This is a genomic window from Pseudomonas sp. GM21, from assembly GCF_000282215.1.
In the GTDB taxonomy this organism is placed as follows: domain Bacteria; phylum Pseudomonadota; class Gammaproteobacteria; order Pseudomonadales; family Pseudomonadaceae; genus Aquipseudomonas.
The window spans coordinates 1-56,100 of the sequence record NZ_AKJS01000119.1; the positions used below are offsets into that span (position 1 = coordinate 1).

General features: G+C 57.0%; 54 protein-coding genes, 1 tRNA gene and 5 pseudogenes (1 of these 60 only partly in view). 17 read left to right on the plus strand and 43 right to left on the minus strand.

Annotation, left to right across the window (positions count from 1 at the left end; all coding sequences use genetic code 11):
- Positions 1-169: 169 nt before the first annotated feature.
- Positions 170-1,885 carry an arylsulfatase gene (locus PMI22_RS09010; RefSeq protein WP_007947304.1) on the minus strand — a complete coding sequence of 572 codons (1,716 nt, stop codon included), beginning with the start codon at positions 1,883-1,885 and terminating at the stop codon, positions 170-172.
- Between the two features lie 1,303 nt (positions 1,886-3,188).
- Between PMI22_RS09010 and PMI22_RS31425 the strand changes: the two genes are divergently transcribed.
- Complete coding sequence (locus tag PMI22_RS31425; protein ID WP_007947309.1) at positions 3,189-3,440, plus strand: hypothetical protein; 252 nt, start codon at positions 3,189-3,191, stop codon at positions 3,438-3,440.
- Between the two features lie 7 nt (positions 3,441-3,447).
- A pseudogene (locus tag PMI22_RS32080) lies at positions 3,448-3,568 on the plus strand (cytochrome B); the annotation flags it as partial.
- Between the two features lie 36 nt (positions 3,569-3,604).
- Here the strand turns inward: PMI22_RS32080 and PMI22_RS08995 are convergent.
- The 4 genes from PMI22_RS08995 to PMI22_RS08985 form a co-directional block, all read right to left on the minus strand.
- The gene (locus tag PMI22_RS08995; protein ID WP_007947310.1) at positions 3,605-4,060 is read right to left on the minus strand and encodes a hypothetical protein; all 456 of its coding nucleotides are present in this window, start codon (positions 4,058-4,060) and stop codon (positions 3,605-3,607) included.
- A complete protein-coding gene (locus PMI22_RS0129560; protein ID WP_033049476.1) occupies positions 4,061-4,294 on the minus strand; it encodes a hypothetical protein in 234 nt (77 codons plus the stop codon). It lies immediately after the preceding gene.
- 93 nt (positions 4,295-4,387) lie between these two features.
- Complete coding sequence (locus tag PMI22_RS08990) at positions 4,388-5,527, minus strand: glutathione-independent formaldehyde dehydrogenase (RefSeq protein ID WP_007947311.1); 1,140 nt, start codon at positions 5,525-5,527, stop codon at positions 4,388-4,390.
- Positions 5,528-5,752: 225 nt separating this feature from the next.
- On the minus strand, positions 5,753-6,454 hold the full coding sequence (locus PMI22_RS08985) for a glycosyltransferase (RefSeq protein ID WP_007947313.1): 702 nt from the start codon (positions 6,452-6,454) through the stop codon (positions 5,753-5,755).
- A gap of 273 nt (positions 6,455-6,727) precedes the next feature.
- Here PMI22_RS08985 and PMI22_RS08980 point away from each other — a divergent pair, with 273 nt between their 5' ends.
- A complete protein-coding gene (locus tag PMI22_RS08980) occupies positions 6,728-7,921 on the plus strand; it encodes a GAF domain-containing sensor histidine kinase (RefSeq protein WP_007947314.1) in 1,194 nt (397 codons plus the stop codon).
- A gap of 9 nt (positions 7,922-7,930) precedes the next feature.
- Here PMI22_RS08980 and PMI22_RS0129565 read toward each other — a convergent pair.
- Both PMI22_RS0129565 and PMI22_RS08975 read right to left on the minus strand, forming a co-directional pair.
- Positions 7,931-8,166, minus strand: a pseudogene (locus tag PMI22_RS0129565) (hypothetical protein).
- A gap of 248 nt (positions 8,167-8,414) precedes the next feature.
- Positions 8,415-8,993 carry a hypothetical protein gene (locus tag PMI22_RS08975; protein ID WP_007947315.1) on the minus strand — a complete coding sequence of 193 codons (579 nt, stop codon included), beginning with the start codon at positions 8,991-8,993 and terminating at the stop codon, positions 8,415-8,417.
- Positions 8,994-9,699: 706 nt separating this feature from the next.
- On the opposite strand from PMI22_RS08975, the pseudogene PMI22_RS0129575 reads away from it, so the two are divergent.
- Positions 9,700-10,630, plus strand: a pseudogene (locus PMI22_RS0129575) (DNA cytosine methyltransferase).
- On the opposite strand, the gene PMI22_RS08970 reads toward PMI22_RS0129575, so the two are convergent.
- Positions 10,627-10,866 (minus strand): hypothetical protein, encoded by a 240-nt coding sequence (locus tag PMI22_RS08970; RefSeq protein WP_007947318.1) that lies wholly within the window; start codon positions 10,864-10,866, stop codon positions 10,627-10,629. The pseudogene PMI22_RS0129575 and the gene PMI22_RS08970 sit on opposite strands and share 4 nt — an antisense overlap.
- Positions 10,867-11,692: 826 nt before the next feature.
- On the opposite strand from PMI22_RS08970, the gene PMI22_RS08965 reads away from it, so the two are divergent.
- The 3 genes from PMI22_RS08965 to PMI22_RS08960 all read left to right on the plus strand — a co-directional run bounded on the left by PMI22_RS08965 (position 11,693) and on the right by PMI22_RS08960 (position 14,217).
- Complete coding sequence (locus tag PMI22_RS08965) at positions 11,693-12,364, plus strand: hypothetical protein (RefSeq protein WP_007947319.1); 672 nt, start codon at positions 11,693-11,695, stop codon at positions 12,362-12,364.
- 399 nt (positions 12,365-12,763) lie between these two features.
- Complete coding sequence (locus PMI22_RS30710) at positions 12,764-13,138, plus strand: hypothetical protein (protein ID WP_081502811.1); 375 nt, start codon at positions 12,764-12,766, stop codon at positions 13,136-13,138.
- Positions 13,039-14,217 (plus strand): tyrosine-type recombinase/integrase, encoded by a 1,179-nt coding sequence (locus PMI22_RS08960; RefSeq protein WP_007947320.1) that lies wholly within the window; start codon positions 13,039-13,041, stop codon positions 14,215-14,217. Before PMI22_RS30710 ends, PMI22_RS08960 begins: the two co-directional genes overlap by 100 nt.
- A gap of 79 nt (positions 14,218-14,296) precedes the next feature.
- Here the strand turns inward: PMI22_RS08960 and PMI22_RS08955 are convergent.
- The 9 genes from PMI22_RS08955 to thrS all read right to left on the minus strand — a co-directional run bounded on the left by PMI22_RS08955 (position 14,297) and on the right by thrS (position 21,753).
- Positions 14,297-14,373 (minus strand) — tRNA-Pro (locus PMI22_RS08955).
- Between the two features lie 89 nt (positions 14,374-14,462).
- Positions 14,463-14,819 (minus strand): MerR family transcriptional regulator, encoded by a 357-nt coding sequence (locus PMI22_RS08950; RefSeq protein ID WP_003179985.1) that lies wholly within the window; start codon positions 14,817-14,819, stop codon positions 14,463-14,465.
- Entirely contained in the window at positions 14,800-15,102 is a 303-nt protein-coding gene (gene ihfA / locus PMI22_RS08945; RefSeq protein ID WP_002553164.1) for an integration host factor subunit alpha, read from the minus strand. Before ihfA ends, PMI22_RS08950 begins: the two co-directional genes overlap by 20 nt.
- A gap of 3 nt (positions 15,103-15,105) precedes the next feature.
- Positions 15,106-17,487 (minus strand): phenylalanine--tRNA ligase subunit beta, encoded by a 2,382-nt coding sequence (pheT, locus tag PMI22_RS08940; RefSeq protein WP_007947322.1) that lies wholly within the window; start codon positions 17,485-17,487, stop codon positions 15,106-15,108.
- 26 nt (positions 17,488-17,513) lie between these two features.
- Positions 17,514-18,530, minus strand: a complete 1,017-nt coding sequence (pheS, locus tag PMI22_RS08935) for a phenylalanine--tRNA ligase subunit alpha (RefSeq protein ID WP_007905876.1) — start codon at positions 18,528-18,530, stop codon at positions 17,514-17,516.
- A gap of 109 nt (positions 18,531-18,639) precedes the next feature.
- Positions 18,640-18,996 (minus strand): 50S ribosomal protein L20, encoded by a 357-nt coding sequence (gene rplT / locus PMI22_RS08930; RefSeq protein ID WP_007905879.1) that lies wholly within the window; start codon positions 18,994-18,996, stop codon positions 18,640-18,642.
- 28 nt (positions 18,997-19,024) lie between these two features.
- A complete protein-coding gene (gene rpmI / locus PMI22_RS08925; protein ID WP_002553160.1) occupies positions 19,025-19,219 on the minus strand; it encodes a 50S ribosomal protein L35 in 195 nt (64 codons plus the stop codon).
- Between the two features lie 60 nt (positions 19,220-19,279).
- Positions 19,280-19,831, minus strand: coding sequence for a translation initiation factor IF-3 (gene infC / locus PMI22_RS0129590; protein WP_172435341.1), 552 nt, complete (start codon positions 19,829-19,831; stop codon positions 19,280-19,282).
- Positions 19,831-21,753: a threonine--tRNA ligase gene (gene thrS, locus PMI22_RS08920; protein WP_007947323.1), complete on the minus strand. Its 1,923-nt coding sequence runs from the start codon at positions 21,751-21,753 to the stop codon at positions 19,831-19,833. The genes infC and thrS overlap by 1 nt, the downstream gene beginning before the upstream one ends.
- A gap of 373 nt (positions 21,754-22,126) precedes the next feature.
- Here thrS and PMI22_RS08915 point away from each other — a divergent pair, with 373 nt between their 5' ends.
- Both PMI22_RS08915 and PMI22_RS08910 read left to right on the plus strand, forming a co-directional pair.
- Entirely contained in the window at positions 22,127-22,429 is a 303-nt protein-coding gene (locus PMI22_RS08915) for a hypothetical protein (protein WP_007947324.1), read from the plus strand.
- Between the two features lie 291 nt (positions 22,430-22,720).
- Positions 22,721-22,933: a cold-shock protein gene (locus PMI22_RS08910; RefSeq protein WP_003179963.1), complete on the plus strand. Its 213-nt coding sequence runs from the start codon at positions 22,721-22,723 to the stop codon at positions 22,931-22,933.
- 72 nt (positions 22,934-23,005) lie between these two features.
- On the opposite strand, the gene PMI22_RS08905 is transcribed toward PMI22_RS08910, so the two are convergent.
- On the minus strand, positions 23,006-23,326 hold the full coding sequence (locus PMI22_RS08905; RefSeq protein WP_007947326.1) for an I78 family peptidase inhibitor: 321 nt from the start codon (positions 23,324-23,326) through the stop codon (positions 23,006-23,008).
- A 93-nt stretch (positions 23,327-23,419) separates the two neighbouring features.
- Positions 23,420-23,725, minus strand: coding sequence for a hypothetical protein (locus PMI22_RS08900; protein WP_007947327.1), 306 nt, complete (start codon positions 23,723-23,725; stop codon positions 23,420-23,422).
- A gap of 132 nt (positions 23,726-23,857) precedes the next feature.
- On the opposite strand from PMI22_RS08900, the gene PMI22_RS08895 reads away from it, so the two are divergent.
- On the plus strand, positions 23,858-24,067 hold the full coding sequence (locus tag PMI22_RS08895) for a hypothetical protein (RefSeq protein WP_007947328.1): 210 nt from the start codon (positions 23,858-23,860) through the stop codon (positions 24,065-24,067).
- 32 nt (positions 24,068-24,099) lie between these two features.
- Here the strand turns inward: PMI22_RS08895 and PMI22_RS08890 are convergent, their stop codons facing one another.
- The 7 genes from PMI22_RS08890 to PMI22_RS08860 are packed head-to-tail and all read right to left on the minus strand — an operon-like array spanning position 24,100 to position 31,077.
- Positions 24,100-25,128 (minus strand): nucleoside hydrolase, encoded by a 1,029-nt coding sequence (locus PMI22_RS08890; RefSeq protein ID WP_007947329.1) that lies wholly within the window; start codon positions 25,126-25,128, stop codon positions 24,100-24,102.
- 43 nt (positions 25,129-25,171) lie between these two features.
- Positions 25,172-25,576 carry a D-ribose pyranase gene (gene rbsD, locus PMI22_RS08885; RefSeq protein WP_007947330.1) on the minus strand — a complete coding sequence of 135 codons (405 nt, stop codon included), beginning with the start codon at positions 25,574-25,576 and terminating at the stop codon, positions 25,172-25,174.
- Positions 25,573-26,490, minus strand: a complete 918-nt coding sequence (gene rbsK, locus PMI22_RS08880) for a ribokinase (protein WP_007947331.1) — start codon at positions 26,488-26,490, stop codon at positions 25,573-25,575. The genes rbsD and rbsK overlap by 4 nt, the downstream gene beginning before the upstream one ends.
- 24 nt (positions 26,491-26,514) lie before the next feature.
- Positions 26,515-27,534 (minus strand): LacI family DNA-binding transcriptional regulator, encoded by a 1,020-nt coding sequence (locus PMI22_RS08875; protein WP_007947332.1) that lies wholly within the window; start codon positions 27,532-27,534, stop codon positions 26,515-26,517.
- A gap of 3 nt (positions 27,535-27,537) precedes the next feature.
- Entirely contained in the window at positions 27,538-28,515 is a 978-nt protein-coding gene (locus PMI22_RS08870; RefSeq protein ID WP_007947333.1) for an ABC transporter permease, read from the minus strand.
- Complete coding sequence (locus tag PMI22_RS08865; RefSeq protein ID WP_007947334.1) at positions 28,512-30,065, minus strand: sugar ABC transporter ATP-binding protein; 1,554 nt, start codon at positions 30,063-30,065, stop codon at positions 28,512-28,514. Before PMI22_RS08865 ends, PMI22_RS08870 begins: the two co-directional genes overlap by 4 nt.
- A gap of 55 nt (positions 30,066-30,120) precedes the next feature.
- Positions 30,121-31,077, minus strand: a complete 957-nt coding sequence (locus PMI22_RS08860; RefSeq protein WP_007947335.1) for a sugar ABC transporter substrate-binding protein — start codon at positions 31,075-31,077, stop codon at positions 30,121-30,123.
- A gap of 468 nt (positions 31,078-31,545) precedes the next feature.
- On the opposite strand from PMI22_RS08860, the pseudogene PMI22_RS08855 reads away from it, so the two are divergent.
- The 3 genes and pseudogenes from PMI22_RS08855 to PMI22_RS08850 form a co-directional block, all read left to right on the plus strand.
- A pseudogene (locus PMI22_RS08855) lies at positions 31,546-32,151 on the plus strand (asparaginase domain-containing protein); the annotation flags it as partial.
- 83 nt (positions 32,152-32,234) lie between these two features.
- On the plus strand, positions 32,235-32,747 hold the full coding sequence (locus PMI22_RS30715) for a site-specific integrase (protein WP_007947337.1): 513 nt from the start codon (positions 32,235-32,237) through the stop codon (positions 32,745-32,747).
- A gap of 195 nt (positions 32,748-32,942) precedes the next feature.
- A complete protein-coding gene (locus PMI22_RS08850; protein WP_007947339.1) occupies positions 32,943-33,197 on the plus strand; it encodes a helix-turn-helix domain-containing protein in 255 nt (84 codons plus the stop codon).
- Positions 33,198-33,516: 319 nt separating this feature from the next.
- On the opposite strand, the pseudogene PMI22_RS32090 reads toward PMI22_RS08850, so the two are convergent.
- Together PMI22_RS32090 and PMI22_RS08845 are read right to left on the minus strand one after the other, a co-directional pair.
- Positions 33,517-33,964, minus strand: a pseudogene (locus tag PMI22_RS32090) (MarR family winged helix-turn-helix transcriptional regulator).
- 111 nt (positions 33,965-34,075) lie between these two features.
- A complete protein-coding gene (locus PMI22_RS08845) occupies positions 34,076-34,675 on the minus strand; it encodes a TetR/AcrR family transcriptional regulator (protein ID WP_007947341.1) in 600 nt (199 codons plus the stop codon).
- Between the two features lie 117 nt (positions 34,676-34,792).
- On the opposite strand from PMI22_RS08845, the gene PMI22_RS08840 reads away from it, so the two are divergent.
- Positions 34,793-36,532 carry a CocE/NonD family hydrolase gene (locus tag PMI22_RS08840; protein ID WP_007947342.1) on the plus strand — a complete coding sequence of 580 codons (1,740 nt, stop codon included), beginning with the start codon at positions 34,793-34,795 and terminating at the stop codon, positions 36,530-36,532.
- A gap of 105 nt (positions 36,533-36,637) precedes the next feature.
- Entirely contained in the window at positions 36,638-38,899 is a 2,262-nt protein-coding gene (locus PMI22_RS08835) for a CocE/NonD family hydrolase (RefSeq protein WP_007947343.1), read from the plus strand.
- 55 nt (positions 38,900-38,954) lie between these two features.
- On the opposite strand, the gene PMI22_RS08830 is transcribed toward PMI22_RS08835, so the two are convergent.
- Positions 38,955-39,599 carry a TetR/AcrR family transcriptional regulator gene (locus PMI22_RS08830; protein ID WP_007947344.1) on the minus strand — a complete coding sequence of 215 codons (645 nt, stop codon included), beginning with the start codon at positions 39,597-39,599 and terminating at the stop codon, positions 38,955-38,957.
- A 150-nt stretch (positions 39,600-39,749) separates the two neighbouring features.
- Here PMI22_RS08830 and PMI22_RS08825 point away from each other — a divergent pair, with 150 nt between their 5' ends.
- Positions 39,750-42,095 (plus strand): CocE/NonD family hydrolase, encoded by a 2,346-nt coding sequence (locus tag PMI22_RS08825; protein WP_007947346.1) that lies wholly within the window; start codon positions 39,750-39,752, stop codon positions 42,093-42,095.
- A 119-nt stretch (positions 42,096-42,214) separates the two neighbouring features.
- The gene (locus PMI22_RS08820; protein WP_007947347.1) at positions 42,215-42,769 is read left to right on the plus strand and encodes a nuclear transport factor 2 family protein; all 555 of its coding nucleotides are present in this window, start codon (positions 42,215-42,217) and stop codon (positions 42,767-42,769) included.
- A gap of 41 nt (positions 42,770-42,810) precedes the next feature.
- On the opposite strand, the gene PMI22_RS08815 is transcribed toward PMI22_RS08820, so the two are convergent.
- The 14 genes from PMI22_RS08815 to PMI22_RS08760 all read right to left on the minus strand — a co-directional run.
- The gene (locus PMI22_RS08815) at positions 42,811-43,785 is read right to left on the minus strand and encodes a LysR family transcriptional regulator (RefSeq protein WP_007947348.1); all 975 of its coding nucleotides are present in this window, start codon (positions 43,783-43,785) and stop codon (positions 42,811-42,813) included.
- Positions 43,778-44,767 carry a LysR family transcriptional regulator gene (locus PMI22_RS08810; RefSeq protein WP_007947349.1) on the minus strand — a complete coding sequence of 330 codons (990 nt, stop codon included), beginning with the start codon at positions 44,765-44,767 and terminating at the stop codon, positions 43,778-43,780. Before PMI22_RS08810 ends, PMI22_RS08815 begins: the two co-directional genes overlap by 8 nt.
- 249 nt (positions 44,768-45,016) lie before the next feature.
- On the minus strand, positions 45,017-45,820 hold the full coding sequence (locus PMI22_RS08805; RefSeq protein WP_238543970.1) for an SDR family NAD(P)-dependent oxidoreductase: 804 nt from the start codon (positions 45,818-45,820) through the stop codon (positions 45,017-45,019).
- Entirely contained in the window at positions 45,817-46,098 is a 282-nt protein-coding gene (locus PMI22_RS32530) for an SDR family oxidoreductase (RefSeq protein WP_081502812.1), read from the minus strand. The genes PMI22_RS08805 and PMI22_RS32530 overlap by 4 nt, the downstream gene beginning before the upstream one ends.
- Complete coding sequence (locus PMI22_RS0129605; RefSeq protein WP_007947351.1) at positions 46,056-46,607, minus strand: SDR family NAD(P)-dependent oxidoreductase; 552 nt, start codon at positions 46,605-46,607, stop codon at positions 46,056-46,058. Before PMI22_RS0129605 ends, PMI22_RS32530 begins: the two co-directional genes overlap by 43 nt.
- 70 nt (positions 46,608-46,677) lie before the next feature.
- Positions 46,678-47,553 carry an SMP-30/gluconolactonase/LRE family protein gene (locus PMI22_RS08800; RefSeq protein WP_007947352.1) on the minus strand — a complete coding sequence of 292 codons (876 nt, stop codon included), beginning with the start codon at positions 47,551-47,553 and terminating at the stop codon, positions 46,678-46,680.
- Positions 47,554-47,626: 73 nt separating this feature from the next.
- Positions 47,627-48,118 (minus strand): VOC family protein, encoded by a 492-nt coding sequence (locus PMI22_RS08795; RefSeq protein WP_007947353.1) that lies wholly within the window; start codon positions 48,116-48,118, stop codon positions 47,627-47,629.
- A gap of 20 nt (positions 48,119-48,138) precedes the next feature.
- Positions 48,139-48,495: a DUF4286 family protein gene (locus PMI22_RS08790; protein ID WP_007947354.1), complete on the minus strand. Its 357-nt coding sequence runs from the start codon at positions 48,493-48,495 to the stop codon at positions 48,139-48,141.
- 124 nt (positions 48,496-48,619) lie between these two features.
- A complete protein-coding gene (locus tag PMI22_RS08785) occupies positions 48,620-49,144 on the minus strand; it encodes a nuclear transport factor 2 family protein (RefSeq protein WP_007947355.1) in 525 nt (174 codons plus the stop codon).
- 68 nt (positions 49,145-49,212) lie between these two features.
- The gene (locus PMI22_RS08780; protein ID WP_007947356.1) at positions 49,213-49,686 is read right to left on the minus strand and encodes a VOC family protein; all 474 of its coding nucleotides are present in this window, start codon (positions 49,684-49,686) and stop codon (positions 49,213-49,215) included.
- A 152-nt stretch (positions 49,687-49,838) separates the two neighbouring features.
- Positions 49,839-51,173, minus strand: a complete 1,335-nt coding sequence (locus tag PMI22_RS08775; protein ID WP_033049478.1) for an MFS transporter — start codon at positions 51,171-51,173, stop codon at positions 49,839-49,841.
- Between the two features lie 8 nt (positions 51,174-51,181).
- On the minus strand, positions 51,182-53,656 hold the full coding sequence (locus tag PMI22_RS08770) for an efflux RND transporter permease subunit (protein ID WP_007947358.1): 2,475 nt from the start codon (positions 53,654-53,656) through the stop codon (positions 51,182-51,184).
- 51 nt (positions 53,657-53,707) lie between these two features.
- Positions 53,708-54,823, minus strand: a complete 1,116-nt coding sequence (locus PMI22_RS08765) for a WD40/YVTN/BNR-like repeat-containing protein (RefSeq protein WP_007947359.1) — start codon at positions 54,821-54,823, stop codon at positions 53,708-53,710.
- Positions 54,824-54,867: 44 nt separating this feature from the next.
- Positions 54,868-56,100, minus strand: partial view of a DUF1329 domain-containing protein gene (locus tag PMI22_RS08760; RefSeq protein WP_007947360.1) — the 3' portion only. 135 nt of this gene lie beyond the right edge of the window; 1,233 of the gene's 1,368 nt are visible here — the last part of the coding sequence; its start codon lies beyond the right edge, outside the window; its stop codon occupies positions 54,868-54,870.

Genomic DNA, 56,100 nt, shown 5'->3' on the forward strand with positions numbered 1-56,100 from the left:
GCTAGGTTTTCACACAGTCTGTAAAGGGGGTTATTTTTTCAATGACCGCTAATCCGATCTAGATTCGTCATTGCGCCCTCAATTAGCTTCAGCACAATCTGGATGAATTCGAACAAGGACAGCGAAGAAAGCCAGGGTTTGGGCGCCCCGGCTTCCTCGCTTCACATTTTTACTGGCCTGGAACCTTCTTGTTCATCGCCTTGACTTGCTCCAGAACCTGCGTGAGGTTGTAGGACTCTGGCGACTGCAGTGGTGGGAATTCTGCAAAGGACACAAGTTCCTGCAGCCACAATTGCTGGCCAACCGGTAGCATGTTCCAGTTGTAGAGATAGGCCGTGCTTGGCGCGGCCAATGCACCTCCGATAGACAGCACCGACTTCTGCTCCTCGCCTACGGCCTGTTCAAACGGATCCCTTCGGATATTTTGCACCTGCGCCCAACCATACTGCTGTGGGCCTGCCAGGGCTGAAGCACCGGACGACCCTTCCATGGTGAAGTAGATCTTCCAGTTCTTGTAGCGTACCGCCGATGGTGTAGCCCCGGTGTAGTACAAGAAGGTATCTCGCGCGGACTTGTTCGACTTGCCCGTCAGATAGTCCAGTTGATTGACGCCCTGCAGCTTGGTTTTGACAATACCCGGGTACTTGCCTGCCATGATCTGCTCGTTGAGTGCATTGCCTTTCGGCCCCCCAGCGACTTCAACCAGTGTTGGCAACCAATCGTAGGAGGCAACGATGTCCTCATAGACGGTGCCCGGCTTGATTTGACCTGGCCAGCGGATCAGCGCCGGAACCCGCATCCCGCCTTCCCAGGTCGTCAGCTTGCCAGCTTTGAAGGGCGTCATGCCGCCATCGGGGAATGTCTGGCTTTCCGCGCCATTGTCCGTGGTGAAGACCACGATGGTGTTGTCCAGTTGCCCCATACTCTCGAGCTTTTTCAGCACCAGGCCGATATTGTCGTCCATCTGTTTCATGCCGACTTCCTGGATACCCCAGTCGTTACCACCTTGTTCACCCAGCATGGCCTGGTACTTCGGCGAGAAAACGGTGGTTATGTGCATGCGCGCCGGGTTGTACCAGACAAAAAACGGCTTGTTGGTATTCTTCGGGTCGTTGCGGTCAAGGAAGTCGATCACCTTGGCTGATATTTCTTCATCCACGGTTGCCGAGCGTTCCAGCGTTAACGGGCCCTCATCCTTGCAGGTCTGGTTCTGCGACGAACCATCCTTGGACGCACAGGCTAAAACTGGCCGCGGTGGTGTCAAGCAAGTCGTAGTTTTGGGGTTGACTGCTCCTGGGAATGGCGGGACACCTGGAATCGGCTCCGTTTGGCACGGTGGGGCAAAGCCCTGCTCGGTTGGGCTCTTGTTGATGTCTGGAAAGCTCACTTGCTGCATGGCATCCAGGTGGTAGAGGTAACCCCAGAATTCCTGGAAACCATGTGCGGTTGGCAATGCGTCCGGGTGATCACCCAAGTGATTCTTGCCGAACTCGCCGGTGTTGTAGCCTTGGTCGAGCAGGAACTTGGCGATCGTCGGTGTGCCTGGTCGCAGGTAGGAGGGGCTGCCGGGCAGTTGCGGCGGGATCATGCCGGTTCGCAAGGGCGTCATGCCGGTGAAGAAGGCGTTGCGACCGGCCGTGCAACTTTGCTCGGCGTAGTAAGTCATGAACTTGGCGCCTTCATTGGCAATTCGGTCCAGGTTGGGCGTTGTGTCAAAACCCAGTCCGTTCTGGTACGCCCCGACCTGCATCCAACCGATGTCATCACCCATGATGAACAGAATGTTGGGTTTTTTGTCGGCGGCCTGGGTGAGCGTGGGTAAGGACGCTCCCAGCATCATGCCACTGGTGGCCAGCCCCACCAGCACCATCTGTTTAAGTCTCATAGCGTGTTCCTCTATCGATTGATATAGGTGTACAGCTACAACGGACTACAGCTGCACTTCACTCGTAATGCGAGAATAAGTAATGATGATTTACCCTCCTGCCTTGCGTGACCGCAAACGTCAGCTCGTGGATGGATTAGTCTAGACGAACGTTATGTCTGCGAAGATCAAAGTATTTGTTTGGCACACGCAAATTCGCCGTCTGCGCTGTTCTACTTAGAAAATGAGCTCCACGCCCATTGCCGAGAAAAACCGACGAGGTTCCGGAACGAGGTTTACAGAGATGCGTGGTAAGTGGAATTGAAGCAGGACTGAGCGGCGGGTGCTGTTGATGAAGCTCAGAGGTACACCATTGATGTAGAGCAAATGCTGAGCTGAGTAGCGGTCGACTGCTAGACAGAAAAGGGGGGCCAGATTGTCCGTTTTTGGCCGGATGCATGGCATTCACACATCCTGCTTCAACCGTGATGGACAGCAATCAGCACATATCGGCCCTGTGGGACAGACGGCAATCGGCCAGAAGGTGACCCCATGATCGCCCTCGCTTGGTTCGCCTAAGTGAATTGCTGAAGTGCAGTTCATCTCGCCAGTAGCCTTGGAAAGCATGGGGGAGCAAGGGAGAGCAACCCTACTGGCGAGGTGAACCATTAAACCTTAGCCCAACTGCTCAGCCTGCTTTAACCCTTCTTCTGATTTCATTGGGGGCTTGAGCGGGCAGCCTGCTTCAGGTTGTTGCAGCCGGCCGCGACTGGCAGAAAACGGCCATGACCGGCAGAGAACGGCCAGAAGCGGCCCTTCTCGACCAGTCAAATCCACATCGACTTAATGAAAGCAGCCCCTAGCAAAAGCGGTCGCTGAAACAGGGGCGCTACGATCTCCATATATGGGGCATTACACCCACTTGACCGGGCGTTTATCACCTAATGTGAGGAGTATGTCCCCCACTCTTCTCTCGCTTGAAACACTAAGAAGTGACTTGTTAAACAATTTGAACTTTTTTCTCCACCCTGTTGGCATGGCTCATTCGTTGCTTCACCCCCTGGTACCTGCAACAGATGTCGTCCCGGATATTGTGTAGATGGCGGGGCTTGCCTGATTCGGTATGACGCGAGGGGTGAAAAATGAAGCGAGCGACACCACCATGTAGCTCTATCGCCTTACTGCTCTGGTCAAGCCCGCCCTGTACGATGCTCATTCCCCTGACCACCTCCAGCGCCGTGGCGCTGGATGATTTCGGCTCACCACCACCGACGCCCCCCCTCGGCATTTACCAATCCGCCGGCCGAATTCAAGGCCACGCTGGATGTTCGCCCTGATCCGCACGCGGTTCATCCTTCTAGTGACCCTGATGTACACCTTCCAGAGCTATTACGTGTTCCGCGGAAAAGGGAGAGTGGTGGTGGCTACTACGAGTAAGTCAATTGCTCTAATCACGAAAAGGCCGATACGCCTTTACAAGCAGCTCGCTGAGCTGTGCCTATTGTTTATTGTGTTGCTGATGATGCTGGCGTTGTCCGCTGTGCTGGTGATGGAGTTTACCCTTGGGGCGCTCTGAGCCGTCGGCGCCGATGGCGGTCGATCCTGACTAGGCCAAGCCGTTCAAATATTGGCACGAAGCTGCGGGGCAGCGCCGGTTACTGGCTTATCGGCCTGCACGCGGCGGCGGGTTTATCCCATCACTAATACCTGGACGACAAAACCTTAATGTGCCTGGCTGTTTCACCTGATTTCTCCAAAAATCGTATGTGTCCAGAAAATCACATCCCCCGCCTCCCTCATAAAAATCTCGACGGTCTTTGGACCAACCCCATCAAACGCTAAAAGACGTTTTTCAAACTCCCGACGATCAGCACTCACCTCCACAATGTTGCGCACCTTTCCCGCGTACTCGTTATTGAGCTTATGAGCCAATGTCAATAAACGAGATGCCGTGCTCTCGTCATACCGCACGTAATGAGCCTCACCCAGCATTGCAACCAGTTCGCGATGCGTGCACCGGGCAAGTTTTCGTGGCGTATCACGTTGGTGTTTTTCGACGATCACCTGGTAAGCCTTTGCGGCAATCGCTCCTTGAATTCGTTTGCCCATCAGAAAGCTGGCGACCAACCACTTGAACAAGCCCTCTTCGTTTGGGTCATCGAGGCTTATTTGCAGATCACTGGCGCTGATAATCACTCAATTCACCAGTAGCGCTTCGTGTATCTCAATGGAAGGAACTGCAACTTCTCTGCGCCGGTTATCCAGCCATCCCCTGGTTTTTGCCACATCGAAAATCAGCCCCTGATCAATCAAGGCCAAGATGAGTTGGTCAGACACGCGGTAGCGGCCACACTCCGGACAATCCCTCTCTTCCCAAGGTCCCTGACATTCAATGCGCTGCGCGACACCGACACAGATCAGACAATTCATTGAGATCACCCGTTTGTAGTTGTGTGGACAGCTACCACGCTTAGCGAGCTGCGCCGACTCTTGCGGAGCTGGCGCAGGCGTTGGGTTTCAACTTCACGCGGCCGGTTTGAGCACAACTTTTGTCCAGCCATTGTCACGGGCGTCGTAGTGCTTATAGGCTTCAGGCCCTTCAGCCAGTTTCAGCCGATGGGAGATGATCTGCGCGGGGTTGGCACGATCGTGGTGGATGAGTTCAGCCAGGCGGCGGTTGTAGACTTTGACGTTGGCTTGCCCGGTTCGGATCTGCTGCCCCTTGAACCAGAAAGCGCCAAAGTCGAAGGCCATTTTGCCTTGCTTCGCGAGGTCACTTTTGGCACCCGGGTCTTCCGGCACAAATACACCGACGACACCGATCCCACCGGTAGCCTTGGTCGATGCGACGAGGTTGTTCATGGTCAGGTGATTGGCTTCGTGGCCGTGACGGTCGCAGCACTGATAGCCCACGCATTCGCAACCGCGATCCGTGCCCTTGCCATGAGTCAGGTTGAGAATCTGGTCCACCGCTTCCTGCTCCAGCGAGTTGATGGGCGTGGCGCCCATCTGGGCAGCCAGCTTTAATCGGTCAGGTTGGTTGTCGACCACGAATACCTGGGAGGCGCCTTTGATCATTGCCGAGTGTGCGGCCATCAGGCCGACCGGACCGGCCCCATAAATGGCGATGCTTTCCCCTGGCAAAAGACCGGCCAGTTCCGTGGCGTGCCAACCCGTTGGGAAAATATCGGAGAGCATGACGTAGTCGTCTTCACGCTCTTGCGCGTCCTCGGGCAACACCAGGCAGTTGAAGTCTGCGTAAGGCACGCGGAGCAATTCAGCCTGGCCACCTTCATAGGGGCCCATCTCTGCAAAGCCATAAGCAGCTCCTGCGCTACCGGGGTTGGCTGTCAGGCAAAAACCGGTGAGGCCCTTCTCGCAGTTTTCGCAGAAGCCGCAGCCGATGTTGAACGGCAAGCAAACGCGGTCCCCCACTTTGACGCGGTCGACGCCTGCGCCGACCTCGATGACCTCACCGAGGTTCTCGTGTCCAAATACACGTCCTGTCTCCATGGATGTACGTCCTTCGTACATGTGCAGGTCTGAACCGCAGATGTTGGTCGTGGTAATTCGAACCAGAACGTCTGTGGGTTTTTCTATTTTGGCATCAGGGACATTTTGCACGCTCACGTCACGCGGGCCGTTATAAACGATGGCTTTCATGTGGTTCTCCCATTAGCAAAACGAACGGAAATTTCGTCTGCTCAGACTTATCTGTCAGGAAGAAATGAACGTACGTTCAAACAATTGATGAGGGAGAGTGACGAGCGGTAAATCGACAGATACCGCGTCGAAAATACTGAATTATTTGCAACGCCAGGCCTCTCTTTTTCGAGGGCGTCGGATGAACGATGTAGAACAAGTCTTTCCTGCGCCATACGCAGCCACTCAAGGAGCAACGCCAGCACTCACTGGCGGGTTGAGTGTGGGCAGTCCAAGTGAAGCGCCGAGGGCGGTCAAATAGTCGCCAAACCCGCCGCGACCCTTGAAATCCCGGCGGGCGCTGGTGACCACCGGGTTCGTCGCCGTCCAGACTATACGAGCGCCCACCCTCTCAAGATCAGCGATCAGGTGGACGTCTTCGTGTGCGGCAAGATGCTGAAATCCTCCGGCGTTCCGGTAGGCCTCGGCGCTCAGTCCGAGATTGGCTCCGTGGATATGGCGATGGTTTTCGATGAACTGGTACAACTCAAGATACTTGGAACGCACCAGGTCACCATGTTCCGTCCAGCTATCGACTTCCACCGTTCCACATACCGCATCAGCTTTGAACTCAATCTGGCGAGCAAGCCAATCGTGCGGAACGACCGTATCGGCATCTGTGAACGCAAGCCACTGCGCTCCGGCATTGAGTAAAGCCTCTGCGCCAGTGGCTCTGGCCTTCCCCACGTTCCGAAAAGACACGTCCAGTTTCGCTACGCCTTGCCCCGCAACCAATTGACCGGTGTTATCCGAGCAATCGTCCAGAACGACAAGAACCGAGACTTGTTGGCCTGTAAGACCAGGATGCCTGGCGGCGATCAAGATGGACGCCAGGCAGGCGGTGATATGCCTTTGTTCGTTATGAGCAGGAATCACAACACCGATCATTGGCGTTCTCTCGTTCTAGTGAAGTGTGAGGTCTCCAGCTATCGACCCTGCGCTTCAACAGAAGGTTTTAAAAACATGGCAGTTGAACAACGAGAGCTCGGGACGGGTCAACACAGGATTGCTTATGCCGCATGGGAAGCTTTTACAAACGCCCGTTTTTCCACTTCCCCTTGATCCACCGTGATGACAATTTGGCCGTACCTATCGACGATGCATCCTGCTCGTAGAATCAGGCATAGTCTTTGATCAAACTTTCTTTCGGTTCCATGGCCAATGACGAGTCCAGACATCGCTTCAGACGTTAATGCCATACGCAGCATCGATGCTGTGCCTGTCATTCTGAGCATGGTCAAACATCTGACCGGGATGCGCTTCGCCGCTGTCGCGCGCGTCACCGAAACCAAATGGGTGGCTTGCGCAGTCGACGACTCTATCGAATTTGGGCTGCAACCCGGCGGGGAGTTGGTATTGGAGTCAACGATTTGCCATGAAATCCGCCAGCACAAAACTCCGGTAATCTTCGGTCACGCTAGCGCACACCCCATTTTCTCAAAGCACCACACCCCTAAAACTTATGGATTGGAGAGCTATATCTCGATCCCGATCGTCAAAGCCAATGGTGATTTTTTTGGTACGTTGTGCGCCATCGATTCGGTGCCCGCCAACCTCGACGAACCGGCTATCGCCAAGACACTCACGCTTTTTGCTCAGTTGATTGCAATGAGTCTCGACGCGCAAAACAATCTGGACGCGACAAAAGCAGCGCTGGTGGATGCCAATGAAAGCGGTCGATTGCGCGAGCAATTCATCGCGGTACTGGGTCACGATTTACGCACACCGCTTAGCGCAATCCGAATGAGTACCGATCTGTTAGGCACCAAAACAACCGAAAAACGCTCACTGGGTTTGATTTCTGCGATTCATAAAAGCACGGCACGAATGGGCGTGCTGATTGAAAACGTTTTGGATTTTGCGCGGGGACGGATGGGCGATGGTATTCCAGTTAAAAGACAGTTGGTCGACGATCTGGAAAAAACGCTGCAATTGACCCTCGATGAAGTACAAGCATCACACCCTCACGCCATTTTTTCTCACACCCTGCAGGTTCCTCCTGGCATTTATTGCGATGCTTTACGCATCAGCCAATTGCTATCCAACCTGCTGGGCAACGCTGTAACGCATGGAGCAGTTGCAACGCCCATCAGCGTCAATGCTTACACGGATGAAGACGAGCTTGTGATATCGGTTGCCAACCAGGGCGCGCCAATCCCCTCGGAGCTAATGCCATTGCTGTTTGAGCCGTTTACTCGCTCAGAAGCAGGGCAACGTGGCGAAGGTCTGGGCCTGGGCCTTTACATCGCATCGCAAATCGCCACCGCGCACAAAGGCACCTTGAGCGTTTCCTCAACGCCGCAAGCAGGGACATGTTTTATCGCCAGGTTTCCTGCTGTTTTCAAATGGGCGTGACTGGAGACTTCACTCTTGCGTTGCGGTCACCTTGATCCGGGTGAGCCCTACCCGCTCAGCCTGCTCTAAAATCTGCTCTGGCGTCGCGTCCGCAGTGGGCATGATCAAGCTGTTCTCTGCATCCCCGAAATGCAGCTGGAGCAGATGCATCGCCGCTTCATGCAGGGGCAACTGAGCCTGCTTGAGTTCAACAGATGTGTGCGGGGCTCGCCGTTGAACAGGTATTCCAGGAGGTATTTGTGCATGGTGGGGATCCTTGTGGTGGGAAAAAGTAGCTGCCTGATGACAAGCTTCAATAACCGGGTGGAACCCGGCTGACTGGCGCCTTTGTAAATCTCCGTGTGGCCCCTCAATCCCCAGCCTGCGACAAAGGCCTGGCCACCTGCTCCAACGCTTGACGCTCCGCAGCCACTCCCCAAACCGCTTGCACCCCCAGTCGCGACATCTTGAGCAATTCGCCAAGACCGGGATAGAGGCTTAGTCTAATGGCAGATCACCACGTACAGATGAGTTCCGCAGTTCCAGGCTGGACGGAGACTTCAACCTTGTTAGAGGATGGCCAAAATAGCCGATATTCGGCTTGCCACATGTCGAGATGTGATTTAAGAAAGTGGTGTCTCTGATGGCCTTCGTTGTACCTGCATGGCCCCGCTTCCGATTTGACACCAATTTGTTGGTCGAGATGCTCTTTCAGTGAGTCGATATTGAGAATTTTCACGCATGCTTTCTTTTTCATTTTGCGGGCCAGTATTCCCGTCAGTCGGTAACTAAATGAAAGAATCAAACCATCTTCTTGATAATACGCCGCATTGATTAAGTCAGTCTGCCTGACGCCGTCTACGTAGTTGTCGATCGCGTACAGGCTACGGATTTGACCGCCAGGGCCAATTCGAAAGATAGGATTTGGAGCCATCAAATCTATTGGCGAACGATGAATCAGGTTTTCATCTGGCGTGAATATTCCGCCGCGTTCCGCTCGCCTATAAAAGCTTGCTGGGTTTATCGGGATTACCCCTCCATTTACCCAAGTGTCCGCGTGCCAGTGCTCGTTTAGGTATAGATAAAGACTCATAAGTGACTCCCCACCCGGCTCCATGCCGGGACGAACACAAATACGCCAGCCGGCGAGGAGCTAAGAGTCGCGCTGGTGGAAGGTCGCAGTACGGGGTTGAGCAGAATTTCTTCTGTTCAGTGCGCTCTGCAGAGAAAATTTGCGCAACGTCACCTACGTTCTGGAGTAAGTACAAGGTAATTCGATGCCCCTTGGCAACGGCGTCCGACATGCGCAAGTGAACTGCTCGGAAAGCGTCGGGTTTTCCCTTCCGGTAAGGCCTACCAGCCAAATGGTTTGCAACATTCCGCCTGTACTGAGTTAGCGGTCGACTCGCACCGCGCTCACTTTTGCCGACATACCTATAAAGCACCACGCCGTTTTCATCTTCAATCTGCCACAAGTAGAGCAGCGGCTTGGTTTCATCAACGCCACAGTCGAAAACTTCGAAGTCCATTCTCAGCTGATCGATTGCGCTGACGGACCGCTCAGTCGCCCCGTAGGCAATATCTCGCCACTTCGCGAGGTCAGCAATCAGGCGAAGTCCATCGCGAACCTCAGGATCAAGCTTTCCCTCTGGCAAGCTGAGCAGACGTACCACCTCTTCATCAATAAGCCGAATTGCTTCCACATCTGTTTTCGCACTCATCGCAGCCAGGGTCAGGTTTGCACCAGGTGCAAATCATCATCCCAATTTACGAATCACGCCAGCCTGTGAGGATCAGCAATGCCTACAGCAATCGATTTGTTCGCCGGTCTCGGCGCATGGTCAACCGGTGCCCGCAATACCGGCATAGACGTTATCTGGGCCGCCAATCACTGGCCGGTCGCGGTTCAGTGGCACAGCGCTAACCACCCGGACGCCATTCACATCTGCCAAGACCTGCACCACGCGGATTGGTCGAAGGTTCCGGCCCACGACATCTTGCTGGCCTCGCCCTGTTGCCAGGGGCATTCGAAGGCGCGCGGCAAGAAATCCGGGAATGCTCAGCACGACGCATCGAGGTCAACAGCCTGGGCGGTTGTGTCAGCTGCCGAGTTCCACCGGCCAGAAGTGGTGCTGGTCGAAAACGTCGAAGAGTTCACGGACTGGGCTTTGTACCCCGCTTGGTCGCAGGCCATGGCAGCGCTCGGTTACATGCTCGCGCCGCATGTCGTTGATTGCGCCGATCTTGGCGTGCCGCAACACCGCGTGCGCATGTTTCTGGTGTGCACCCGAAGCAAGGCACCGCTGAATCTTCAGCTTCACCAGCGCCGACATGTTCCAGCTTCATCCTTCATCCTTCATCGATTTCGATGCGGGCAAATGGAGCAAGGTCGTGAAGCCTGGTCGCGCTGAATCGACGCTGACACGCGTGAAGAATGGCCGGGAGCGCTTCGGTGACCGATTCATCATGCCCTACTACGGGTCAGGCTCGGGGCTGACCGGGCGCAGCCTGGATCGACCGATCGGCACCATCACCACCCTGGACCGGTGGGCCTTGGTACGAGGCGATGAAATGCGGATGCTGTCTGCGAACGAGGCCCTTGCCGCCATGTCGTTCCCGGCCGACACCAAGCGCCCGGACAATCATAGGCTGACCATGCACATGGCCGGCAACGCGGTTCCGCCGCTGGCGGGGCAGAAGATCATCGAGGCGGTGATGGCGGCAGCTTAAACCTGGATCAGAACACTCGCCTGCTGCGAATCAATAGTCGGGATCAATCCTGAGCCCTGTTGGTGTGCGAGCCAGGCCCGAGTCAGCTTCACGTCGAATCGCCAGCCATGGGTTTCCATCCAAACAAGCGCTGTATGGGTAATTCGATAGTGTCCGCACTTCGCGCATGCTCTTTCCTGATAATCATCACCAATATCGACGTCCGAAGCAGGCTCATCGCAAATTAGGCATTCCATATCTACCTCCATTGGCCGAACCACTAACTATAGACGAATCCCACCATTCCACTGCCCGGGTCTGACCCGGTTAGGACGCCACCATGTCTCCCGACAAAATATCTGACTACAGTCGTCAGATTTTTCGGCGGCCGCGCCAGCGCCTACATGTTGAGCCAGGTGCAGGACAACAACGCTGACCTCTCCCTATGTTCTGCCTGCCATAACAGCATCCACTGCATAACTAATCAGTCAGTGTAATATTTATGGCCCACAATAAATTAATTCTCACAGGCGTTATTTACACAATCACACTTTTGATCATTCTTGCACTCAAACTTAGTTTCTCCGCATGTGCATGCTTGCTTTGGATTACCTGCGTGACCATCAGATCCTTTAGCAAGCAGTTGAGTATTATCATATCTATCATTCAGGACGGTAGAGGTTTTTTCGTTACTTTCTTTATAATAATCAGATGCCTGAACAAAACAAAATGACAAAGCCATCATAATACAGAACGATCTTATTATTACCTTCACGATCTAATCCTCTAATGGAGAGAATGGCTTTCGAATCGGTTTTTTATACCTTAGAGACCCCGCTCACAAATATTACTTAGCTATATAGAAAAGAGAATTACGAACTGTGCGTTTTTATTGCAAAAAACAGACTGAATTGTTAAACAAGCATTACACCTTTAGCATTATCCCCTAAAGATCGCGTAGCTCTAACAATCGCCAAAACAAACACTCAATAGAGGCCAACTGCTCCATTGACAGATGTTCTCCTCCCCTCTGTAACTCCATCCCCCTTCAAAGTCAGCCGCTATAGCGGCAAGGACGAAGTCATGCCTGAAATAAAAGAACGGCCGATCTTGTTCTCGGCCCCGATGGTGCGCGCCATTCTGGAAGGCCGGAAGACGGTCACGCGGCGTCCCCTCAATGAGCGGGTGCTGAAGAACATCGGATATGGCGTTCAGCTCGGCGAATGCCACGAACTGCCCAGCGAAGGCCCACTGCACCCGAACAGCATCGGGTATTACAACGATTTCTGCCCCTTCGGCCAGCCCGGCGACCGCCTTTATGTCCGCGAGACATTCATGGATCTGCGGGGCACCGGGGTAGAGCATCGTCCTGATCCGGATGGGCCTCTACAGCGTTATGCCTACGGCGCCGACACGCGGCCGGGATCACATGGGGACGAAGCGCGCAAAGACATCGGCCTCAAATGGACGCCAAGCATTCACATGCCGCGGGCTGCCAGCCGCATTCTGCTGGAGATCACCGCCGTGCGCGTCGAACGGTTGCAGGACATCAGCGACGAACAGTGCACTGCTGAGGGAGTCCGGGCAATGCGGGATGACAGCGGCATGCTGGTCGGTCGCGAAGGCCCAGGTCAGTACGTAACACCGTGGCCAACCCAGAAAGAAGCGTTTCGCGATATTTGGGAAACCACCGGTGGCGACTGGAACGCCAACCCCTGGGTCTGGGCCTTCGAGTTCAAGCGGGTGACGCCGTGATCTTCGCCCCGCTCTACATGCTCTGGCTCATCTACAAGAAGGGGCCATAGATTCAGGCAACCTTTAATGTCTCGACACGTACCCGCCCATCAGCCATGAGCTGAAGATACTCTCGCCATTTTTGGAAGGCTTGCTGCTGCCTGGTAGAAGCCGCCAACCACTGAGCACCCCCGATGTGTTCGACTGGGATGGACATCATCTGCCCGACTGTAAAATCAAGTTCATTTGCGAGCTCTCGCCCATTCGGCAAATCGAGGATTAGTGGTCGCATAGAAACCTGTCTTTTTTGGGCTATTCCATCGACCTGTCAATTTGTTGATCGTGCCCAGCCCCCGACGAACGGTTAAACCCCCTATTACCCAACTTCTGCCGCCACGCGCGGCATGGAGCAATACGCCCATGGGCAACAAAGCATCAGCCAGAAGCCTGCCACTTGCCCCTAGGTTCATTCGGGCTGGCGAGGCGCCTACGTACCTGAGTATGTCACTGCCGCTGTTTAACGAGATCGTCCGCCCGTACGTGAACGAGTTCCCCATCGGCGAGCGCGGTATCGGCTTCGACCGTCAGGAGCTGGACGAGTGGGCGTCCTCCTACGTGGTGGCCAAAGCAATTGATAAAAACCGCGCCCCGGAGCAACAATTGCCCCGCAGCGAGCGCCAGAAAGGAGATACACAATGGCGCGAAAAACGATCACAGGCCTCTCCCAAAGGAAAGGTATCTGGCATATCGACAAAAAGATCAACGGCGAAAGACTTTACGAATCTACTGGGGTAACTGACCGGCAAGAAGCAGAGCGCTACCTGATCTTCAGGATGGAGCAGATCCGACAGCAGAAAGTGTACGGCGTGAGAGAAGTGAGGACGTGGCGGGATGCCGCGATGAAGTTCCTCCTTGAGATCAAGGATCAGCCCTCATTCAAGCTGTCGGCGCACCACCTCTCACAGCTGGACCCGTTCATAGGTGACATGTCGCTGACCCATATTGATGATCAGGCCTTAGCGCCGTTCATCAAGGACAGGTTGGCGACCAAGACGCTTGAGGATGGCAAGGTAAAGAAAGGTGTCAGCAACAGAACGGTGAACATCTCGATAGAGCGTGTGGTTCGGGTTTTATCGTTGTGTGCCAGGAAGTGGCGAGACGATGAGCGCAGGCCGTGGCTGGATAGCGTGCCGATGCTCACGAAGCTGGAAGAGAAGAAGTCGAGCCGCAAGCCGTACCCGATGTCATGGCAGGAGCAGTCGATTCTATTTGCGGAATTACCGGCTCACCTGCAAACGATGGCGTTGTTCAAGGTGAACACCGGCACGCGAGAGCAGGAAGTCTGCAAGCTGAGATGGGATTGGGAAATTTCGGTGCCGGAACTTGGGACCAGCGTTTTTCTGTTCCCGGCTGATTTTGGCGGCAGACACGAACGATCTGGCGTGAAGAACGGTGATGAGCGACTGGTGGTGCTCAACAACGTGGCCAAGTCGATCATCGACCAGCAGCGCGGCCTGGGTAAGGACTGGGTTGTCCCTTACAACGGCACCGCGATGCACCGGATGAATGACTCGGCCTGGAAGAATGCGCGGGTGAGAGCGGCGAAACTCTGGCAGGAGGAAAACCTTCGCCCCGCTCATCCAGGTTATGCATCCATCAGGATTCATGACCTCAAACACACGTTTGGCCGTCGGCTACGCGCAGCAGGTGTCACCGAGGAAGACCGCAAGGCCCTTCTAGGCCACAAGAACGGCAGCATCACCAGTCACTACTCGGGCGCTGAGCTCGGGCATCTGATTGAAGCTGCGAACATGGTATCAGCAACCGATTCGCGTGGACCGGTCCTTACAATTCTGAAGAGGAAACAGGCGTGAAAAATAGAGGAGTCACGCAAAAGTCACGCACATGAAAAAGGCCAATGCTGTGAACATTGGCCTAAGTCATTGAAAAATATGGTCGGGACGGAGTGATTCGAACACTCGACCCCTAGCACCCCATGCTAGTGCGCTACCGGACTGCGCTACGCCCCGACTAGGCGTGTAACTCGTTCCTCTTCTCGAGGAACGCTCAAGAATATATCCCAAGCTTTTGAAAACTGGAAGTATTCATATGCAGGAAATTATTTCTTGAGAACTACCAACACGTCTTCCAACTCAGCAATCATCTGCCGAATCATCTGCTTGTATTGGGTGGTGTCGTCTTTGGCTTCATCGCCGGACAAGCGCAAGCGTGCGCCGCCGATGGTGAACCCTTGATCGTAAAGAAGCGCGCGGATCTGCCGGATCATCAGCACGTCTTGTCGCTGATAATACCGGCGGTTTCCGCGGCGTTTGACGGGGTTGAGTTGAGGAAACTCCTGCTCCCAATAGCGCAGAACGTGCGGTTTTACCGCACACAGCTCGCTGACTTCACCGATGGTGAAGTAGCGTTTGCCTGGGATGACGGGTAGCTCGTCGTTATGACTTGGTTCCAGCATAAGCCTCAACTCGGGCCTTCAACTTCTGCCCTGGACGAAAGGTGACCACACGGCGAGCCGTGATCGGGATTTCTTCCCCCGTTTTCGGATTGCGGCCAGGCCGCTGGCGTTTGTCCCGAAGGTCGAAATTGCCGAAACCGGACAATTTGACTTGTTCGTTGTCTTCAAGAGCATGCCTGATTTCTTCAAAAAACAGTTCGACCAATTCCTTGGCCTCCCGTTTATTCAGGCCCAGCTCTTCATACAGACGTTCCGCCATCTCAGCTTTCGTCAGAGCCCCCATACGTCACTTCCTTAACGTGGCGTTCAACCTTTGTTCGAGCGAGGTGAGGATGTTTTGCGTCGTGGTATTCACCTCATCGTCATTAAGAGTGCGCGATGGATGCTGCCAGGTCAAGCCAACTGCAAGGCTTTTTCTATCAGGATCAATGCCTTTACCCTGATACACGTCAAATAGCCTGAGGTCCGTCAGCCATTCGCCTGCATTTTCACGGATTACGTCCAGAACAGCGCTGGCTGCGACGTCTTTTTCGGCGATCAGTGCAAGGTCACGACGCACTTCAGGGAAGCGCGACAACTCACTGAATTTAGGCATTTTGCCCAACGCCACTTCAGCCAGAACCAACTCGAAAACGAAGACTGGACGATCGAGACCGAGGGTCTTCGACAATTCAGGGTGAATGGCCCCCACAAAACCTGCCAAACGCCCTTCACGCTCGATGCGCGCGGTTTGACCCGGGTGCAGCGCTGGGTGTTTGCCTGGCACGAAAGTGAACGAGTCCAGCGCACCGGCAAAGCCCAGCACCGCTTCCACATCAGCCTTGACGTCAAAGAAGTCCACGACATCGCGACCTTGTGCCCAGCCTTCTGGCAGACGACTGCCGCAAACAACACCTGCCAACATAGGCTCTTGCTTCAGGCCTTCAAGCTGACCAACGAAACGCAGGCCGCTTTCGAACAGGCGGACACGATCCTGCTGACGGTTCAGATTGTGCTGGAGTGCCTTGACCAGACCTGGCCACAAGGATGAACGCATGGCCGCCATGTCGTTCGAAATCGGGTTGGCCAACAGCAGCGGTTCTACACCCGGATTAAACAGTTCGAATTGTTTCGGATCGATGAAACTGTAGGTGATCGCTTCCTGATAGCCACGGGCGACCAACAGGCGACGAAGTTCAGGCAGATCGCTACGCGCTTCAGACTTGGCTTGCGGCGCCAGACGAGCTTGCGGATAACGAACCGGCAGACGGTTGTAACCGTACAGACGGGCCAGCTCCTCGATCAAATCGACTTCCAGACTGATGTCGAAGCGATGGCTTGGCACTTCTACTCGCCACTGCCCTGCCCCTTCGGCGGAAACGGTCAGGCCCAACCCGTTGAGCAGACGCTCGACTTCGGCCGAATCCATTTCCATGCCCAGCATCTGGCTGATGCGCTGTGCACGCAACGTAACCGGAGCAATCTTCGGCAGATGCTGTTCGCTAACGGTCTCGATGATCGGGCCGGCTTCGCCGCCAGTGATCTCCAGCAGCAGGCCAGTGGCGCGCTCCATGGCTTCACGGGCCAGTTGCCAGTCAACACCACGCTCGTAACGGTGCGAGGCATCGGTGTGCAGGCCATAGGAACGGGCCTTGCCAGCGACCGCAATCTGATCGAAGAACGCGCTTTCAAGGAAAATATCGCGAGTGGTCGCAGTGTTGACACCACTGTGCTCGCCACCCATGACGCCGGCAATCGCCAGAGCGCGGGTGTGGTCGGCGATCACCAGGGTATCGCTACGCAGCGTTACTTCCTGACCGTCGAGCAGAACCAGTTTCTCGCCTTCTTCGGCCATGCGAACACGGATGCCGCCATTGATTTCGGCGAGATCGAACGCGTGCAGTGGCTGACCCAGTTCCAGCATCACATAGTTAGTGATGTCTACAGCTGCATCGATGCTGCGCACTTCGGAACGACGCAGACGCTCAACCATCCACAACGGCGTTGGCTTGGACAGGTCGACGTTACGGATCACACGACCCAGGTAACGCGGGCAAGCGGCCGGTGCCAGCACTTCAACCGAGCGCACTTCATCGTGCACAGCGGGAACGGTCGCAACGACCGGGCGGGTGACGCTGGCAGCGTACAGCGCGCCGACTTCACGGGCCAGACCGGCCAGGGACAGGCAGTCGCCGCGGTTCGGGGTCAGGTCAACCTCGATGCTGGCGTCGTCCAGGCTCAGGTACTCACGAATGTCCTGACCGACCGGAGCATCGACTGGCAATTCCATCAAGCCATCGTTGCCCTCACCCACTTGCAGTTCGGCCTGCGAGCACAGCATGCCGTTGGACTCAACGCCACGCAGCTTGGCTTTCTTGATTTTGAAATCGCCCGGCAGTTCGGCACCGATCATGGCGAACGGGATCTTCAGGCCCGGGCGCACGTTTGGCGCGCCGCAAACGACCTGAAAGGTTTCCGAACCATTGCTGACCTGGCAAACACGCAGCTTGTCAGCGTCCGGGTGCTGCTCGGTGCTCAGCACCTCGCCCACGACCACACCACTGAAAACACCGGCGGCCGGCGTAACGCTATCGACCTCAAGACCGGCCATCGACAGACGAGCAACCAGCTCGTCGCGACTTACCTGCGGGCTTACCCAGCCACGCAGCCATTGTTCACTGAATTTCATCCTGCTCTCCTAAGAATTCGTTACGACTAGCGAAATTGCGCGAGGAACCGCAAGTCGTTGTCGAAGAACAGACGCAAGTCGTTCACGCCGTAACGCAGCATGGCCAGACGCTCAACGCCCATGCCGAAGGCAAAGCCCGAAAACTCTTCCGGGTCGATCCCGGACATGCGCAATACGTTCGGGTGAACCATGCCGCAGCCCATCACTTCCAGCCAGCCAGTCTGTTTGCACACGCGGCAGCCTTTACCGCTGCACATCACGCATTCCATATCGACTTCAGCGGACGGCTCGGTGAACGGGAAGTACGAAGGACGAAAACGCACGGCCAGTTCTTTTTCGAAGAACACGCGCAGGAATTCTTCGATGGTCCCTTTCAGGTCAGCGAAGTTGATATCGCGATCGACCAACAGGCCTTCAACCTGGTGGAACATCGGCGAGTGAGTGATATCGGAGTCGCTACGGTACACACGGCCTGGGCAGACGATGCGGATCGGCGGTTGTTTCGATTCCATGGTGCGGACCTGTACCGGCGAGGTATGGGTGCGCAGCAACATGTTGGCATTGAAATAGAAGGTGTCATGCATCGACCGCGCCGGGTGATGGCCTGGGATGTTGAGCGCTTCGAAGTTGTGATAGTCGTCTTCAACCTCAGGGCCTTCGGCGATGCCGTAGCCGATGTGGGTGAAGAACTGTTCGATACGTTCCAGAGTGCGGGTAACCGGATGCAGACCACCGGAGGTCTGACCGCGGCCAGGCAGGGTCACGTCAATCGACTCGGCAGACAGTTTGGCGGCCAGGTCGGCCTCTTCAAACAGTGCCTTGCGAGCGTTGAGAACCTCTGTGACACGCTCCTTGGCAACGTTGATCAGCGCGCCGACTTGCGGACGCTCTTCTGCGGGCAAATTCCCCAGGGTCTTCATCACCTGAGTCAATTCACCCTTCTTGCCAAGGTAGTGAACCCGGATTTGCTCCAGGGCATTGATATCTTCAGCGCTTTGCACAGCCTCTAGTGCTTGAGAGACGAGCGCATCCAGGTTTTCCATGTACAGACTCCAGATACAAAATAGGGGAAGAGCTTGAAGGCTCTTCCCCTATTTATGACGTTTAACACCTGGCCCCACAGAGGTGAGGCCGGGTGACTGTCGGGGGTACTTAAGCCAAGGTGGCTTTAGCTTTCTCGACAATCGCAGCAAACGCCGCTTTTTCGTTCACTGCCAGATCAGCCAGAACCTTACGGTCGATCTCGATGGACGCTTTTTTCAGGCCGGCGATGAAACGGCTGTAGGACAGACCGTTGATACGTGCACCAGCGTTGATACGAGCGATCCACAGAGCGCGGAACTGACGTTTTTTCTGACGACGGTCACGGTAGGCGTATTGGCCTGCCTTGATTACCGCTTGCTTGGCAACACGGAATACGCGCGAGCGAGCGCCGTAGTAGCCTTTAGCAAGTTTCAGAATTTTTTTGTGACGTTTACGGGCAATGACGCCACGCTTTACACGAGCCATGAGTTACTTCCTCTATTCTTGACTAAAATTAACGAAGGCGCAGCATGCGCTCGACTTTTGCCACGTCAGACGGATGCAGCAAGCTGCTACCGCGCAGTTGACGCTTACGCTTGGTCGACATTTTAGTCAGGATGTGGCTCTTGAAAGCGTGCTTGTGCTTGATACCGTTAGCAGTTTTCAGAAACCGCTTAGCAGCACCACTTTTCGTTTTCATTTTTGGCATGTTCGGATACTCCGCATTCAGTTGATAAACATAATCAGAAGGCCTGCCGTGCCCTGTTGATTACTTCTTCTTTTTCGGGGCGATGACCATGATCAGCTGGCGTCCTTCCATCTTAGGATGCTGTTCGACCGAACCGTACTCGAGCAAGTCACCTTCAACTCGCTTGAGGAGTTCCATCCCCAGCTCCTGGTGGGCCATCTCACGGCCGCGGAATCGCAAGGATACCTTGGCCCTGTCCCCATCACTCAGGAAACGTACCAGGTTGCGCAGTTTTACCTGGTAATCCCCTTCCTCCGTCCCTGGACGAAACTTGATTTCTTTAACCTGAATCTGCTTCTGGTTTTTCTTGGCCGCGGCAATCTGTTTCTTCTTCTCGAAGATCGACTTGCCGTAGTCCATCAGCTTGCAAACAGGGGGTACTGCATCGGCGGAAATTTCCACCAGATCCAGCTTGGCCTCTTCAGCCTTAAGAAGCGCGTCTTCAATTGACACAATCCCAAGCTGCTCACCCTCAGCCCCAATTAACCGAACCTCGCGTGCCGAGATATTCTCGTTGATCGGGGCTTTCGGTGCAGCTCGTTTATCTTGTCTCATTTCACGCTTAATAATAATTACTCCGAATCTGGGCGACCACGCCGGGAAACCGCTTGCGCGAGAAACTCAGCGAACTGGGCGACGGGCATCGAGCCCAGGTCAGCACCTTCACGAGTACGCACAGCGACAGTCTGCATCTCGACTTCCCGATCTCCAATAACCAAGAGATAGGGAACCTTGAGCAAAGTATGCTCGCGGATTTTAAAGCCGATCTTTTCATTTCTCAAGTCAGACTTGGCACGAAATCCGCTTTCGTTGAGAGTTTTTTCAACCTCGGCGGCAAAATCGGCCTGTTTATCAGTGATATTCATGATCACTGCCTGGGTCGGAGCCAGCCACGCGGGGAACGCACCCTCGTAGTGCTCGATCAGGATTCCGACGAAACGTTCGAAGGAGCCCAGGATCGCCCGGTGCAACATTACCGGGTGCTTGCGACTGTTGTCTTCGGAGACGTATTCGGCTCCCAAACGGACAGGCAGGTTAAAATCGAGCTGAAGGGTACCACACTGCCAGACTCGGCCAAGGCAATCTTTCAGCGAGAATTCGATCTTCGGACCGTAGAAAGCACCTTCGCCCGGCTGCAGATCGTACGGCAGGCCAGCGCTATCAAGGGCTGCGGCCAATGCCGCTTCTGCGCGATCCCACAGCTCGTCGGAACCAACGCGTTTTTCCGGACGAGTGGACAGCTTCATCTCGACGTCTTTAAAGCCGAAGTCGGCATAAACGTCCATGGTCAGCTTGATGAATGCAGCGGATTCGGCCTGCATCTGCTCTTCAGTACAGAAGATGTGGGCGTCATCCTGGGTGAACGCACGCACGCGCATGATGCCGTGCAACGCACCCGATGGCTCGTTACGGTGGCAAGCACCGAATTCGGCCAGGCGCATCGGCAACTCGCGGTAGCTTTTCAGGCCCTGATTGAACACTTGCACGTGGCAAGGGCAGTTCATTGGCTTGATGGCGTAGTCGCGGTTTTCCGACTGAGTGGTGAACATGTTGTCGGCGTAGTTGGCCCAGTGCCCGGATTTCTCCCACAGGCTGCGGTCAACGACTTGTGGAGTCTTGATCTCCAGGTAACCGTTGTCGCGCTGAACCTTGCGCATGTATTGCTCGAGCACCTGGTACAGCGTCCAGCCATTCGGGTGCCAGAACACCATGCCCGGCGACTCTTCCTGGGTGTGAAACAGGCCCAGGCGTTTGCCGATCTTGCGGTGATCGCGCTTTTCAGCTTCTTCAATGCGCTGGATGTAAGCCGCCAATTGCTTCTTGTCCGCCCATGCGGTGCCGTAAACGCGCTGCAATTGCTCGTTTTTGGCATCGCCACGCCAGTAGGCGCCGGACAACTTGGTCAATTTGAAGGATTTCAAGAAGCGCGTGTTCGGCACGTGCGGGCCGCGGCACATGTCGACGTATTCTTCGTGATAATACAGGCCCATAGCCTGTTCGTTCGGCATGTCCTCGACCAGGCGCAACTTGTAGTCTTCGCCACGGGCCTTGAACACTTCGATCACTTCGGCGCGCGGAGTGACTTTCTTGATCACGTCGTAATCTTTCTCGATCAGCTGCTGCATGCGCTGTTCGATGGCAGCCATGTCGTCCGGAGTGAAAGGACGCTCGAAGGCGATGTCGTAATAGAAGCCTTCGTCGATGACCGGCCCGATCACCATTTTGGCGGTCGGGTACAACTGCTTGACCGCGTGGCCAACCAGGTGGGCGCAAGAGTGGCGAATGATCTCCAGCCCCTCTTCATCCTTTGGCGTAATGATTTGCAGCGTGGAATCGCTGTCGATGATGTCACTGGCGTCGACCAGCTTGCCATTGACCTTGCCGGCCACGGTGGCCTTGGCCAGCCCGGCACCAATGGATGTGGCGACCTCGGCTACGGAAACCGGGTGATCGAATGAACGTTGACTGCCGTCGGGAAGAGTAATAGTTGGCATGGCGCCTCCTCTCCTAGTGGTGACCCCTACCAAAGGTCACGTGGGTTGGGATGAGCCAGTACAAGATCCGATCCAGGCCATTCAATGACGAACGCCTGCCTTACAGCGGCAGGAGCCTTGCGGCCAACCGGAAAACCGAACCAGAGTGACTGGGATTCAAATCAGGGTTATTCGCGCAGTTGCCGCCACCGGGACTGAAGGTCATCCGGAGCTTGCAAACGCCCGAGCGAGGCATGCTAGCACAGATGACCGGTCGTCGACGCAAGCAGACTTTGTGCGGGGGCAAATCGGGCCTATTTATGCCAGAGTGCTGAACTTGAACACCGCTTCGCCCCTCAATAACACGTCATTGACCCACAAGGAGCATCCCAGCATGCGTCTGAACCGTTTGTTCGCCGTAATCGCCCCTATCATTCTGCTGCTGCCATTGGCCGCCCATGCCGACTGGCCAAAGGGGGAACGCGAGAAATACATGGCGCAGTGCGTTCCCGCGGCAGCACAAAAGATCGGTGATGCGAAGGCAAAAGCCGTCTGTGGTTGCGGCGCCGATCAGCTCAAATCATATCCTGCCAAAGACCTCCAGGCATTGATGAACGGCTCTGCGAGTCCAGAGCTGGGGCAACAGGCAATGCAGAAAATCGCCACTTGCAGAGTCGATACCGGCGCGAAGAAATAAGCGTCTCGCATTGGTTTTTTCACCTGCAATGACCGAAAAAACAGGCCGAATGTCGCTTTGTCAGACATTTTTTGAAGGTTTTACAGCTTTTTTTTCGTCTTTACTTTCAGCTGGAAGCCTTTAAAAACGGGGCTTCCAGCCATTTGAAGCAGCAAAGAACGCTCGACAGCAAGGCAAACAGCACGTCCGGGGGGCTCCCAAAGCGAACATTTCGACTATGATACTCCGGTGTGCCCAGTTGGCCTGAGCAGCACAGCACTACTGAAAATATATGTTTCTTGGAGATACACCATGTCTAATCGCCAAACCGGCACCGTTAAATGGTTCAACGATGAAAAAGGCTTCGGCTTCATCACTCCTCAAGGTGGCGGTGACGACCTGTTCGTACACTTCAAAGCTATCGAAAGCGACGGTTTCAAAAGCCTGAAAGAAGGCCAGACTGTTTCCTTCGTGGCTGAGAAAGGCCAAAAGGGTATGCAAGCTGCACAAGTTCGCCCAGAGTAAGTTTCTGGCGCACTAAAAAAACCCCGTCCATGCGACGGGGTTTTTTATGGGCGAAACAAATGCCCGGCATGCTCAGCCGCAATTGACGCGAGTGACCACCCGACTGGCATCGGTGTGCAGGTTCAAGCGATCAGAGTGGTACTCCAGTGTCACCATGTCATTGGGCGACAGGAACCGGGCGTTCTGTGCGCCTGCGCGAGTGCGCGCCTGCTCCAGCAGCTCGGGTGAAGCCGCTTTGCCGAGAGTGAATTCGGCAGCCTTTGCCTCACAGCGGCTATGTCCAGTGTCAGTCGTCGCTACGGAGTCTGTTGCCGATTCGGATGATGTACTGCTGCAACCCGCCAGCAGAGTGACGGCAAACAAAGCACCCAATGACGCGAGCTTCCAAGGCATGACGCCTCCTTTGTAAATATTGTGCGAGCGCCGAGTTTGCCTGAGCACCGCCCTTCTCTTCATCACTCAATCGTGACTGAATATGAAAAGTGATCAATAAACGTCGATGTAGTCGTACGGCGGTTTTGGCCAGTTCTCTTTCAGCGCATTGAAAATCTGCATGACCCAGACTTCGTCACTGGCTGCGACCAATCCTACATAGCCCGAGCCTTTGGCCCACGTCTCTAGCCGAAATCGCAGCCCGCCGATATCAGTGCCACCGACGACACCCGAAGAAATATAGGCGATACCGCTTTGGGTGACCCGCAGTTGAGTGTGCTCATCGTCACTGGCGGACGCCAACAGTTGGCGCACAGCCTCAAGGGTCAAACCGTCAGGAGTGTTCAAATCGATCTGCACAGCGCGGTCCTTGAAAGTTCATCAAAGACCAAGTGTCGCATAGCCCTCCCCCCATGCCTAAGTCGGAGTGCCAAACGCCGCGCAAAATGCTTAACTCGCTCCCTAGACCTCCCCTAATTCACGAGTGCCATCATGACCACTGTAAGCATCGACGCCGACATCAAAGCCAAGTGGCAAGACGGGCACAGTTCTTACAGCCCGGGCAGTACGGAAGAGCTTGCCATAATCGCCATCGATCTTTTGGTCAGGGACATTGGAACCGAGGCCGCCCAGCACTTCATCAAGCAGATTTTCGAAAAACACCTGGCGGACCAAAAAGCTGCGGAGACAGCACGGGCGTAAAACCCGCAGGCTGGCACCTGCGGGCGGGCGGCTTACTTCAGTCGCGCCAGGCGCTGAGTCAACAAGTCGAAGAAGCCATGTGCGTCGCCACTTTCAACCCAGAAAGCATTCTTCGGCGCTTTCAGGCCGTCATACCAGTCGACAATGGTCTGACCAAAGGTCGGGCCTTCGCGGCTATCAACGACCACGTTGACCGAGCGACCGGTAAACAGCTCAGGCTTGAGCAGGTAGGCAATGACGGTTGCGTCATGCACTGGGCCACCCGAAAGACCGTAGTGCTCCATATCACCCTTGACGTACTCATTGAGAATATCGCCCACCAGCTTGCTGGCGTTGTTGTTGATCGCCGCGATCTGTTTCAGACGAGCTTCGCTGGTGAGAATCTTGTGGGTCACATCCAGCGGTAGATAGGTCAGCTTCACGCCACTTTTCAACACGACTTCAGCGGCTTGCGGATCGGCGAACAGGTTGAATTCGGCGACCGGCGTGATGTTGCCACCGTTGAAATGCGCGCCGCCCATGACCACCACTTCCTTGATGCCCTGAACAATCTCCGGCTCCTGGATCAGCGCCAGGGCCAGGTTGGTCTGCGGACCGAGCATGGCGATGGTGATGCTGTGGGGTTTGGCAGCCTTCAAGGTATCAATCAGGTAGTTGACCGCATTGCCTTCAGCCAAGCCATTCTTTGGTTCGTGCACGGTGACGCCCGACAGACCTTCCTTGCCATGAATGTTCTCGGCATAGATGGGCGTGCGCATTAGCGGTTTCGGTGCACCGGCGTAGACCGGTACGTCGTCGCGCCCTGCCCACTCACGGGCCAGCCGTGCGTTACGCGATGTCTTGTCCAGACGCACATTGCCGGCCACGGTGGTCAGCGCACGAATATTCAGCTCTTGCGGCGAAGCCAGGGCAAACAGTAAGGCGACCACATCGTCGGCACCCGGATCAGTGTCGATAATCAAGTCGATCTTTTCCGCCGCCTGGGCGCTCGTTGCAGTAATCATGGACAAACGCAGCAGACTCCGAAGCAGATGGTGCAGTTTCTGAGCATAGCGTTGCATATCGCACTCCTTGTGCGTGGGGGAAATCAATGTGTACAGCGCGCTAGAACGTCACCCCCGACACCAGCACGATGTTGCAGTACGGCGCACATTCTCCGGTACGAACAATCGCGCGCGCCTGGCGGCTGAGGACCTTGAACTCATCATGGCTGAGCAACGTGCGCGTACCCAGCACGCCTTCGATGTTCAGTTCGTCCAGAACGCTCAACGCCGGCGGCTGCTTGCCCAGAATCTCCTGGGCCAGCACATGGCTTTCGACCTGCATTTCGCTGAGCACAACCTTCAAGGTACTGATGAAGTCTGGAATTCCTTGGGTCAGCGCCAGATCAATCAGCTCGACGCCTGGCGGCACCGGCAAACCGGCATCGCCGATGACGACCATGTCGCCGTGACCCAGCGAGGCGATCAGCCGCGATAACGCGACATTGAGCAGCGGTGTTTTTTTCATGGGGTTTTAGACGCCTGTACGTCGGACAAGGTGGGAATCGAGGGTTGCGCGCCAGCCTGGGTGACCGACAGTGCCGCGGCGACCTGCCCGAACCGGATCGCTTCGGCTTCGCTGCTGCCGGCGGCCAATGCGGCAGCAAAACCACCGACGAAGGTATCCCCGGCGGCCGTGGTGTCGACGGCGTTGACCTTCGGTGCCGGGAAATGCTCCAGGCGTGTGCCGTCGGCGAACAGCGAACCCCCCGCGCCCAAAGTGATAATCACTTTGCTCGCGCCCATGGCGATCAGTCGGGTCGCGGCGGTTTCTGCCGATTCCAGGGAATCTACCGGCAACCCCGTCAGGACTGAGGCTTCACTCTCGTTGGGGATCAGGTAATCGATGGCGGCAAACCAGTCCGCCGGCAATGGACGACTGGCGGGTGCCGGATTGAGAATGACGGTCTTGCCCAGTTCACGACCTCGTTTGAGGGCATGGCCAACCGTAGCGTCCGGCACTTCCAGCTGACAGATGATCACATCCGCCGTCTGTAATACGGCATCAAAACGGTCGATGACTTGCGGCGTCAGTGCACCATTGGCACCCGCAACGATGACGATGGCGTTCTGACTGTTGTCATCGACCACGATCAACGCCACGCCGCTGGAGTCATCAACGGTGCTGACTGCCTGACAATCGATCTGTTCAGCCAACAGCGCCCCGCGCAATTGCGCGCCATAGGCATCGCTGCCCACACACCCGATCATTGACACATCGGCACCCAACCGGGCCGCGGCGACGGCTTGATTAGCTCCCTTGCCACCAGAAACCGTGGCAAACGACTCACCGATCAGCGTTTCACCGCCACGCGGCAGCCTCGGAGCCCGGGTTACCAGGTCCATGTTCAGACTGCCTATCACCACTACTTTTGCTGGCATACATTACTACTCGTCAATTCTGTTTCAACGAAACTGGGCGAACACACCGGCGAGCGGCGCAGTCGACTCCCGCAGGACAATACTGGGCGTGACAATTCGCTGCTCGGTGGCCATACCCGGTGTGGCAATCCTGCGCAAAAGCACTTCAGCCGCCATCTCACCGAGCTGCAGGATCGACTGCCCCACCGTGGTCAGCGCCGGGTAGACATAACGGCTCATCTGGATATCGTCGAAACCGATCACCGACAGCTCGGACGGTACTCGTACATTGCGTTCGGCAGCCGCGCGCAACACACCGATGCCGATCATGTCGTTGCCGGCGAAGATCGCGCTGGGCGCATTCTTCTCCAGCAAAATCGCGGCCGCGTTGTATCCACCGGTGCTGGTGAAGTCGCTTTCCAGCATGCGTTCGCTATTCACTTCGATGCCTGCCTCTTGCAAGGCACGGCAATAACCGGCCAGACGCATTTGCGCCACGCTTGTACCCGCCGGACCGCCGATGGTGGCGATGTCCCGATGCCCCAACTCCAGCAGATGCCGAGTGGCCAGATACGCGCCATATTCATGATCGATGCGTACCAGATCAACATTGACGCCCTCCAGCCCGCGGTCGACGATGACCATCGGCGTGCGCACTCCGGCGAGGCCTTCCGCCAGCCCCGCATCGCCACCAGCCGATGCAACGATCAGACCGTCGATGCGTTTTTCGAGCAACACGCGAAGGTAACTGCGCTGCTTGTCCGGGTTGTCATCGGAATTGCAGAGGATCACACAGTACCCCTTGCGCTCGCAGTAATCCTCGATGCCTCGCGCCAATTCGGCGAAGTACGGGTTGAGGCTGTTAGGCACCAGTAAACCGATGGTAGCGGTGGTTTTGGCTTTCAACGAACGGGCGACGGCGCTCGGCACGTAATCCAGGGTTTTGATCGCTGCTTCGACTTTGAGCCGCACCTCTTCACTGACCGGTCGGGTCTTGTTCACCACATGGGACACCGTGGTATAGGAAATCCCCGCGAGTGCGGCTACATCCTTGATCGTTGCCATGATTCAGGTCCGCCGGCTTGCGCGCTGACTGCGATAGGTATCCAGCACCACCGCCACAACGATCACCGCGCCGGTGATGATACGTTTGGTGGGTTCGGTCGCGCCGATTTGCGCCAGACCGGCCGCCAACACTGAAATGATCAAAACCCCGAAGAACGTGCTGATCACCGAACCACGGCCTCCCATCAAACTGGTACCGCCGATGACCACGGCTGCGATGACCTGCAACTCCAGCCCGGAACCGGCATTCGGATCTGCCGCCTCCAGTCGCGAAATCTGAAACAACGCGGCAATACCGGCCAACAGGCCCATCAGACTGAACACCAGAATCTTGTAGGGCTTTGGATTGATCCCCGCCAGACGCACCGCCTCCTCATTGGTGCCGATGCCGATCAGGTAGCGACCGAACACCGTACGGGTCAGTACGGTCTGGGCGGTGAAGATAATCAGTAAGGCGATGATGAACGACGGCGAGATTCCGAAGGCAATCGGGTTGGACAGCCAGGCGAAGGCGTCACCGATGTAGGCCGTGCGCGATCCGGTCATTTGATACGCCACGCCCCGGGCCATTTCCAGCACACCCAGGGACACGATGAACGAAGGAATCCGCCAGGCCACGGTGATCGAACCGGTGATGGTTCCGGCCAGAGCTGCCGCCGCCATGCCGAGCAGTGCTGCCGGCAGCACGCTCCAGCCCCAGCCGAGAATGGCCACGCTGACCGTGGATGCCGCCAGCGCCAACACCGAGCCGACCGACAGGTCGATGCCACCAATGATCAACACGAAGGTCATGCCGACCGCCAGCACCATCAAATCGGGAATCTGGTTGGCCAGGGTGCTGAACGTGTCGTATGACAGAAAGTGGCTGCTCAATACCGAGAACAGCGCAATCATCGCCAGCAAGGCACCGGCCAGGCCCAGGTAGGTGCCAAGGCCGTAGAAATTGCCACTACGTTTGCCGGCAAAAGTTGCAGTTTTCATGGAAGGTCCCCAGGCGCTGCTTCATTGAGCAACGCATCACGTTTTTGGTAGCCGGCAAATGCGGCGGCAAGCAAATCATCCTGAGTCCAGCTGCCGCGCTCGAACGTATCGATCAGGCGCCCCGCCGACAGCACCCCGATCCGGTCGCAGATCAGCATCAGCTCGCGAAGATCACTGGACACCACCACCAGCGCTTTACCTTGGTGGGTCAGCTCACCGAGCAACGCATAGATGTCGAATTTGGCGCCGACATCGATGCCACGGGTTGGCTCGTCAAACAACATCACCGAGCAATCGCGCTCAAGCCAGCGGCCGATCACGACCTTCTGCTGATTGCCACCCGAGAGTTCGGAAACCAACTGTGTCGGACTTGAACTGCGGATGCGCATGGCGTCGATCTGACGCTGGGCCAACGCCATCTCGTCGCCGTTATTGACGAAACCGCTATTGGAAATCACCGGCATGTTGCCCAAGGCAATGTTGGCGCTGATCGATTGGCTCAACAGCAAGCCTTCGCCCTTGCGGTCTTCCGTGATCAGGGCGATGCCGTGACTCACCGCATCGGCTGGCGAACGAATACTCACCACCTGAGCCGGCGACCCCAGCGCTACCGTGCCGCTGTCGGCGCTGTCAGCACCGAAAATCAGACGCAGCAACTCGGTGCGCCCTGCCCCGATCAATCCGGATATCCCGTAGATTTCACCGGCGCGAACCTCGAAAGACACATCGCGAACCTTTTCGGCGCGGGTCAGGCCTTTGACCGTCAACGCTGGAGCGCCGATCTTGCGCGGCCCCATGTCCATGTGCTCGCCAAGCTCACGACCGACCATCAAGGTCACCAGTTGCTCGCTGTTGTAATTGGCCATCGGCTCGACGCAGACCAGGTTGCCATCGCGTAAAACGGCAATGCGCTGGGCGACCCGCGCCAGCTCTTCCAGGCGGTGGGAAATGTAGATGATCGCCACGCCGCGAGCCCGCAAGCGCGTGATCTGTTCGAACAGCATCTCGACTTCGCGCGCGGTGAGCATCGCGGTGGGTTCGTCGAGGATCAGCACATGGCAGTCGCCGATCAGATTGCGGGCAATCTCGACCATTTGCTGGTGACCAATGCCGAGGTCGCCGACCAGGGTGTCCGGATCAATGGCATCGAGGCCGACCTGGGCCATGGCCTCGATCGCCGCCTTGCGCAACTGCTTGCGGCTGATCCAGCCGCCGTTGCTGGGCAAATTGTCGAGAAACAGGTTCTCCGCCACCGACAGGGTCGGCAACAGATTGAGCTCTTGCATCACCATGCGGATGCCCAGCTCTTCGGCCTGCGTGCGGCTACCGGGGCGGTAGTCCTGACCCTGGAATTGCATCTGGCCGGTGGTTGGCGTCACCAGCCCGCCAATGATCTTCGACAGCGTGCTTTTACCGGCGCCATTCTCGCCGGTCAGCGCTAGCACTTCGCCGGGAATCAGCGTCAGATTGATACCGGCCAGGACGGGTTGAGCATAAGTCTTGCCGATGTCGCAGACCGTCAGGACAGCGTTCGGGGGGCAAACGGACATAAAACTCTCCATGTGCTCGCCCGGACGGACGAGCACCAGTGTGTCGCCAGAAGGCTTACTGGGTAACCAGTTCTACCGGGGTTTCGATCACACCGTTGGTGCCGCTGTCGACCTTCTCGCCCTTGATGATTTTCAGCGCAGTCTCGATACCGAACACGGCTTGTTTGGCTGCAAATTGGTCGGCGGTAGCCAGAACGCGGCCATCCTTGAGCATTGGCTTGATGGCATTGATGTTGTCGTACCCGACCACTTGCACCTTGCCGGCCTTACCCGCTGCACGCACGGCGGAAACGACACCGACGGCCATGCTGTCGTTACCGGCCAGCAAGGCTTTGACATCCGGGTATTCGCTGAGGATAGAGGCGGCAACTTTGTTGCCCTTGTCGATTTCCCAGTCACCCGACTGCACCGAAACGACCTTGATCTGCGCCGCTTCCATCGCATCCTTGAAACCCGCGGTACGGGCCTGGGCGTTGGTCGTGGTGGACACGCCTTCAATGATGCCGACTTCGTCGCCAGCCTTCAGCTGCCTGGCCAGGTACTCACCGACCAGACGCGCGCCTTTACGGTTATCCGGACCTACGAACGGCACTGTAATGTTCTTGCTTTTGACGACGGCCGGATCCAGTTGATTGTCGATGTTGATCACGGTGATGCCGGCATCGATGGCTTTCTTGATCACCGGAACCATGGCCTTGGAATCCGCCGGTGCGATGACCAGTGCATTGACCTTGGCCAGGATCATTTGCTCGACGATGCGTGTCTGGCCAGCGGTATCCGTTTCGTCCTTGATTCCGTTGGAGATCAGCTCGAACTCGCCGGAATGGTCTTTCTGGTATGCCTTGGCGCCATCTTCCATGGTCAGGAAGAACTCATTGGCCAGGGATTTCATGACCAGCGCGACTTTGGGTTTTTCAGGAGATTCGGCGAAGGCCGATGAAACAGGCAGCGTGGCGGATACGGCAGCCAGCATAGCGACAGCAAGAAGACGTCCAGCGAATGGCAGCTTCATGGGTTCACTCCGATCTTATGATTATTGTGAGCAATACTTGCGCTGGAGTAACGCCTGGACTCCGATCGTCGGTGCTTCAGGTCACCTACAGGGTCGCGCAAACGTTTGCGTAGTTCGAACTATGCGAACTCGGCCGGGAATTGTCAACGACCGGTATTGTGATCGCCCGGGATTTTTTTAGCATCGCTTCTTGATCTCGCCAGGCGACCTTTTCGACACAAGTCGTAGGAGTTTTCGGAGAGCCGAACGTAGAGGCTCAACTTATTCGGAAACCCGGACACCATCAGGTTTTACTTAGACGAGATTCACGAGATATTTCTTTTAAATCAATAAGTTAAATGTTTTTACTCATTCAGCGGATGACTGGTACAGATCCTGCTCTTCACCTACACCCACGGTGTTCAGAGCTGCCGGGGGCGTATCTAGATGAACTTGCATCAGCACCGTCTGACTACTAGAGAGAAAATAATGAAATCTGCCTTCAACACTTTCATTCCGGGCGCTTTGGCCCTCCTGCTATTGCTGCCTACTGCCCTACAAGCCAAAGAAGTCGAAACCCAACAGAAACTGGCGAACGTGGTCATCCTGGCCACTGGCGGCACCATCGCCGGTGCAGGCGCGAGCGCCGCCAACAGCGCGACGTATCAAGCGGCAAAAGTGGGTATCGAGCAATTGATTGCCGGCGTTCCAGAACTCAGCCAACTGGCCAACGTTCGCGGCGAGCAGGTCATGCAGATCGCCTCGGAAAGCATCACCAATGACAACCTGCTGCAACTGGGTCGTCGCGTGGCGGAACTGGCCGACAGCAATGACGTCGATGGCATCGTGATCACCCACGGCACCGACACCCTGGAAGAAACCGCCTACTTCCTGAACCTGGTGGAAAAGACCGACAAGCCAATCATCGTCGTCGGCTCCATGCGCCCAGGCACCGCGATGTCGGCAGACGGCATGCTGAACCTGTACAACGCCGTCGCCGTCGCCAGCAGCAAAGAGGCTCGCGGCAAAGGCGTCCTGGTGACCATGAACGACGAGATTCAGTCCGGTCGTGATGTCAGCAAGATGATCAACATTTATCTGTAAGCGGTCCATCATCGTACTTTTGTTGACAGAGTATCCGGCTTTTTCTAGGCTCAAGGAAAGAGAGGGGGGTTCAGATGAAAATCTTCCGAGTAGAAAATATTCACTGGTCCGGTGGATTAATTAGAAGTTACGTAATTCTCAGATCAGCCAAAGTAGATAATGACTCAATTGTCATCCCTCCGTCACTTCATCTTCTAAAATTGGCTAAGCACGGAATTAGTGAAAACTCCATCAAGGCCGCCGCAAGTGACTTAAAGCTATTTTTTCAGACATTAGAGCGCTTCAATGTATCCTGGAAAGATATTACAGACAATCAAATGTCTGGTTACTTGGAAAACATACTTCAATCCGAGTCCAGACTTTCTGTAATATCTATCGAGCGACATATTTCAACCCTCAGAAAATTCTACTATGATGCCGAAAGAAACGGGCTTCTAACGTCGACCAAACACTTCACCTTCGATTATTACCGACAAGAACCAGTCAAAGATCAAAGTCATCCGTCTGATCTGCTCATAGACATATCTGCGCAGGTCGCTGCTGTTGAACGTAATACCCGCCAGGTGAGTGGCGTAAGCGTTACGTAAGTCGTTGGTCGTAAATTGGCGTAGGTGCCCCTGCTGAAACAGGTCGTAGAGACGCCCGTCGAAGATGAATGAATCGGGTTTCATGCAGGCACCTGGAAGGGAAATTCGCGGAACGATCAAAATGCGGATTATAGTCCGTGGCCGATTCATCCGCAAACGCAAGATAGTGCCGCCTCAGTGGAGACCGAGGCGGATATGCATCAGCTTGCAAAGGCGTTGGGCGAAAGAATACGGACACAACGGAAAGCCAAAGGCTTTTCCCAAGATGCGTTGGCGCACTCCTGCACTGTCGATCGTAGCTATATGGGGCGCATTGAGCGCGGCGAAGTGAATATCACCGTAGAGAAGCTATATCGCATAGCCAACGTCCTGGATTGCGAGCCTCAGTACCTCTTGCCTGAAACGCTTTCTCTCCACGAGTTGGATTCTGATCTGGCGGCAAGCGACTGAACCCAAATTAACCGGCACTAATTGACCAGAATTGACAAATTACTGATTCAAATGCGCAGCGTCACTTAACAAGCGCCGGCATGGTCCCTATCCAGCTCGCGAACCTGCCCATGAATTTTCACTTCGAATGGAATTCTTTTCATTATGAATGGAATCAGCCAGCGTCTCGCGGGAACGTCAAACGCCTGCGTGGGTACCGTGCGGGAATGAACGCTCAATAAGTACTGATTTTCAAATATGCCGTTTACAGTGAATGTTGAAACCCTGGCGACGTTTTGCGTTGTAGAACATCTCGATAACATTTCAGGCAGAGAAATGCCTACGAAACCCGAGGCGATTCAACCAAAAACATCTTTTCTAATAGACTTTCCAACTGCAGCAGCTCTTCTGTCGTAAGGCTCGCAGTGAATTCATTCATCTTAGCAATTTCCCTCGTCGGCAAAATCGAACTCAGAGTCTCCCCTGTATGTGTCAGCAACAGGCGAACCTGACGTCGGTCTTGAGCGTCCAGGTTACGAACGATCAAGCCTTGCGCTCAAGGCGATCCAACATTCGAGTCATAGAGGCGCTATGGATGGCTAAGTGTCGGCATAACGCGACCGCGGTGTCATCCCCGCGGTGAATAACCTGAGTACTTTGAGTTGCGCGGCGGTTATGCCTAGAGGAAGTAGCTGCCTATCCAATAACCGATTTTTCAGTGCGGCAGCCCGTCCAAGCAATATCCCAAGCTGGACTGACTCAAAACCCGCGGCAGAGCAGTTACCCATGTATTCGCCCTCGCTTCATGACCAGACAAGGTTGGTGTCAACTCTCAGTGCCTGCGCGATCGCCAGTAGAGCGGCCTGCACACCGCTCCGTTGCCGACGTCCTCGGCGAGCCTAGGGCACCAAAATCTTCTGAATGGCAGGACCGACAATCCTGACCAGTTCTTCCGGTTCCGCGGCAACCAAAGTGGGCACTCCGATGATTCTCCGGCCGACGACCAGGCCGACGAGCAACGAGGCGGCAAGGCCAGACCGGAGCATGGCTTCAGGATCGGGATGTTCACTGGTGCCCGTCAGCAATCGGGATTGGATGAAGCCGCGTAGCTGCTCGCGAGCCTGGTCATTGACGAACGCTCCCCGGAGCGTCGCCATCAGGGGCTCGGATTCCTCGGCTATGCCCTCCCACCCAGCGAGAAAAGCGCGGACCACCCGTTCGCCCAAGTCTTCGTCTGGTCCCTCATAGAGCGCGTCGAACCGTTCCAGCGCGGTCGCCGGGATAGCCATCACAGCGGCAAAAAGTTCGTCCTTGGAGCGGAAGAACTGCATCACCTGAGCCACATCCACGCCAGCATCCGCCGCCACCAGGCGGATGGTGGTGCCGGCAAATCCGTCACTGGCGAAGCGCGCCCGAGCGGCGTCAAGCACCACCTGGCGCGTGCTGTTGGGTCCTGGCCGGCGTCCACGGCGCGGCGTGGAAGGGGTTTCTTTACTCATGGTCACATCCTGTTATTTCTACGCATCGCACATATCAACACGTGTTGAATTATTTCGTCGACCGCCGTACCTTACTGGAATCGGTCCCGTAATCAAGAACAAATATAAGGAGTTCGCATGACTGACTGCCAGAAGATGTTCGTGCCGTCCTACCCGCTACCAGCGGGCAGAACCGGCCTTTTCACTGCATTTGAGCCAGGTACCCGAACACTGAAGGCAGGCTTTCAAGTTGCGCCGCCATTCCGGCCACTGCCTGTCGACATCGTCTTCGAGAAGGACGTGGCCGTGACCTTGCGCGACGGCGTGACCATCTACGTCGACGTCTTCCGTCCCGCCGGCACTGAGAAAGTGCCCGTGATCGTAGCGTGGAGCCCCTATGGCAAGGGCCAGGGCACGTCCATGAGCGTGATGGGCGTCTTCGGTTTGGTCGGACTGAGCAATTCAGTCGTCTCCGGTCTCGCCAAGTTCGAGGCGCCGGACCCGGCGTACTGGTGTGCCCACGGCTATGCGATCTGTAACCCCGACATCCGTGGCGTGGTGGACTCTGAAGGCGACAGCGTGTTGTGGGATCGCCAGGAAGGCCGCGACTGCCATGACCTGATCGAATGGCTGGCCGAACAGTCCTGGTGCACCGGCAAGGTCGGTATGAGCGGCACATCCTACCTCGCCGTTTCGCAATGGTTCACCGCGGCCGAGCAGCCTAAACACCTGGCAGCGATCAACCCTTGGGAAGGCGTCAGTGATGTCTACCGCGATCTGGTGATGCGCGGCGGCATGCCTGACACCGGCTTCACCCGCCTGCTTCAGGAAGGCAGCTTTTTCGGCAAGAACCAGAAAGAAGACGTCTTGTCCGAGGCGCAGCGCTACCCGCTGATGAACGAACTGTGGGCCAACAAGATTCCCGAATTCGAGCGCATCAAGGTGCCAGCCTTTGTGGTCGCCAGTTATTCCAACACGCTGCATACCGCGGGCACTTTCCGCGCCTGGCGGCGCCTGGCATCGCCAGACAAATGGCTGCGCATCCACAACAGCCAGGAATGGCCGGACTACTACGACGAAGCCAACGTGGAAGATCTGCGCCGTTTTTTCGACCGCTACCTCAAGGACCTCGACAATGGCTGGGAAGCCACGCCCCGCGTGCGCTACGCGGTTCATGACTTTCAGGGTGGCGACCAAGTCAATGTGCCTGCAGATGCTTTCCCGCCGAAGGAAGCGATCTCCACCAAGCTGTACCTCGACGGCGCCGCACGCATTCTCGGCCCTGTCGCACCCACCAACGAGGTGCCTGCGGTGTATGACGTCGGCGTCAACCCCGATGTCGTTTCCTTCATCACGCGCTTCGATAAGGAAACGGTGATGGTGGGCTATCCCAAGGCGCATCTCTGGGTCGAGGCACGGGGTGCCGATGACATGGACCTGTTCGTGCTGATCCAGAAACTCGATAAATACGGATCCCCCTTGCAGCAGTTCACCGCGGCGAACCAGAGCGCCAGGGTGCATGACCTCACCGATCACGGTGCCACTGTCCTGCGCTACAAAGGTTCGGATGGACGCTTGCGGGTGTCGACTCGTCATCTCGACGACAGCTTGACCACTGACGATGTCCCCGCCCACAGCTTCGACCGCGTGGAGAAGCTTGCGCCTGGCGAAGTTGTGAACATCGAAATCGACCTGCTCCCCATCGGTATGGCGTTCCACCCGGGTGAACAACTGCGCTTCATCATCAGCTCGCGCAACCTCTCGGGAACGCTGATGCCTGGCATTGCCGAATACTTTGGCGCCAACAGCGGGCAGCACGTGATTCACACCGGCGGACAGTACGCCTCTTACCTGCAACTGCCGATTATGGCGGATTAACAGAGCCCAGGGCCCAGCCCGGCGGCAGATTGATAGACCGACTCGGCGCCGCTTGCAGCTGCGAACGCGCCGAGCCGACCCATGCTTACGATTCAGGACATATCCATGAACAAATCTCCAGCACACTCCCTCAGCCCTGTTTTGACCGGTGTTTTTGCCGGCCCGATTGCCGGGCTGAAATACCAGACGCCGACACTTTCCGGTGTGACCACGGACAAGGGCGAATTCCAGTACCGGGCTGATGAGGCCATTACCTTTTTGATCGGTGGCATCGTTTTGGGCGCCATAGAGGCCGCGCCGCGCTTGAACCTGGCGCAACTCGCCAACCGCGTGGACGGCAAGATCGACAAGCTGCTGGACCCGTCGGTAACCAACCTGGCGCGATTCGTCCATACCTTGGATCAGGAAGGCAGCATCGAGTCGGGGGTGAAGATTGCACCCGTGGTGCATGAACTCATCGGCTCGGCACCGATCAACTTCAGCCCGCCTGTGATGCCGATGGGCCAAGGCGGCGCGGGCGACTTTGCCAACGATCCCACCCTCCTCCTGATTCTCAAAAGTCTGAACACCACACCCGGTGTGTTCACCGCGAAAACGCCACGCACTTTGTGCGATGCCGCCACCAGCCGTAACGAGTTGCGGCGCAATATCCGCGGCATCATCAAGATGACGGATGTGCGCATTCCACTACGCGATGGCTCCTACGTCTGCGCCGACGTCTTCCGTCCGGCTGACCCGGGCCAATACCCGGTGGTGATGAGCAAGGGTTTCTACGGCAAGAGCTTTTATCACGACTGCATTTGCAACGACGCCGACGCCGTGCGCAAGGAGGAAATGGAGGATCGCTATTTCTCCGGCAATCCGGATGGCGCCCAGTATGAAAACCACGAGACCGTAGACACTTCGGTTTGGGTGCCGGAAGGCTATGTGTGTATCCGCGTCGACGCGCGTGGCGTGTGCAAGAGCCCGGGCCTGCAGGCGCCTTTCAGCGTGCAGGAAGCCGAGGACTACCACGACGCCATTGAATGGGCAGGCACTCAAGCCTGGTCCAACGGCAATGTCGGTCTGTGGGGCATGTCTTACCTGGCCATGGCCCAGCACAGCGTGGCCAGCCTGCAGCCCTCGCACCTCAAGGCGATGATTGCGCAAGGCACCGATGCCGACATCTACAACGAAGCGCTGTACGGAGGCGGCATCTTCGGTGCCGGTTTCTGGAATTGGTGGCATAAGGTCTGGTCCGGTAATAACCACTGCGGTGACCGTCCTGAAACTCCCTGGATGGCCCGCGTATTGGCCACCCCGTTCAACGATCCCGAGGCCTATGGCCCACGCGGCAGCATTTTCATGATCCCGGACATGAGCAAGGCCACGGCTCCGGTGTGGATCGTCGGCCCGCAGGTGGGCGCCATAATCCATCAATTGGGAAGCAGCGAAACCTACATCCGTTCCACCGCTTCCAAGGCGCGCAAGTTCGACTTCACCGATGCCTGGTTCCCGGGCTCCTACAGCAACAAGTCGATCGCCGAACACATGCGCTACTTCGACTACTGGCTCAAGGGCATCGATAACGGTGTGCAGGACGAGGCCCTGGTGCGGGTACAGGTTCGCACCGGCAACGGCGCCCACTTCGTCCTGCATGAAAACGAATGGCCGATTGCGCGCACCAAATACCGCCGCTGGTACCTTGATGCCCGGCCTTCGGACTGGCAAAACGATGAGCGCCGCCCGGACATGCTGCGCATCAGCGAAACCTTGCCGGCCGAGCAAGGCAGCGCCGGGTATGATGCCCATCTCGATCTCGGTACTCCCACTCTTGCGCCCGCGGGCTCCAGTGACGGCACGCCGCGCTGGTCGACGGGTATCTCCTTTGTCAGTGAGCCGATGAACGAAGACATGGTGCTCGCCGGCTACATGAAGGTCGGCCTGTGGGTGGAATCGACCAGTGCGGACATGGATGTCTTTGTGTCCCTGCGCGTCTTGGACGAGCAAGACCGGGAGATACGCTACGAATCCGTGGTGCTTCCGGTGGACCCGGTGCACATTCACCCGGTGGGCCATGGCCTGTTGAAAGTGTCGCGGCGCCAGCTCGATGCCGAACGCTCGACCGAATACTGGCCGGTGCATACCCATCTGGAGAAGGACTGCGCCCCACTGCAGAAGGGAGAAATCGTGCCGGTCGAAGTCGGGCTCAACCCCAGCACCGCGATGATCCGCAAAGGCTGCCGCCTACTGGTGGATATCCAGCCCTACGCGCCAGCGGGGGTACCGGTTCGTGCCTATGACAAGAGCTATCACGTCGATGCCGTGAACCGGATCTACACCGGGCCGGAGCACCCCAGCTACCTGCAACTGCCTATCGTTCCCTAGACGAGTCCATCGGCAACGATGGTGTCCACCTTACAATGAGATGGACACCCGCGGCTCAACCAGTGCCAGTCGCACCGCTGTTGCCCGGCAACAGCGTGTGCTGGATCGCCGGCGCGAGCATCGCCACCAGGGTCTCCCTGTCTGCCGCGGCCAGCACCGGCACGCCTATGATCAGTCGCCCGGTCACCAGCCCCACAAGCATGGATAACGCCAGCCCCGCCCGCAGGCGCGCGTCCGGCCCAAGGGATTCACTGCCCCCCGTCATCAACCTGGACTCGATGTAGTCCCGCAGATGTTGACGCGCCTGCTCGTTGACCATCGCATTCCTGAGCATTGCCATGAGCGGCTCCGACTCCTCGGGCGCCCCCTCCCACGCCTGCAGAAAAGCGCGAACGACCCGCTCTCCCAACTGGTTGTCCGTGCCCTCGAAAACTGCGCCCAGCTTTTCCAGGGCCGACTCCGGGATATTCATCACCGCCGCAAACAGCTCGTCTTTCGAGCGAAAAAACTGCATCACCATGGACACGTCAACGCCGGCATCGGCTGCCACGCGCCGCATCGTGGTCGCCGCAAATCCATCGCTGGCGAAACGGGCACGCGCAGCATCCAGCACTGCCTGCCGACTGCTGCCCGAGCCTTTACGCCGCCCCGTCCTGATTTCCCGGGTTGCCGCGGAGCCTGGTTCTTCTGTGTTTTTCATGGCACCGACGCTTCCTGTTCTTCGTTGTTTTGCGATGGATAAAGGTTACACCGAATAACTCAACACGTGTTGAGTTTATAATTTTTAAGACCTACACTCGCCTCGCTGCACTGAGCAGGACCAAGATCTGCACCACAAGAGGACCTCTTCATGAGCGATACCCCGCAGACGTTTACTCACGCCCATCCGCTGCCGGTTGAAAACACCGGCAAGAAATTTAGCACGCTGCAAACAGGCATTTTTTCCGGGCCGGTGGCTGGCCTCAGATATCAGACCCCTACCCTCAGTGGGCTGACGAACGAAAAGGGTGAGTTCCATTACCGCAAAGGCGAACGGATTGCCTTCCTGGTCGGAAACACATCAGTCGGCTCTGCAATCGGCGCACCCCGCATCAACCTCGCAGAAATTGTCAGTCGCGTGGACGGCAACATCCACAAGCTGCTCGACGCGGGGCTGACCAACATTGCACGCTTGCTGTGCTCGCTTGACCGCGATGGCAACCTGGACGGCGGCATCTGGATCGACCCCGCAGCCCACGAAGTCATTGGCCAATACCGCATCAATTTGCGCCACGACATCTCTTTTGCCGGCCTTGCCCTGGATCCCGTCCTCGAGTTCGAGCAAGACCCCTTGATCGCCACCCTGCTCGCCGAGCTTTCGGCAGCCGGGGTCTTCACCGATCGCACACCTCGCCAGCTCTGTCATGCGGCGACTGCACGCAACGAAGTGCGGCGCAATATCCTCGGCATTCAGCGTTTCAAGGACGTCAAAATCCCCCTGCAAAACGGTCTGCACGTGTACGCCGATGTGTTCCGCCCGGCCAGGGAGGGCAAGTTCCCCGTCATCATGAACTGCGGTCCCTATGGCCGCGCGTTCTACCATCACTCGATCGCGGACGATGCCGGCTTCGATGCCCATGAAGAGATGGAGGAACGCTACTTCCACGGCAATCCTGAAGGGCAAGTATTCGAGAACCACGAAACCGCCAACACCGTGGATTGGGTGCCCCACGACTACGTGCTGGTGCGTGTCGATGGCCCGGGCTCAGGCAAGAACCCGGGAACACTCGCGCCATTTGGCATTGAGACCGCCGAAGCGTTTCGCGATGCAATTGACTGGGCGGGTGTGCAACCCTGGTCCAACGGCAACGTCGGGCTGTGGGGCATGTCGTACTACGCCATGAGCCAACACGCCGCGGCAAGCCTTGAACCGCGGCATCTGAAAGCCATGATCGCCATCGGCACCGATGTTGATCTGTACGATGAGGTTGCCTATACCGGCGGCATCCTCAACGAAGAGTTTTTCAGCCACTGGTACAAGGCCGGCGTGCTGGCGGCCGTGTGCGGTGAACCCAATGCCGTCGACTTCATCGGGATGCTCAAAGACGCCACGTTCAGGGACTCCGACACCAACGTGGCGTTCGGTCCAAGATCGACGATCCTGATGAGTCCTGACATGAGCAAGGTCAAGGTGCCGCTCTGGGCCATTGCCTGCACAACCCACATGGCGCACTTCCATCAACTGGGCAGCAGCGAGGCTTATCTCGCTACGGACACGGTGTCGAAAAAGATCGACTTCTGGGAAGACTGGTTCACCAAGGCCTATTCGCGAACCGCTATCGCCGATCACCGGGCGTTTTTCGACCATTGGTTGAAAGGCGTTGACAACGGCATCATGGACGCGCCGCCGGTACGCCTGGAGATCCGCAGCGGCAATGGTGCCTCCTGGATTCAGGAAGAACAGGAATGGCCGATTGCAAGGACGACCTACCCTCGATGGTACTTCGACGCCAGGCCATCGGGCTGGCAGGGCGACGAGTATCGCGATGACTTCCTGCGCCTGTCGCTGACACCGCCGACTGTCGATGGCCAGGCGGATTACTCTGCAGAAATCCCGTTGGCGCTGCGCACGGGCATGCCGCCCTGCTTCCTGCCCGTCAAGCCGCCATCGGTCCTGGAAATCTGGAAAACCGGCATTTCGTTCATCAGTGATCCGATGACAGAGGACATGGTGTTCGCCGGTTATGGCAAGGCCAGGCTGTGGGTGTCCTCCACCAGTGAGGACATGGACATCTATGTCAGCCTGCGGGTACTCGATGAGACCGGCCGCGAGGTCGATTACGCCGGCCCGACCACCATGGGCATGAACGTGCCCAACTACCCGCTGGCCAAGGGCTGGCTGAAGGCGTCGCACCGCAGGATCGATACAACGCGCTCGACCCCATACACGGTCAAGCACACCCACCTCAAAGCCGACTACGCACCGCTTGAAAACAACGAAGTGGTGCCGGTTGAAATCGAGATCATTCCCAACACAGCGTTGATCCGCAAGGGCTACCGCCTGCGCGTGGATATCCAGCCCTTCGACGGCGTCGACCACGGCCCCCGCCACGGCTATGACAGCGACTACCACGACGGCGCACGAAACACGATCTACACCGGGCCCCATCGCGCGGGCTTTATCCAGCTGCCCATCGTGCCGGCGAAGGGCGGGTAACACTGCCCGGTCTCACTTGAGCAAAACCGAACATTGATCCGATAGCCCATCGCGTCGTTCAGCAAGAAGCCGCGAGTCGAAAGCCCCAAGTCCAATAACAATGAGTACAGGAGATAAACATGACCCTTGAAGAACTTGCCGCGCGCACCGAAATCCACGATGTCCTGCTGCGCTACTGCCGTGGCCTGGACCGAATCGACATGTCACTGGTACGCGGCGCCTTCCACAAGGATGCCTACATCCATTTTCCGGAAAGCCTGCACGTAGGAGGGGCTGAGGGATTCTTTCAGTTCCTGACTGACGAAATGCCACGATTCGACCGCACCCAGCATTTCCTCGGCAACAGCCTGGTGGAATTCGATGGCCCCGAGATCGCCTATGTCGAAACCTACCTGCAAGCTGATCACGCCGCCTCGGAGCGGCATCACTGGAAAGGCGATACGGTTAAATTGTGGGCGCGGTACTTTGACCGATTTGAACGTCGCGACGATGTCTGGCTGATCGCCGAGCGTCGTCTGATGGTCGACTTGATGTACCGCTATCCGAGGGGCAACTGGTTTGACGACCATCCGGATGCTTCCGGCAGCCCGCGTGACGGGACTGATCGGGTACTGCGCAAGGTAGCCGGTTTTTCCGGCAATCCGATGGCAGATAAATCACTCGCAGACGCCTGACCGCGACCGCCAGGGGGGCGACGCCCCTCTGGACCCCTTTTTCATTGCAGCCTGCGAACGGCCTGCTGGTTGCCTGACTGAAAACTGCCCAGCAGCTTGATGTGCTCCTGGGTGACCTGTTGGATTGCGCTGATCGCCGTCAACATCAGTTCTGAAGGCGTCGACCGCGTCGGCTGCACCAGCAGGAGCTCCAGCGTCAAGCCGGCACCGGAAAAGGGGTTGAGCCTGAAGTCCCGCTCCGATGGGTCTGCACTGAAGTCGTGAACGAATAGCAGACCGGGAAGAATCGCCATCCACTCGCTTTGCCTGATCAGGTCGAGCGTGGCCAGCACAGCGTCGAGCTGATAACAAGGGCCCGGCCCTGAAAGCGCGTCCAGCTGCGAACCGATCCACTGCGCATACTCGCGACTGTCAGGTGCCAGCAACTTGAAGCCCGTCAGCTCGTCGAGTTCAATGAACTCGCCATGCTCGAAGCCACTGCCATGGGTCATTGACGAGACCAGAAACGCTGGTGTGGCGGCAAACACGGTCGTGGCCAGATCCACTGGTGGCTGCGAAATCGAGGGAATGATTGCAAAGTCGAGTTCGCCGGCCCGGACCATGTCGATCAGCATGTTGCTGGGTGCGTCGATCACAGCGATAGAGGCGTTGGGGTTTTGCGACATCAGGCGCAGATAGGCCGGCGCGAGCTGATAGGTCGCCAGTGTCGGCGTTACCCCGAACCGGACTTCGCCGGCGAGGCCCTGCTCAAAGCTTTCCAGCGCCAGCACGGCTTTTGAATTGGCCGCCAGTACTTCCAGGCAATGCTGGTAAAACAAGGTGCCCGCCTCGGTAGGCTCCACACCTTTCTGCCGATCGAACAGCTGCACGCCGAGCATCTCTTCGATCTGCTTCACATGCTGGGAAATGCCAGACTGAGTAGCGAACTCACGTGTCGCGGCTGCGGTGAACGATCGTGTCTCGTACACCGCCACGAACATTTGCATCTCCCGCAGACCGGGCAGCGAGTCATTCATGGCGCGATATCTCATTGAAGGCGGACGACGGGTCGACGCCTGACGGCTGTTCGCCATGGGCGATACGAATCGGGATCGCGTTGATATCCTCGGTGGCCTTTCTCAAAAGCTCGATGAAGATCTCGGCAACCACTGACAAGGGCTTGCGCGCAGGCTCCACCAGCAGCAGATCGTCCCAGAGAATCGGATCGGACAGCGGGTTGAGCGTGAAGCGTCGACGCCGCAAATCATCGGCAATGAATATTCCGGAAATGATCGCCGACCAGTGGCTGGAACGCACCAGATCCATGGCACCCAGCATGGACTCGAACCAGTTGAGCCGTTGTACGACCTCAACCTTGTGATCGATCAGGTACTGTTCCAGCAGCGGCCGTCGTCCGATGGGCAGAACCAGGTGCAAGTCCTTGATGTCGCTTAGGCGAACTGGCTCGCAGTGCGGCAAGCCAGAATTTGGTGAGGAAACAAGGAACGCTGGTGTTCTTGTGAACAACGAGGTGCTCAACCCGAGAGCGCCACCACCTTCGTATGACATTCGCTGCGTGATGGCGAAATCCAGCATTCCCCGGCGTACCGCGGTCGCAATCACGCTGCCGGCACCTTCGGTAAGCTGCACGGAAACTTTGGGGTAAGCCGCTTCGAAAGCCTGGAGAGCCCGGCTGAACACCGAGCGGGTCATTGTTGGAATCATGCCTATGCGAAGTGAGCCGCCCGACGGCTCTGCGCGGTGGCCGACGGCGTTGCAGGCGCTTTCATGCAGACGCAGCAACTGCACACATTGCTGGTAATAGGCATGGCCAGCTGGAGTGGGAATAATCGCGCGGTCCCGGGCAAAAAGCCGCACGCCCAATTGAGTCTCCAGCTGCCGCACATGCGCAGACACGCCGGACTGCCCCAACCCTTCGCGGCTGGCGGCTACGGTGAATGAGCCTTCCTCGTACACGGCAACAAACATGCGGATGTGCATCAACTTCGGGAGCATCATGCGCTGGATCGTCTCTTATTATTTCTTACTGAGCGGAATCAGCGATTTATAGAAGGTTCGTACTCTATCCATATCGGGAATGGCTTGCCAGCCCTACACAGTGCGCCGAGCTGGATAGAGGTAGACGGCCTAGACCTCGGTGTCCGAACGCATGAAACGGACAGCTCAAGTGGAGACGGGAGGTGTAGAACCTGTGCTGCCCCTTGCGCCTCCCGGGGCCGGAAAATGGCGCGGCAGGCTACTTTTCGTTTAACTGGTTTTCATCATGCCGCCATCGACGGCGAGCAACTGACCGGTCATGAACTGCGCGTCCTCACTGGTCAGAAACAGGATCGGCCCGACGATATCATGCGGCACTGCCATTCTATTAAAAGCCTGTTGATTGACAACTTTATCGCGTACCACATCGGGTAAATGACTGGTGCCCGGTGTCGCGGTCAGTGCTGGCGCGAGGGCATTGACGGTAATAAAGTCCTTGCCCAAGTCGTTGGCAAGCCCTCGGGTAAATCCGATGATGCCCATCTTGCTTGCCATGTAATGGCTGACACCTACGGCGTTGGTGACGATCGATGTCGAAGAGACATTGACGATACGGCCCCAATGATTCTCTCGCATCATCGGCACGAAGACTTTCGCGCTTAAAAACATGCTGTCCAGATTAATTTCAAACGTCCGCCGCCAGGTTTTGTAGTCCATGTCATCGAAATGCACATTGGGGTAGATCCCGGCATTGTTCACCAGGATGTCGCAGCGACCATATTCCTGCTTCACGACCGCGCCAGCAGCGATCCAGTCTTGTTCGTTACTGACATCACAATGAATGGCGATGGCCTTGCCACCGGCCTTCTCGATCATATCGCAGGTCTGCGAAAGATCGGCAATATCCAGCAGCGCCAACACGGCACCGCGCTGCGCGAGTTGAACCGCCAGTTCCTGGCCAATGCCTTTTGCGGCACCGGAAATTACGGCGACGCGATTTTTATGGGTGTGCATAGCTTCTTCACCTCTAGCGTCTACAGATTCGTGTGAAAAGTCCCGCGTGTAACTGCTCATGCCTCAGATCTCCAGATGATGCTGGACATTCCACCATCTACCGCGACGTCAGTGCCGGTGATGTAGGACGCTCGGTTGGATGCAAGAAACAGAGCGGTTTCGACAATCTCTTCCGCTCGGGCCGGCCGGCCAAGTGCCGCATGCCGCCACAGTGGTCGCGCTGACGGTAAGCCATACTCATCCAGTAGTGGAGAGGGAAGCGCGTCCGGATTGGCAATCAGCCCTGGACTGATACTCACCGAACGAATGCCATGGGGTGCGCCTTCGGCGGCAAGCATGCGTGTAAGCGCCAGTACCCCTGCGTTAGCCACGCCATGCGCAACGGCAGGAAAGCCGAAAGCTCGAGATGGCCGGCAATCGATGCCACGTTAACTACCACACCTTTTTTCTGTGTCAGCATCTGCGGCCAAACCGCGCGAGCGGCCACATAGGCGATCGTCAGCTCATTGCGAATCGTGTAGTTCCAATGCTCAATCGAGGCGTTTGCGAAAGGCGCAATGCTGACGCCCGCGGCGTTGTTATAAAGGACATCGATTCGCCCCCAGCGCGATATGGCTTCATTCACCCATCGCTGCGCATCCATAGGGTTGGCCAGATCGAGAGGCTCCAGCGAAAAAATCTCACCACCCTCCTCCCTCACCAGCCTGCAGGTTTCTTCAGATCGCTGGATTGCAATATCGCAGCCGAGCACCCTCGCGCCTTCCCTGGCAAACATCTGGGCAGCTATTCGCCCCATACGCCCGCCGGTTCCGGAAATCAGCACTACCTTGTCTTTGAACTCGGCCATCGCAGCGATCCTGTACCTGTAGAAACTACACTTTCAAAGGCGCGCCGAATCTCGTTCGGCGCTAACCCGATCAGCCACCAAAGCGCGATTCCGGTAGCCCTTTCACCCCCAGGCCACGGATGGCGAACAGACTGCCGCGCATCTGGTTGTCACCCGGATAGCGCGGCAACGGCGGCTTGGCCATGGAGGTGACAAACAGCGTATCCAGGTCCGGCCCGCCGAAGTTGACGCTAGTGACCTTTTTCACCGGCATCTCGATGACGCGATCCAGGCTGCCGTCAGGCGCGAAGCGGCACAGCTTGCCCGCGTAGACCTGGGCGTTCCAGAGGAACCCTTCGGCGTCGACCGTCGAGCCGTCGGTCGCAGTCGTCGGGGTGAAACCTGCTTTGGTAAAGGTGCGACGGTTGGCGATCGTGCCGGTCTCCAGGTCATAGTCATACGCCCAGATTTCACCCGAGAAGGTGTCCGAGAAATAGAACGTCGACCCGTCCGGACTCCAGCACGGCCCATTGGAAATCGCAAAGCCCGAGTCGAGTGTGTGCACCGACAAGTCGGGATCGACGCGAAACAGGGTACCGTCGGCAAAACCCTCGCGGGTGTCCATGCTGCCGACGATAAAGCGCCCACGGGCATCGACCTTGCCATCGTTCAGGCGGTTGTGCGGTTTGTCAGCCTCGGGGTTGACGATCAACTGCGTCTCGCCCGTGTCGAAGTCGAGGAAGTGAAACCCCGAGCCCAGCGAAACGATTGCCCCGCCATCGCGACGCAGCGCCATGGACCCGATGGTGTCGGGCATTTCCCACGTACGAACCTCGCGGCCGTCAGCGGTACAGCGAAAGACGCGACCGCCGACCACGTCGATCCAGTACAAGCGCTGCTCCTGCACGTCCCATACAGGACCCTCGCCGATGGTCGTCTTTACATCGACCAGAACTTCGATCTGCATGTTATCTCCTGGAATCTATTGAACTGGAATGAGGCAATCCGCAGCTGAACCGCAACGTTGAAGCAGACCTTGCTCAGGCCTTTGGCGGCTCGGCAATGGTGATGAACACGCCGTAGGGATCCTTGAAGCTGAACCAGGTCATCGTAAGATTCCCGCCAGGTTTGCGGATGATGATGTCTTTCGGCTCACAAACGACTTCGACACCTTCATAGGCACTGATCTTTTCAAATGCCTCACGGGTGTTTTCAACAAGCAGCGCCAGACGGGTAATGCCCACCTGGTTCATTAGCTCGTAAGGACCATCACCGACGATGGTGGCGGGCTTGGTGTATTCGATCAGATTGATTTCAGTGGCGTGTTTTGCATCTGCGCCTGCCGTGAGGATGTGGTGCGCATAGATACTGATTTCATCTTCGGCAAAACCCAGCAGAGGCCCGTCCGCTTCGTCGGTCCTTGTTTCAAAGGTGGACACGAAGCCCAGCACATCACGGTAAAACTTCAGCGCCTGATCGACGTCCGGAACGGTGATGCAAACATGAAGAAGTTTTTTTACTAATGCGCTCATAACTAGTTACCGTCCGTTAATTAACCATTCCAGGCATTGGTGAGGTTGTAGCGTGTGGCCCATTGGACGTCATAGATTTTGTCGCCCCAGGTCTTGGTTTTATCTTCTCCTGCTTCCGTGCGCGCCGGGCTGTTCATCCAGGCTTCAAACTTGGCCTGATTGTCGAACTCATAAATCGTCAGGTAAGTCGGGCAAGGCTGAGTGGTTGTGCCGACGTGATAGGTCTCTTCGGCCAGCTTGAAGCGGGTGACTTTCCTGACACAATCGCCCTGCAACAACATGGGCACATGTACTTCGTCATACCAGATATTGAACTTGTCTTCGTCTTCTGCAGGACAATTGATACCCACTGTCCAGATAACCGTCTGGTCATTCATTTTTCAGCTTCCAATATGAAAAGTTGCTCTAATCGAAAACAACACAATGGAAATTCGGGCAAAAGAAACCCCAGACCACTCCCGTCCGAAAATCGGAAGTGGACCCGTAGTCACTATTCAGTTATTACTTTTTGGCGATGGCTTCGAAGAATCGGACTTTGCCGTCTTCACGATGACTGCGCAGCGTGTGGGTCGTCATCACCGGGTGCTGTTCATAAGCCGGCTCAGGCACATTCGGATTGCCCGTCCAGGAAATCAATCGGCAGACACGATTGCTGATGCGCCAGCCCTTGTCGGTGCGGACCAATACATCGTCGTACCAGCCACGGCCAACCCAGTCAGGACCGCCGACAGCTGAATCGCGGGAAAGCAGCCAATCGCCATAGGTCAGTGCATAGGCGGTGTTGCCATCCACGTGAACGCAGGAACCGGTCATCGTGTGCATGTGATTGGTCAGGGTTTCGTGGAAATCCTTGAATGCGAACTTCAACGCACCCACCGACTTCCAGACAGCGCCAGCTGGACCGAAGTCAGCGTGGGCATCTTCGGTAAACACCTCGTCCAGCAAATCCCAGGCGTGGGCGTCGAGCGCGACGCCATAGAGGTTGATGACGTCAATAATTTCGGATTTATCTTGTGTAACACTCATTTAAAACTCTCCGTTTTGCCAGGGTAAGTAAAGTCGCAACCAACTGGCATTTCGAAACAAACGACCTATTACTTGCAGTATTCAATGACTTCCAGGACGTTGTCGAAGGGGTCTTTGAAGGTCAGGATCTTGAATTTGCCGCCCGTTGGAGCAATCACCGTTTGTGGCTCGCAAAGGAAAACGATGTCGCCACGAGCTTTCAGCTTCTCATAGATGGCATCGGTGTTGTCCACACCAAAAGCCATGCGGTTGATGCCGGCGTGGTTCAGCGGTGCAGATGGGGTGGTGCTGACGACGGTCTTTGGCTCAACGAACTCGATCAGATCGATGACGGTGGCGTTTTCCTTTTCCTTGCCGACGAGGTGGTCCGCATGGATTTCGATGATTTGACCCGGGAAGCCAAGGATTTCGCCGGGCGCTCTTTCGCCACGCAGTTTTCCGATTGACTCAAGCCCGAGAACATTGCAATAAAACTCAAGTGCGGCTTCGATATCGGCAACGGTGATGCATACGTGGAACAATCTGTTGATGTAGCGATCCATGTTATTTCCTCTGTTTTCAGTTGGTACTGCAAGTTAGTTAAACACTGGGGTAAAACTTTTAATGCTTCATACATCTAATTCGAAACAGCCGTGTCCGAAGCTGCGTTATGCAAGCAACGAGAACAAGCCCATCTCAAAAAATGCAAAATTTATTACTGCTGAACAGTCTGTAAAGGCGCCTCTTTCACCAGCAGAAAAGCAACGAGGGCTACCAAACTCGGCGCGGCCATGCAAATCAGGATGACCGGAACACTGATGCCTGCGGCCAACATGAAACCGGCAATTGCAGGGCCAATGATCGGCCCTACCCGGCCAATGGCGTAAATCACGCCCATCGCCGATGAACGAAAACTCAAGGGATACAGCGACCCGACATAGGGTAATAAGATGCAGGTGGCGCCCATTGCGGCGAATCCGGCAAAAAACATACAGATCAATGCGCCAACCGGGTCCTGGATCACGCCAATCAGTGATATCGAAACAAATAGAACGGGCATGTAAGTGGCGAACACTTTTCTGTATCCCATTCTGTCGGCCATCCATCCGGCCAAGGGCGTCGAGATAAAGTTGCTGCAGGTGAACACCAGGATGAACGACACACCGGTGGTCAGCGAGTACCCGCGTTGAACCATCAGTTGCGCGATCCAGGTGGTCAGGGTGACCGCAATCATCATGATGCAGAGCATGCCAATACCCAGAAACACCGTGTTGCGCCCGTAGCCACCTTGAAACAGACTTTTGAGCGGCACCTTGGCAGCCAGTGGCTCGTTCAGTACGTATTCGTCGTTGTCGGCGCAAACAAACTGCGGATCTGCTTTTACCAAAATCCTGCGAATGCCTTCGCTTTTGCCCTTTGTCACCAGGATCGACATCGATTCAGGCAGCCATACAAAAGCGACGGGCACCAGAACGATGCAAAGGAAGGTTCCGAGCAATATCGCCCTCCATCCAACGGTGGCCAGAAACGCCATCGAGAGCAACGCAGATAACAACACGCCCACCGAGATGCCCGTATAGGACACACTAGAAACCATAGCTTTCCACTTGCCCGGCGTATATTCGAAGACCAGCGCCACAGCAATCGGGACGATACCTGCCAGGCCGAAACCAGCGATGAAGCGGTAGATGGCGAAGTCGGCGACTCCCTGAGCTAGGCCGCAGGCTGCCGTGAAGGTGATAAAGACGGTCATGCCGATCAGCATCATCCTCTTGCGACCGATGGCATCCGCCGCTATGCCAAAGATGATGGCGCCTCCCACGGCCCCGATATGCCCGACGCTTGCCAGGATCCCCGCCTCGGCAGGACCCATTTTCATGTCGGCCATGATGGCTGGAAGCAACGTGCCGAACAGCGCACTGTCGATCCCGTCAAACACGATCGCAAGAAAGCAGATCACCGCTACTTGCAAGCTGAAGGAGTTGAATCGGCTGCCTTCAATGACATCCGTGACGTTGACCTGGGCGCGGCCCGATAACTGAGCGCTCATTAAATGCGTCATGGCAGGCATCTCTCATATACCAGTTTTTCAGTTTGACCCGCAGGGATAGGAGCTGATGCTGCAGGCTGGGGCGCTGCATTGGTCGTCTCGACAATTGAACCTTCCCGAGCGCCGGGCAGCAGAAAGCGCGCCAAGGCCGGTATCAGTACCAACGCACCGAGCATGTTCCACAAGAACATGAACGCAAGCAGCAGCCCCATGTCAGCCTGGAACTTGATGCTGGAGAAATGCCAGGTCGCGACCGCTGCCGCCAGGGTCACCCCGGTTAGCAACACCACCCGGCCGGTGAACTGCAAAGCCGTGGCGTAGGCTTGTTTCAACGTGGCGCCGGCACGCATGCGGGCCAGGGTCACGCTGAGCACGTACAACGCGTAATCCACGCCTATGCCCACGCCCAGCGCAATCACCGGCAGGGTGGCAACTTTCACGCCCATTCCCAGGGCCACCATTAGCGCCTCGGCCAAAATAGATGTGAGCATCAGCGGCAGCATGGCCACCAGCACCGCCCGCCAGGAGCGGAAGGTGATGAAGCACAGCAGCGCCACAGCCCCGTAAACCATGAACAGCATCTGGTACCAAGCCTTGTGCACCACGATGTTGGTGGTGGCGTCGATCCCCGCCGAGCCGGCCGCGAGCAGGAAGGTAGCGTCCTTGTCATTGTTTTTCGCGGCGAAGCGCTCGACCAGGTCGACCACCTGCTGCAGGGTTTCGGCGCGGTGGTCACGCAGGTAGGCGTACACCGTCAGCAGGTTGCATTCTTCGTTGTACAGTTCACGCGGTGCCCGGGCGGTGATGGTGTTGAGCATGTTCTGGTTGCCCGGCAAGTCGTACCACAGCGGACTGCCCTCGTTCATGCCGACCATCAGGCGCCGTTGCAGCCGCGCAATCGACTGGGTGGACTCGACGCCGGGCAAGTCCATCAGCTCCCATTCGAGCTGGTCGACCCGACGCAGAACATCGTACTGACTGCAGTTGCCTTCTGACGTCTTGACCATGACAGCAAAGAGGTCATTGCTGGCACCGTAGTTTTTAGTCAGATAGTTCACGTCGCGGTTGTAACGCGAATCGGCTTGCAGTTCCGGAGCCCCGGGGTCGAGGTCGCCGACTTTCAGCTGTGTGCCGACGGCAACGCCCACCACCGCCAGAACCGCCGCCACGACTATCGCCAGCGTGGCGCGTCGGCCCTCGGTGAAGCTGACCAGCCAGATGAAGAAGGCACTGCTCTCCCCCGCCGCGTTGGCCGCTTCCCGGCGCACGGCCCTATCGGCTGCTTTACGGCTGACACCCACGTAGCTCAAGAGCACGGGCAGCAGGATCAGGTTGGAAATCACCAGCACCAGCACGCCCAAGCTGGCGGCGATGGCCAGTTCGCGGATGACCGGAATGTCGACCATCAGCAGCACCGCGAAGCCTACGGCGTCAGCCAGCAGCGCGGTGAGGCCAGCGAGGAACAGGCGCCTGAAGGTATAGCGGGCCGCCACATAGCGATGTGTCCCGCGCCCGATGTCCTGCAGGATGCCATTCATTTTCTGCGCACCATGGCTGATACCGATGGCGAAGATCAGAAAAGGTACCAGCATGGTATAGGGGTTCAACGAATACCCCAGCAGCGGCAGCAGGCCAAGTTGCCACAGCACGCCGGTCACAGAGGTAATCACCACCAGCGAGGTACTGATCACGTCGCGGTTGTACAGGAACACCATCGCGGCACAGATGACCAGGGCGATGAAGAAGAACCCGATCACCTCCTGCATGCCATCCATGAGGTCACCGGACAGCTTGGCAAAGCCGGTGATGTGAATCGCAACATCGTCGCTGCTGTACTTGGTGCGCAGCTGCTCCAGTTGCTCGGACAGGGCCGCATAGTCCAGCGGCGTACCGGAAGCATCGTGCTCCAGCAGCGGCACCTGGATGACGGTGGAACCGCCGTTGGCCGCAACCAACTGGCCGATTTCGCCCGAGCGCTGCACGTTCATGCGCAACTCCTCGAGTTTGGCAGGCGAGCCGTCATAGTGCGCAGGGATCACTTGGCCGCCGTCCAGGCCATCCTCGGTCACTGCGGTCCAGCGCACGTTGGGCGTCCACAGTGATTTCATGAAAGCGCGATCCACGCCCTGCAACATGAATACGGCATCGTTGATCTGGCGCAGCGTTTCCAGATAGGTCGCGTTGTAGATGTCGCCCTTGCGTGCTTCTACCGCGATCTTGACCGAGTTACCCAGGCCGGTGAGCTCTTTCTTGTGGTCCAGGTAGTGGGTGATGTACGGGTGAGCAGTTGGAATTGTCTTTTCGAAGCTGGCATTGAGCTTCAGGCCCAACGCGCTGACGCCGAGCATGATCGTGACCAGCACGCACAGCAACAGCACCAGTATGCGGTGGTTGAACACGGCACGTTCCAGCCGGGAGCCAGAGCGCGGGTCAAAGTCTTCGAGCCGGCAAGCCGCGGTCTCGGTAGGTGTCACTGTGGTCATGTCGTTGGACTCTTGTTGTGGCGCGTCGCGGGATCAATGAATTGCATGTCGTCAGCCAAGCCGGGCAACCCCGCCTAGGCTGGTGGCAACAAGACCACCGTCTGCGGCTTCAACCAGTGAAGTCAGAGGATCGCGTCGCGCGAGCGGCTGCTCGGCGAAGTGCGCACCACCGTCGCGACTGGCCAGGACTCGTCCGCCCTGCGCCAGCAGCATCACCCGGCCATCGCGCAGTTGCACACTGGACAGGATCGTCAAGGGTGCCGACAGCTCGATCGGGCTGACGGCCGTGCTGCCTGGCGCGATGCGGCAAGCCGCGCCCAACAGACCGGCGAAGACAAAACCACCCTCTTGCGTGGCCGTGGCGGTGAACAAGGTGCGCTCGGAAGGCGAAGCCAGGGACTGGAAGCTGGCGCCATCGTTGCTGCTGTGCATCAGCACACCCTGCTCGCCAGCCACCACCCAGGTCCTGTCATGATGGGTAACCGCGTACAGATGCATGCTCATGGGATTGGGCAGGTGATCCCGGCAAGGCGTCCATGTCTTGCCGCCGTCCTCAGTAGTGGCCGCCAAACCGAAGGCGCCCACCACCATTCCGCGCTGGGCGTCGGCAAAGCAAATCGACAGCAAGGGCTTGTCCGCGCCGTCATCCACTATGCGTTGGGCGTCCTGGATGCGGCGTTCGCGATCTTCATTGGCAACCGGCAAGCCTTGGGCCTGGGCCAGGGCAGCCTTCGCAAGCGCCACCCCATCGGTCTGCAGCGACCAGCTTTCGCCCCCGTCGGAGGTATGCAACACAACACCACTGTGACCAGCGATCCAACCTTGACGAGCATCGGCGAAGCTCGCCGAAGTCAGGGTCACGCTGACCGGCACGCGGGCCTGGCGCCACTGGTGCCCGCCGTCGTCAGACAGCACGACCAGGCCGCGCTCGCCAATCGCCACCAGCCGATCACCGGCCAGAACCACCCGGGTCAGCACGGAGCGTGCTGCCCGGGGGGTCATAGTCGCGGGTTCGCGCAACGGCCCGCTCAGGGCTGCCGAGGCAAACGCCACTGTGGTGGACGCCATGGTCGGGGCCAGCAGCACTTGCAGACCCAGGCCCATGCCCAGCAGCAGCAGCCCCCGACGCGACCCGTCGACGCCTTCATTGTTGTTATTGTTATTCATACCGGTTATCTCATCAGATTCATTGTTCAAGCGAGATACAGTTTTTAGCGCACGCCTTCTCCAGCAAGGGCTTCGGGAGTGAAGATCCGGTCTGGCAACGAGGCTTTAAGGTTGACTTGTTGTTCACGAGGGAAATAAGCGGACGCGAAGTAGCCACCGCCGATCAGGTCGTAGGACATGTAGCCTGCAACGATGGTGCCCGGCGCCCCTGGGAACACTGTTGGCAAGTTATAAGTGACCTTCCAGAGTTGCCCCTGGGCGTCCCAACGCTCGCCCGCGGCAGCAATCCAGGTGTCTTCATCAAGATACGCACGCACTCGTGGGACCACATGACGCTGACCTTGCTTGAGTGTGCCCTCCACCACCCACACCCGATGCTGCTCGAAGCGCACGAAATCAGGATTCACGGTCTGCGCTGTCATGAGCTGGTCGAGCGACGCTGCCTGGTGGTAACTGTTGGTGTTGTATGGCACGTACATTTCTTTCTTGCCCACCAGCTTCCAGTCGTAACGGCCGATGGAAGAGGAGTACACCTCGACCTCGTCGAAATTGAGGATGCCGCCTGCCACCGGGCTGGGCACGTCGCAGCAGGTCAGTGGTAGACGACGAACACGCCGCTGGCCGGTCAGGTACACCCAGGTTTTGGACTCGATGTCATTGATGTTGACGCGCTGCAGGAGAATCTCTCCGGCGCGGATGGGCGGACCAGAGGTGTCTACACGGCGCACTACGATGTTGGAACCAGCGGTTTGCCATTTTTCCAGGTTGCTGTTCGGGTCGTAGTACGGAAACGAGCTCTTGGCCACGTTCTGCGAAACCGGGATTACCTTGCCCTCAGGAGTAACGCGCGCCAGGCTAGGCGCTGTTTGGTAACCAGGGCTCGTCCATCTCAGCAGATGATTCCAGATCGCCTCTTCGCCGTTCTTCGGGATTGGGAACGGGGTGCCGCCGAAGGCACCCTTGGGGAAAGGACCGAGTTCGCCACTTGGGTCCATCGTCGCCCGGGTAGCGTTGGCAAATGTGTTGTCATACACCCATTGTGGCGCCGCTGCGGTCCGCCGGGTCGGGAATACCTGGACCTTGAAGTTCGGGAACCGTTTCAACAGGCCCATCGTGCCTTCGGTCAACTTGTCCGCATACTGCGCAGCGTTCTGCGCTGTGATGGTCAGCAGCGGCTTGTCCTTGGCGAACAGGTCGGGAATCGCCGGCGAGGTGTACGAGGCATCGGCCGGATAACCGCCGTCCCACGCCGGAATGGTGCCATCCTTGTTGCCGGC

What these genes read in the sequence shown, in the direction of transcription:
- PMI22_RS08980 (WP_007947314.1), top strand. Translation starts at nt 6,728, where the DNA reads ATGACGAGTCCAGACATCGCTTCAGACGTTAATGCCATACGCAGCATC.
- PMI22_RS08785 (WP_007947355.1), bottom strand. Translation starts at nt 49,144, where the DNA reads ATGAGTGTTACACAAGATAAATCCGAAATTATTGACGTCATCAACCTC.
- PMI22_RS08985 (WP_007947313.1), bottom strand. Translation starts at nt 6,454, where the DNA reads ATGATCGGTGTTGTGATTCCTGCTCATAACGAACAAAGGCATATCACC.
- PMI22_RS08850 (WP_007947339.1), top strand. Translation starts at nt 32,943, where the DNA reads ATGCATCAGCTTGCAAAGGCGTTGGGCGAAAGAATACGGACACAACGG.
- PMI22_RS08780 (WP_007947356.1), bottom strand. Translation starts at nt 49,686, where the DNA reads ATGGATCGCTACATCAACAGATTGTTCCACGTATGCATCACCGTTGCC.
- PMI22_RS08960 (WP_007947320.1), top strand. Translation starts at nt 13,039, where the DNA reads ATGGCGCGAAAAACGATCACAGGCCTCTCCCAAAGGAAAGGTATCTGG.
- PMI22_RS08865 (WP_007947334.1), bottom strand. Translation starts at nt 30,065, where the DNA reads ATGTCCGTTTGCCCCCCGAACGCTGTCCTGACGGTCTGCGACATCGGC.
- PMI22_RS08845 (WP_007947341.1), bottom strand. Translation starts at nt 34,675, where the DNA reads ATGAGTAAAGAAACCCCTTCCACGCCGCGCCGTGGACGCCGGCCAGGA.
- PMI22_RS08820 (WP_007947347.1), top strand. Translation starts at nt 42,215, where the DNA reads ATGACCCTTGAAGAACTTGCCGCGCGCACCGAAATCCACGATGTCCTG.
- PMI22_RS08805 (WP_238543970.1), bottom strand. Translation starts at nt 45,820, where the DNA reads ATGAGCAGTTACACGCGGGACTTTTCACACGAATCTGTAGACGCTAGA.
- PMI22_RS08990 (WP_007947311.1), bottom strand. Translation starts at nt 5,527, where the DNA reads ATGAAAGCCATCGTTTATAACGGCCCGCGTGACGTGAGCGTGCAAAAT.
- PMI22_RS08775 (WP_033049478.1), bottom strand. Translation starts at nt 51,173, where the DNA reads ATGAGCGCTCAGTTATCGGGCCGCGCCCAGGTCAACGTCACGGATGTC.
- PMI22_RS0129605 (WP_007947351.1), bottom strand. Translation starts at nt 46,607, where the DNA reads ATGGCCGAGTTCAAAGACAAGGTAGTGCTGATTTCCGGAACCGGCGGG.
- PMI22_RS08800 (WP_007947352.1), bottom strand. Translation starts at nt 47,553, where the DNA reads ATGCAGATCGAAGTTCTGGTCGATGTAAAGACGACCATCGGCGAGGGT.
- PMI22_RS08950 (WP_003179985.1), bottom strand. Translation starts at nt 14,819, where the DNA reads ATGCTGGAACCAAGTCATAACGACGAGCTACCCGTCATCCCAGGCAAA.
- PMI22_RS08790 (WP_007947354.1), bottom strand. Translation starts at nt 48,495, where the DNA reads ATGAATGACCAGACGGTTATCTGGACAGTGGGTATCAATTGTCCTGCA.
- PMI22_RS08795 (WP_007947353.1), bottom strand. Translation starts at nt 48,118, where the DNA reads ATGAGCGCATTAGTAAAAAAACTTCTTCATGTTTGCATCACCGTTCCG.
- PMI22_RS08965 (WP_007947319.1), top strand. Translation starts at nt 11,693, where the DNA reads ATGCCTGAAATAAAAGAACGGCCGATCTTGTTCTCGGCCCCGATGGTG.
- pheT (WP_007947322.1), bottom strand. Translation starts at nt 17,487, where the DNA reads ATGAAATTCAGTGAACAATGGCTGCGTGGCTGGGTAAGCCCGCAGGTA.
- PMI22_RS08840 (WP_007947342.1), top strand. Translation starts at nt 34,793, where the DNA reads ATGACTGACTGCCAGAAGATGTTCGTGCCGTCCTACCCGCTACCAGCG.
- PMI22_RS08895 (WP_007947328.1), top strand. Translation starts at nt 23,858, where the DNA reads ATGACCACTGTAAGCATCGACGCCGACATCAAAGCCAAGTGGCAAGAC.
- PMI22_RS08860 (WP_007947335.1), bottom strand. Translation starts at nt 31,077, where the DNA reads ATGAAGCTGCCATTCGCTGGACGTCTTCTTGCTGTCGCTATGCTGGCT.
- PMI22_RS08770 (WP_007947358.1), bottom strand. Translation starts at nt 53,656, where the DNA reads ATGACCACAGTGACACCTACCGAGACCGCGGCTTGCCGGCTCGAAGAC.
- ihfA (WP_002553164.1), bottom strand. Translation starts at nt 15,102, where the DNA reads ATGGGGGCTCTGACGAAAGCTGAGATGGCGGAACGTCTGTATGAAGAG.
- PMI22_RS08765 (WP_007947359.1), bottom strand. Translation starts at nt 54,823, where the DNA reads ATGAATAACAATAACAACAATGAAGGCGTCGACGGGTCGCGTCGGGGG.
- PMI22_RS08835 (WP_007947343.1), top strand. Translation starts at nt 36,638, where the DNA reads ATGAACAAATCTCCAGCACACTCCCTCAGCCCTGTTTTGACCGGTGTT.
- PMI22_RS09010 (WP_007947304.1), bottom strand. Translation starts at nt 1,885, where the DNA reads ATGAGACTTAAACAGATGGTGCTGGTGGGGCTGGCCACCAGTGGCATG.
- rbsK (WP_007947331.1), bottom strand. Translation starts at nt 26,490, where the DNA reads ATGCCAGCAAAAGTAGTGGTGATAGGCAGTCTGAACATGGACCTGGTA.
- PMI22_RS08890 (WP_007947329.1), bottom strand. Translation starts at nt 25,128, where the DNA reads ATGCAACGCTATGCTCAGAAACTGCACCATCTGCTTCGGAGTCTGCTG.
- rbsD (WP_007947330.1), bottom strand. Translation starts at nt 25,576, where the DNA reads ATGAAAAAAACACCGCTGCTCAATGTCGCGTTATCGCGGCTGATCGCC.
- thrS (WP_007947323.1), bottom strand. Translation starts at nt 21,753, where the DNA reads ATGCCAACTATTACTCTTCCCGACGGCAGTCAACGTTCATTCGATCAC.
- PMI22_RS08810 (WP_007947349.1), bottom strand. Translation starts at nt 44,767, where the DNA reads ATGATGCTCCCGAAGTTGATGCACATCCGCATGTTTGTTGCCGTGTAC.
- PMI22_RS08875 (WP_007947332.1), bottom strand. Translation starts at nt 27,534, where the DNA reads ATGGCAACGATCAAGGATGTAGCCGCACTCGCGGGGATTTCCTATACC.
- PMI22_RS08910 (WP_003179963.1), top strand. Translation starts at nt 22,721, where the DNA reads ATGTCTAATCGCCAAACCGGCACCGTTAAATGGTTCAACGATGAAAAA.
- PMI22_RS31425 (WP_007947309.1), top strand. Translation starts at nt 3,189, where the DNA reads ATGTTCGCCCTGATCCGCACGCGGTTCATCCTTCTAGTGACCCTGATG.
- PMI22_RS08905 (WP_007947326.1), bottom strand. Translation starts at nt 23,326, where the DNA reads ATGCCTTGGAAGCTCGCGTCATTGGGTGCTTTGTTTGCCGTCACTCTG.
- PMI22_RS30715 (WP_007947337.1), top strand. Translation starts at nt 32,235, where the DNA reads ATGAAAATCTTCCGAGTAGAAAATATTCACTGGTCCGGTGGATTAATT.
- PMI22_RS08870 (WP_007947333.1), bottom strand. Translation starts at nt 28,515, where the DNA reads ATGAAAACTGCAACTTTTGCCGGCAAACGTAGTGGCAATTTCTACGGC.
- PMI22_RS32530 (WP_081502812.1), bottom strand. Translation starts at nt 46,098, where the DNA reads ATGCTTGCCGCCGAAGGCGCACCCCATGGCATTCGTTCGGTGAGTATC.
- PMI22_RS08915 (WP_007947324.1), top strand. Translation starts at nt 22,127, where the DNA reads ATGCGTCTGAACCGTTTGTTCGCCGTAATCGCCCCTATCATTCTGCTG.
- rplT (WP_007905879.1), bottom strand. Translation starts at nt 18,996, where the DNA reads ATGGCTCGTGTAAAGCGTGGCGTCATTGCCCGTAAACGTCACAAAAAA.
- pheS (WP_007905876.1), bottom strand. Translation starts at nt 18,530, where the DNA reads ATGGAAAACCTGGATGCGCTCGTCTCTCAAGCACTAGAGGCTGTGCAA.
- PMI22_RS08975 (WP_007947315.1), bottom strand. Translation starts at nt 8,993, where the DNA reads ATGAGTCTTTATCTATACCTAAACGAGCACTGGCACGCGGACACTTGG.
- PMI22_RS0129560 (WP_033049476.1), bottom strand. Translation starts at nt 4,294, where the DNA reads ATGAATTGTCTGATCTGTGTCGGTGTCGCGCAGCGCATTGAATGTCAG.
- PMI22_RS08815 (WP_007947348.1), bottom strand. Translation starts at nt 43,785, where the DNA reads ATGAATGACTCGCTGCCCGGTCTGCGGGAGATGCAAATGTTCGTGGCG.
- PMI22_RS08825 (WP_007947346.1), top strand. Translation starts at nt 39,750, where the DNA reads ATGAGCGATACCCCGCAGACGTTTACTCACGCCCATCCGCTGCCGGTT.
- PMI22_RS30710 (WP_081502811.1), top strand. Translation starts at nt 12,764, where the DNA reads ATGGGCAACAAAGCATCAGCCAGAAGCCTGCCACTTGCCCCTAGGTTC.
- PMI22_RS08970 (WP_007947318.1), bottom strand. Translation starts at nt 10,866, where the DNA reads ATGGAATGCCTAATTTGCGATGAGCCTGCTTCGGACGTCGATATTGGT.
- rpmI (WP_002553160.1), bottom strand. Translation starts at nt 19,219, where the DNA reads ATGCCAAAAATGAAAACGAAAAGTGGTGCTGCTAAGCGGTTTCTGAAA.
- PMI22_RS08830 (WP_007947344.1), bottom strand. Translation starts at nt 39,599, where the DNA reads ATGAAAAACACAGAAGAACCAGGCTCCGCGGCAACCCGGGAAATCAGG.